Genomic DNA, 40,683 nt, shown 5'->3' on the forward strand with positions numbered 1-40,683 from the left:
CGTCACCGAACTTGGTGAAAAAACCCATCAGCGCCTCCGCGGCGTGATCGGTGCCGACCACCAGCCCGTTGACGAAGTTGGCGAGGGCATACTGGGTCATCATCCGCGCCCGGGCCTTGACATTGCCTTTGACGAAATCCACCTGTGCCGGCGTCGCGTCCTGGTCCTCGATTTCAAGACTGCCCATCAACCCGTCCACACAAGCCGAGATATTCGCGGTGCTGATCTGGTCCGGCCGGATAAAGGCCAGGGACGCCTGGGCATCGCTTTCGTCAGCCTGGGTCCGATAAGGCAAACGCATGGCGATAAAGCGCGCCGTCCCCCCCTCCTCCCGCAACTGCTCCACCGCCAACTGACACAGCCGCCCCGCCGTCAGTGAGTCGACGCCGCCGCTGATCCCCAACACCAGCGCCTCGCAACCGGAGCGCTTCAAAAGCGCCTTGATGAAGTTGATGCGGCGAGCCAGTTCCGCCGCCTCGTCGCCCGGTACCAACTGCCGGTTCACCCCAAGCACCTTGGCAATACGATCCTGATTCTCGGTTCCCATCTCACACCTCCAGTTTCTGGTTGAATTCAGTCACGTTGAACACCTGCGCCGCATAACGCAGGAACGAAGGGTCTTCACAAACGTTCTTCACCGGGTCATCGGAGAACTTCACCACCGGTTCGCCGTGGACCCGCACCAGCTTCATCACGATGCTCAGCGGTTCGACCCCATCGACATCGCAGGCCAGGCTGGTGCCCATGCCGAAACCGAAGCGGGCCTTGCCGCGGATATGGCGCAGGATCGGCAGGCACTTCTCGAAGTTCAGGCCATCGGAAAACATCAGGTCCTTGGTCATCGGATCGATCCCCAACTGTGCATAACGCGCCAGCACCTTGTCGGCCCAGACAATCGGATCGCCCGAGTCCTGGCGCAGGCCATCGTAGAGCTTGGCGAAATACAGGTCGAAATCCTTGAGGAAGAAATCGGTGCTGATACAGTCGGTCAGGGCGATCCCGAGACGTCCGCGGTATTCGCGCACCCAGTTCTCCAGCGCCGCATTCTGGCTTTCCCGCAGACGGCCGAGTTGCTGGTGCACCATCAGCCATTGGTGGGCCATGGTGCCGATCAGCGGAAGGTCGAACTCATAGGCCAGGTGCGCATTGCTGGTGCCGACGAACACGCCAGGGAAATCCCGCCGCATGATATCCACCACCTCACGCTGGGCACGGAAGGACAGCCGGCGACGGGTCGAGAAGTCCGAGACCCGCAGGTCGGCCAGTTCCTCGCGGCTGAGGTTTTTCTCCAGCCACTCGAACTTCTGGTAGAGCTTGCGGCTGACATCTTCCAACGCCACGTCCGGGTATCTGTCGCGGTTGCGCAACTCGCTGACCAGGGCCAGTACCGGCTGTTCGAACATGATGCAGTGCAGCATCGGGCCGCGGACGCGGATGCTCAGCTGACCGTCGATTTCGCTGACATGGATATAGCTCAGGTTGAACCGGAACAACCCGAGGAACTGCTCGAAATCCGGTGTCAGGTATTCGCGAAAACGCCGGTTGAACAGGAAGCGCAGTTCACCGTCGCGCATTTGCAGGTCGGCGAGTTTTTCCAGCTCCAGGCGCAGCTCGGGGATCAGGTGCGTGAGCTTCTCCCGGGAACGCACGATGAACTGATACTCCACCTCGACGTTGGGGTACTGGTGCAACACCGCCTGCATCATGGTGAAGGTGTAGTAGTCGGTGTCCAGCAGTCCCTGGATGAGGCCGCCTTCGCGGTTGAATGCACTTTCCATGACTTACTCCTTGTGACCCGCCGCACGGGCCAGCTGTTCGCGACTGTTGACCACCTCGACACGCGCCTGTTGCAGGTCGTGGACCGCCTGCTGCGCGCCGTCAGCGCTGAGGGCACGGCAGGCCGGCAGGTAGACGATGACCTTGAAACCCGCCCCCGCCAGCTGCAACGCGGTGGTCTTGACGCAGAAATCCAGGGCCAGGCCACCGACGATCACCTGCCGGACGTGCCGGGCATTCAGGTACTCGATCACGCCGGTGGAGAGTTTGTGCTGGAGGTCGTGGAAGCAGGCGCCGTAAGGGTGCAGTGCCGGCTCCACGCCCTTCCAGACAAAATAGTCGTAGTCCTGGGGCGCCGGCAGTTCATCGAGCAGCGTGAAACCTTCAGTACCGGGGACGCAGTGACTGACCCAGGTCAGGTCGGCATGCTCAAGGCCAGTGGGCCTGAGCATCTGCTCGTGGGAGCTCACCACCCAGGGTGCCTGGGGACTGTGGGCGTCCTTGCTGCCGATGCGGATATCGGCCAGCGAGGCCATGAAATTCAGTTCGACACCGATCAGGTGACCGCCCACCACCGGCAGCTCATCCGGGCAGAGTGGCGTGAAGCCTTTCTGGGCGTCGACATCGAAGGCGGCGGTCTTGATCACTTGAGCATTCATGGCTGTTTCTCCCTTGGCGATGAAACAAAGGTACACGTCATGTACTTTCAATGCAAGCGCGACGCCATTGACTTCTCTATTATCTATTCTGAATCAATCTATTTCATGAGCCCGTCACTTGATACATAAGTACATGACGAGTACCTTTAAGACAAAGGAGACCCTACCATGTACGAACTCGCAATCTACGGCGGCGCCTTCAACCCCCCGCACGCCGGTCACGCCCAGGTGATGATCGAAGCCTCCCGTCACGCGCGCTCGCTATGGGTGGTGCCATCCTTCAGGCATCCCCATGGCAAGCACATGGCCGAGTACGAGCGGCGCCTGGACTGGCTGCGAGCGATCGTCGAACAGGTGCGTCCGGCCTGCTCGTCGGCGATTTCGGTGTGCCGGATCGAGCAGCAATTGGCCCGGGAGACCGAGGCGCCCATCTACAGTTATGAACTGCTCTGCGCCCTGGCCGAGATGACCGGACTGCCCACCCGCCAGATCGCCCTGGTGGTCGGGCACGATGTCGCCGCGCAGTTGCCGGACTTCCATCTGGGGGCGCAATTGCTCGAGCGTTTCTCGGTGCTGTGCGTGGAGGAGCAAGCGGGCGTGCGCAGTACACTACTGCGCGAACGGCTGGCGCAGGGCGAAACATTGCCCGCCCACTGGATGGCACCCGGCATGGATCCGGTAGACTACGGGCTCTATGCCGTACACAGGACTTGATATGCCGGACCGTTCCCCCACCGCACCGAGGAAAAGCGACTACCTGCACACCGTCGACTTGTGCGTGCTGTTCTACTGCCGTCACTCCCAAGCCCTGCAGATCCTGCTGCACAAACGTGAAGCCGATCCCTTCGAGGGCCATTGGGCCCTGCCGGGCGTGGTGGTCAACGGCGCGGTGGCCGACCTGACCCTGGACGACGCGGTGGAACGCCTGCGCGCCAGCGACAAGGTCAACCTGCCGCTGGCCTGGATCGAACAGGTGGGCACCGTGGGCGATGCCTTTCGCGACCCGCGCTGCTGGTCATCCTCGACCTTCTACCTGGCCATCGTCAGTGAAGAGCCGACCCTGAACGAGCAACAGGCCTGGTTCGCCCTCGACAGCGTCGCCGATGCTTCGGTGCGCCTGCCCTTCGATCACAACGCACTGGCGGCGGCAGCCCAGGAACGGCTGTTGTCCAAATCGCTGTACAGCAGCCTGCCGCTGATGTTCCTCGGTACCGAGTTCAGTGCCCCGGAAGCCACCGCGATCTTTTCCCTGGTACTGGCGCGTCCGGTGCTCAAGACCAGCACCCGGCAACGCTTGCTGAAGATGACCGAAGCCGGCTACCTGCGGGAAACCGGGCGCAAGAAACAGGGTGATGGCGGCCGTCCGCAAGCCACCCTGGAACACCTCAAACCTGATGCGCTCTATCTGTTCGACCGCTGCTTTCTGGAGTAATGCCACGCATGAAGCCCGACACTGAATCCGAATGCCTGCTGCACACGCCCTACTTCGATGTGGTCAAGGAGCGGGGTTATTTCATCATCAAGGAAGCCCAGGCCATCAATGGCGTGGTCGCGGTGCCCGTCCTGCCGGATGGTCGCCTGATGCTGGCGGTGCTGCAACGCCGGGCCATCGGCGCCCAATCGATCGAGTTTCCCCGTGGCGCCATCGACCTCGGTGAAACCGCCTGTGATGCCGCCGCCCGCGAACTGCTGGAAGAAACCGGCTGGCCGGCGCTGAAGGTCACGGAACTGGGCCTGCTGCACAGCAACACCTCACTGATCGCCAGTGCGGTTGCCGTCTGCCGGGTGGACATTGATGGCGAAGCGGTGGAAGACACCGATGGCGAGGTCGACAAGGTGCTGTTCGTCACACTGGCCGAACTCAAGGCAATGATTGCCGCCGGTAGGATTACCGACGGACATACCTTGTCGGCGGCGATGATGCTGATCGCCCAACCCTTATAGGTTCAGGCTACCGGTGATGCAGGTCACGGCGGCACCGCCGACCCAGATTTCGTCACCCACCTGCTCCACACTGATCCGCCCGGCACGGCCCATCGCCGTGCCCTGGCTGACCCGATACGACTGCGGTGCCCGCCCCTCTCCCAGCAGCCAACGCGCAATACCGGCGTTCAGACTGCCAGTGGCGGGGTCTTCACACATGCCCTCACCGGCGATAAGAGCACGCACTTCGAACTGACATTCGTCGCCATCCAGTGCTGGGTTCCAGGGCGCCACCAGCCCCACCGCCAGCCCTTCCAATTGGGCATAGTCGGGTTTTACCGCCAGTATCCGTGCCCGATCGGGCAGCATCAGCACCAGCCAATCAACGCCATTGTCGACCCACTGGGCATCGAGCACCTCCTCCGGAGCCAGTCCCAGGCCGAGGCGAACCCGCTCACGCAACGCCTCGTCCAGGGGGCCTGCGCGACGCAGTGGAGGTGCGATAAACGCCAGGTCATCGCCTCGGCGGCGAATCCGTACCAGGCCGATCCCGCACTCCTGAATGATCTCCTCGCCCTGGGGCACGCCACCGGCCTCCAACCAGGCATGGCAGGACCCCAGGGTCGGGTGACCGGCGAAAGGCAACTCCCTGATCGTGGTGAATATTCGTACCCGGTAATCAGCCCGAGGATCCTGGGGCGCCTGCAGGAAGGTGGTTTCGCTGAGATTGGTCCAGGTTGCGAAGGCCTGCATCTGCTCATCGGTCAGTTGGTCGGCGGCGAAGACCACAGCCAGTGGATTGCCCTTGAATGACTCGCGGCTGAAAACATCCAGTTGTTTGAAATCGTGCTGGCTCATGGTCGGGCTCCCTGGTGGAAAAAGGTCGGCGGTCAGTGTTGGGATTTCATCACACAACCCGACTCTTGAACCCACACAGTCAGGCCATTTTCAGCCACTACACCTGCCGGTGTTCCTACATCATTGCCGTCGATGGTCACCATCGACCCAATGAAGTTCTCTTAAAAATCCAGGCGCGTAACCTTGGCTCCATACCCAACACATAACACCCGGAGCACACCACCATGAAACGCCAACTCTTTCTCGGCCTCGCTTTCTCGGTACTGGCAGTCAACGCTTTTGCTGCATCCTCGGCTCAACCCGTGGTCGCACACACTCAACAAGCAGTCGCTGAAGGCGGCTCTGATCGTCTGATCGATCGTCGTGTAGCTGAAGGTGGCTCTGATCGCCTGATCGACCGTCGCGTAGCCGAAGGTGGTTCTGATCGTCTGATCGACCGTCGTGTAGCCGAAGGTGGTTCTGATCGTCTGATCGACCGTCGTGTAGCCGAAGGTGGCTCTGATCGTCTGATCGACCGTCGTGTAGCCGAAGGTGGTTCTGATCGTCTGATCGACCGTCGTGTAGCCGAAGGTGGCTCTGATCGTCTGATCGACCGTCGTGTAGCTGAAGGTGGCTCTGATCGCCTGATCGACCGTCGCGTTGCCGAGGGTGGTTCCGACCGTCTGATCCAGAATCGTGCATGAGTCGCGTTACCGCAGCATCCAGCCAAGAGCCCGGCCTTATCAGCCGGGCTTTTTCTTTGCGCGCTGTCTGGGTCAGATCCCGTCGCGAGCAATGTCCATCGCGAAGTAACTCAGAATAATGTCCGCTCCGGCGCGCTTGATGGCACCCAGGCTTTCGCGAACGATACGGTGCTCGTCAATGGCCCCGGCCTGGGCACCGAACTTGATCATCGCGTACTCGCCACTGACCTGATACGCCGCCAGGGGCAGGCGCGACGCTTCGCGGATATCGCGAATGATGTCGAGGTAGGCACCGGCCGGCTTGACCATCAGCACATCGGCCCCTTCCTGCTCGTCCAACAGCGACTCGCGCACCGCCTCACGCCGGTTCATCGGGTTCATCTGGTAAGCCTTGCGGTCGCCCTTGAGCGCCGTACCGCCCGCTTCGCGGAACGGGCCATAGAGCGCCGAGGCGAACTTGGTCGAATAGGCCATGATCGAGGTGTCGAGAAAACCGGCGGCGTCCAGGGCACTGCGAATGGCCTGGACCTGGCCGTCCATGGCCGCTGACGGCGAAATGAAATCCGCTCCCGCCTGTGCCGCTACCACCGCCTGGCGCCCGAGATTCTTCAGGGTCGCATCGTTGTCGACCGCGTCGCCATGCAGCACGCCGCAATGACCATGGGAGGTGTACTCGCAGAAACAGGTGTCGGACATCACCACCATTTCCGGTGCCGTGTCCTTGCAGATCCGCACCATGCGCGCCACCAGGCCCTCTTCGTTCCAGGTGTCGCTACCCGTCGCGTCCAGATGGTGGGAGACACCAAAGGTCATCACCGACTTGATCCCGGCCCGAGCATAACGCTCGATCTCGCTGGCCAGTTTCTTTTCCGGGATCCGCATTACACCGGGCATGCTGGTGATGGGCACAAAATCGTCGATACCTTCCTCGACGAAGATCGGCAATACCAGGTCATTGAGGCTGAACTCGGTTTCCTGGAACAGGCCGCGCAGGCTTTCATTTCGACGCAGGCGACGCAAACGCGTCGTCGGAAATAGCTGTGACATCGTGTTTCCCGAGGCTGATTCAAAAGAGACGGATTCAGAAGCTACCGAGCTTAGGCCAGTCTCCCGCTGTTTTACACCGGCAGATCAAGAAAGGTCTGTTACGCAGGCTGCAACAGTGCAAGCCCCTTGAATTCATGGACTACGACCGTAAAACCGGTGAAACCAAGACTTACCGGTCACATTTCGTCCATCCGGCCCTTTTACATAGTTGTAAGAAATCGCGATTTTGCAATATGTAGTGCTTAAAAATATTCACTACAAAATGGTTGACGCCTTCTTTCCGCGCTTGCATGATGGACCTGCCTCCCCGATCGGGAGCGCCGCAAAAGCTGTTGTTACAACAGGCTCGACAAGCCGTCGAGCTGTTCCGGATCTGTACTGCCCACAAGGCAGATTGATGAAGCTGACCTGGCGTGATCGTCCCAACGGACGAGAAGCACCGGCCTAACGTCCTCAAAATGCTTGTGGCTGACTTCGTTACTGTCGTCAGCGCCGTTCTAAGGATCGCGCTGTTGCTTCTTATCGTTGAAACGTTGCGTGTAGCAGGGTTTAAACCCCGCTACATAAATCGCGCCCAGGGCCGGCGCCACACTCGACGGACACCATTGTCCGTGTGCGGCACCGCAGCAATTCGCCGTCTTGGCAACGATACACACGTAAACCAGACAGATTAACGAGTGGTCAAAGGGGCTTTAACATGAATCTGAACAATCAAACGACTATCGATCAACTGGCTGGCCTGTTCGCATCGCGCAAAGACAGCCTTGACGACCATATTCTCTGGATCAGCCAGACCGGAGACGTGAAACTCGACCCTCGCTCGCCTTACGCCGACGAGCGCGCCTTCAGCCAGGCCCAGCCCGCGCTGTTCGCCTGCATCAAGATGTACCGCCGGGGCCAGGGCTATGTCGGCAAGAAAGCCGCAGCCGACAAAGACTTCATGGCTCGCGTGCTGCAATCGCTGAAGTCGGAATGGGCCGCTCACCACGCCCTGCCGAAGAGCGCCTGAAGACTCGCTATAACTGAGTAGCGCAAGGCGTCTCACACAAAACCCGGCTATCGCCGGGTTTTGTCTTTCTGGAGGCGCGACTCGACGACACCCCACTGCCGTGCAAAATCCAGAAGCGTGCTGGATTTGTCCAATTTCCCGCCGCCCCACTCCTCCACACTTGAGCCATGGCCACAGCGCCACGGCCCGATTCCAACGAGGAGAAATACCATGAGCGATTATGTGTTCGCCCCCCCAGCCACCCCATCCCTGGCCGTTGAAGGCGAGTCCGCGCGCTTTCCGATTCGCCGGGTGTTCTGCGTCGGCCGCAACTACTCCGAACATGCCCGGGAAATGGGTCATGACCCGGACCGTGAACCGCCGTTCTTTTTCATGAAACCCGCCGATGCGGTGGTCCCGGCCAGCGGCGTGATCGCCTACCCACCGCTGACCGAGGACCTGCACCATGAGATCGAGCTGGTGGTAGCCATTGGTGAAGGTGGTACGGATATCGATCCGGACGACGCCCTCGCTCATGTCTGGGGTTACGGCGTCGGTCTTGACCTGACGCGGCGTGATATCCAGGCCCAGGCCAAGAAGCTCGGACGGCCGTGGGATTGGGCCAAGGGGTTCGACGAGTCGGCGCCTTGCACGGCCTTGCGTCGCGCCACTGCGCTGGGATATCCACAAAGCGGCGCGATCTGGCTGAAGGTCAACGATGTCGAACGCCAGCGCGGCGATCTGGCGGACCAGATATGGTCGGTGCCGGATGTGATCAGCCATATCTCGTGCTCGGTAGAACTCAAGGCTGGCGACCTGATTTTCACCGGCACACCGGCCGGCGTCGGTGCTCTGGTGGCGGGTGACCGGATCAGCGCGGGAATCGAGGGGATCGCCACGTTCGAGTTGACCATCGGTCAACGCTGGTCGGCGACCGGAATGTCGCCAGCGCAATCAAGGCACTGGCGGCAACCAGCGATCCAAGATGCAACCATCAGTCATGACTCACTGACGAACTCGATCCGGCATGTACGCTTGCCGCAGACCCCGCCCAAAACAGCACATTGGGCTCGAGGGCATTCATGATCAGTGGGAGAACTTCTTTTCCCTTCGATGAAATTTCCTAGAACGCTCCAAGCACTTGTTTGCGCCTGATCTGAACGCTAGGCTTCACTCCGTCACTGTCAATTCAGTGAGCGAGTTTAGTCATCCGCTGTCTGATCAGGCGCACAGTGCCACCTTCTCCGAGGCGCTTTTTTTCGGCCTCCGTTTTAAGGGTGGTCATGCACAGGGCACTTTGGTGCAGCGTTTTTCCTGATCACTGGCCGACTAATCCTACATCTTACGGGCCCCTTGCATCATTCATTCTTTGAGACACTCATCCTATGAAAGCCTTGACCAGGCACTTAACAAGACAGATTGCCGAAAGACCCTGCCTGGGTATTTTCTTTACCACACTTATCATCTTCATGGGATTACAATACAAGGCCGCCATCCTTAACTATACAACTCGCTTTGTCGATTTTGCAGACTACATGCTCCACCACGGTGTGACGCTGTTTCCTATTGCCGAAGACTTGAAACCTTACCCTGACTATACGATTGCAAACACCTTCCTGATTTATTTGGTTTCCTTACCTTTTGGTCGGATATCCATTCTTTCGATGGGTTTACCCTACTGTATTTCAGCGGCTTTGATGCTGGTGTTTATTTACAAACTGGGGGCATTGCATGAGAGAAAATGGGGGTTGTATGGCGTCCTTTTTTCGCTGTTCACCTGGGCGTTTCTGGATGGGGTCAATTCTTTAGCGCTTGACGTCTATCCCGCGCTGTTTACGGTGATCTGCTTCTACCTGGCCTATTCCGCAGACTTGAAAAAAGACCCATCGCGCCTGTTTTTTGTGTTTGTCGGGTTGGCACTGGGTTTTATGTTCCGCGGCCCTATTGGCCTGATCGGCCCGGCGATCGTTGTCGCGTCTTATTATCTGCTGAGCAGGCAGTGGCGCAGGGTATTTTTATTTTCATTGACCTCTGGCCTGATTTTCATTTCAGGTGCTGCCTTGCTGGCATGGGCCGCCTACCTGCAAGGCGGCACAGCTTTCATGCAAGATGTATTGATGATGCAAGGGCTGGAGCGCTTCGCCAACAACCATTCGCCGCGCTATTACTTCTATTTTACCGGAGGATTGCTGGTCTACGGTGTCACGGCATTTTTTGCCTTGATCGTTATCGTAAAAAAACACAGACAATTCTTTTGTGCGCCTCGACAGTTCGACAACGGCATGTTGCTTTATCTCAGCGCGTGGTTGCTTGCCCTGCTTATACTCTTCACCATTCCCAACTCGAAAAAATCGCGCTATATACTTTCAATCACACCAGCCATCTCGCTATTGGCCGCCTATATTTTTGTCGATAAATCGGGCGTATTTCTCAGAGCAAAAAACTGGCTGCTGCGGTTCTGCCTGGGGCTCCCCGCCGTTGGATTGGGGTTGGCCTTCCTAGTACTGATATATAACGCTTATGCAACGACTCCACTGCAACCAGACTATCCAGGTATTCTCGGTAGCTTTGTTGCTCTTACCGCCGTCCGTTACACGCTAATCAAATATTGGTCCGGACATCCACATCGTGAACTGATTACCCTGTCGTTCGGGGTCGGAGCATTTCTCTTGCTGGATGCATTTTTCTTTAACCCCATCACTTATCACCTCGAGTTGGCGAACGAGCCGACGCCCAGGTTTCTCCCCTATTGGTTTTGGTGAGAACCCTCTGAGGGTAAGCCCAGGTGCTGAGCGGACATACCATCAGCCCTGGCGCCTGACAGGACTCCGTCATGGAACGGGAGGCGGTGCTTCCCGCGCCGTTGATGATAATGGTCAATGTCTCGCCACTGACTGAGACCAATCCACGACCAGGCGCGACCGTCACCGACCTGCCGTACTTGATGATCGCCAGGGCGAATGTAATCGCAGGCCTGACATCCGCGGCGATGCTGTCTGGCGATTGGGTGCCAAGCGAGAGAACTCTCTTTCCCTTGAGTGAAATTTCCTAGAAAATCCTGACCGCTTGTTTGCGCCTGATCTCATGGCTAGGCTTCACTCCGTCACTGCCAATTCAGTGACCGGGTTTAGCAGCTCGTTTTTACCGAGGCTCGTAAAGGAGTTTCGCCATGTTCAAGGTCACCCCCAATCTGCTTGCAACAGCCAACGTTGAAACCATCGACCCTCGTGCCGCCGACCGGGCTTTGTCTCACTACAACCTCGGGCCGGACGCTGGTTCGAAGCCCGCACCAAACGCTGCGCTGCATGATCATCTACCTGCCCCAAGACACCAGGAAGATTCCTTGGTCAACGTCTATTCGATTCTGCAATCCGCTGCGGCCACGGCCTATGAGCACGCCGATAACCAAACCGGCTCGAACCGCAAAGTGGCGATGGGTGTGGTGCACCTGATTGAGCTGGCACAGCTGAAGATGGACTCGGTGCTTGATGGACAGAGCATCAGCGTCGGCGGCTGATAGGACTGAGTAGTTGAACGGGAAGCCGTACTTCCCGTTCCGCACCCTTTTACACCTTCTTCCTCGCCGCCTGGGGCCGTTTCTTCCGAGTAGCCGGCTTCACCGCAGCCTCCCTTCCCGGCCATAGCGACACGCCCAGGGCAATAAGAATCACTGCACCCAGGCCACACACCGAGATCATCACAACATTCGCCTTCCACTCTCCCGTTGCGACAGCTTCGCTTCTCCAAGCCATCCATGGATGGTCTGGCGACACCCTCAGCCCTTCGGCTGCCGCCATGTCGCAGAATCGTTTCGTCAGCGCGTTCTGCTCACTCTGGCTGATAACGGGATCGGGGTGACGGCTATACCTCGGCGTATCTGGCGGCGTCCAGGTTTCCTGATAGTGACGAGCGAAGTCGTCCCCGTAGCTGAACGTAGCCGAGACGTCCCACCACGAGTCCTGTTTGCTGTAGCGCATGTTCATCGAACATTGATCGACGCGAGCCGCGACCAACGACCAGTCGCGCGCTTGCCAAAGCGTGGCGGCATCGTAAAGCCCCATTCCAGCACAAACCAGGAAGACGATCCCGAACACGATGAGGACAATCGAACGAATACCAGAGAAGAAGGTTATGACCCAGGTAAAAAATCTCTGCATGATTTCCCTTGAGAGGTAGCCTTTGGTTTCTCAAATCGGACTTGAAAAGGAGACGCCCATTAGCCGGTCTCGAGTCAAGGCTAAAAGCTAACTCGCTCTGCAGTTTTTAACTGCAGAGTTTTCCCTCTTTCTCGACCTGCCTGGTTGAACCCGTCGAATCCGTTTCCTCGTCATTGGCTACGACCGAGTCGTGCCTGACACCCATGTGGATCAAGCGGTAGCGGTATTGCATGCACCGCCATGGCCGTGAGGCTGGCAGACAGGCTGATGATTGCAAAGGGGTACAACGAATGTTGCAAAACTGACCGACCGGTCACGCAGACACGCAACCGGGCACACAAACGAAGCTTAAAAAACACGACACATCCCTGAGAGTAGAACTTCCTGCAACGCGCCGTTAATCAGTGCATTGTCGAACATTTGTAATGAAAAATCGACAAACCAGAAACAATTAAATACATCGACTCAGGAAAGTTCCGAATGCCAGAAAAACAAAAGAACCGGCACCCACCAAAATCCACCCGTGGCGTCGCAAAGCCCTCCTTCGCCCCTTAGAATGTCGGCATCCGGTTCAGTTCAAGGACAGTGTCGATGTCGAGTTCTTCCCGTGTGCGCACCTATGGCATGCAGCAACGCAGCGACCGCCCGGACTTCTATATCCGTGACAAACAGGCCCGCCCGGCCATCGTCACCCCGCACCGACATGACTACTTCCAGATCCAGATCAACCTGGGCGGCGACACCGTGCAGCACATCGGCGGCGCCATCCGGCCCTATCCGAGCCAGGCCCTGGCGTTTATCCTGCCCCATCGCCTGCACCTGATCCCGCACCCGGAAAACGGCAACTTTGTCCTGATCAACTTTTCCCAGGCGTTTTTCCTGCCCCACCTGCATTGCGACCCGCTGGACCTGGAGGACCTCTCCATCCATGACCTGCCGGAGCTATCACCGTTCCAGCATCAGGAGCACCTGGATTTTATCCTTGCCGACCATGACTTCGCCGAAGTCCTGCTCCTGCTGGAAAAGATGCGCAAGCTGGATCAGGGTCGCGATCTTGGCACCCGCCAGGCGCTCAAGGGCTGCCTGCTGCAACTGACCGGCAAGATCTGCAGCCTGTATGCAGACGAGTTGCAGGCCCTGTCGGCGAACAAGGCGGCACGACGCGGCCGACGGGATGCACTGGCGCGGGTCTCGAGTTATCTGCGCGAGCATATCGCCGACCCGGCGCTCAACCTCAAGGACACCGCCGAGGCGGCCTTTCTGTCGCCCAACTACCTGACCCACTTGCTGCGCAAGGAAACCGGCAGCACCTTCTCGGAGCTGGTCCTGGAACGCCGCATGCGCCTGGCGCGCACGCACCTGCTCAACAGCGAAAAGCCGGTGAGCCAGATTGCGCAACTGTGTGGTTTTGCCGACGAGGCCTACTTTTCACGCCGTTTCAAGGCCACCCAGGGCCTGCCACCGGGGCAGTTTCGGCGCCGGCGGCAAGAATCCTGAATCAGGCGCGACACTCGACGTGCAGCACCCCGCCCGCCGCTGTCGTACAGGTAATCCTCAGCGGCAGAAAACTCTCGATCACGCGAATATTGCTGTGCAGATGCTCGGTCATGCCGGGCGTAGTGAAACGCCCGCCACCGGCCAGGGCCATGGGCAACAGCAACTGATCGGCCAGGTGCTCGCCTACCGCGGCGCTGCTGTTCAACCAGCGCCTGGCAGACTTAACCGCTTCGTCCGCCACGGCCTCGGCCCGCAAGCGGGCTTGCCCAAATGCGCTGAACACCTCGGTCACCTGCTCACAGCGGTATTCCAGCAACAGCGCGTTGCCAGGACCTTCAGCCGGATCGATCAGCACTGTACGACGCGACTCACCCGGAAAGTCCAGGCGACTGCCAACCCTGGCCAACTCGCGCTCGGCCACGGATTCGGCAACCCCGCTGAGTAATACGCAGGCATCGCGTGCAAGCACAACCCCGCGCTCATTCAGCTGCAAAGCCTTCAACGACGAAGGCTGGATAAAGGCCTCCAGTTCGCCGCCGCCAGCTGGCACAAAACCGTGGCGCGAGAGCTGCAGCTCGACCTTCGCCTCCATCCGCCGCAACAGAGGCAACCAGGCACGCTCGAGAAACTCGAACGGCGGCGCCAATGGATTATGAGTGCCGCCCGTAATAACCACACGACTCGGCGCGGGTGCCTGCAATAAAGCAGGCAACAAAGTTTGCAGCACCAACGTGCAGCTCCCTGCCGTACCGATAGCGAAGCGAAAATCCCCACCACGAATCGGACCCGGCTCGAAATACAGGCTTTGCGAACCGAGTTGCGCGCCCTCCACCTTCGCCCCACACACCTCGGCGGATGCCAGCACCGCCGCCAGGTGTTGGCGCATCAAACCGGGACGGCCGCGCTTTGCCCGAATATTGCCGATCCGCAGCGCCCGCCCCGTCACCATCGACAGACTCAGCCCGCTACGCAATACCTGCCCGCCTCCCATGGCGCCATCCAGGTCAATCACATCCCTTTCCATATCCTTCCTTCATGCATAGCTGTAAACCATTTCCCTCAGGTAGCGATCCAGCCGTTGACTATCTTCAGTGGTACGCGGCAATACCGGTACCGGACGCTCCAATTGTGTTTCGATAAACCCGTGCAGCGCCGGACGCCGAGGGCCGTAGGCGGATTCATCCGCACTGCGCTTAAGCCGCAGTAACTCATCAACCTCCTCCAGCAACAGCGGATCGTCGACGGTCTTGAGCAGGGCATCGAACGTCATGGGCGGGCGACCCAATCCCATGTCGATCCAGCGCACCGCCAACAAAGGTCGCAGCACGTAGAAATATTTCTTGAAACGCACTGTCTCGCCTTGCAAGTAGCCGCGGAAGTTTTTCCTGGCCATCGACAGGTAGTGATTGCGCGCGGCTGGCGGGCTATAGAACGCTTCAGCCAGTTCACGCAACGACCGGGTCGCGACCTCTTCGCTGTGATACACCAAGGGCGAGTCGAGCCATTCGAGCAAGGTCGGGTTGGACTTGCGCAACAACCCGAGGGTCTTGCGCAGCTCCCAGCCGCTGATATCCAGCTCGTCGTCCAAGGGCCGCTCGATCACATCCCGAGCCTCACTGACCTGGATGAACCAGTCCGGTTTTTCCACATAGACAAACCGCACATCGTAATCACTGTCCGTCGACGAAAAGCCCCAGGCACGGCTACCGGACTCGCAGGCATACAGCACCTTGACGTTGCGTTCGCGCTCTATCCGCGCAAGCTCCTCCAGCACCCGGGCGCGCATGGCGCGATCCAGCGGGTGACGTTCTGCATGTTCCATCTTTATTTCCTTTCAATCCGCTCTATCCCTTTACACACACCACCTGCCGCAAGGTGTGCAACACTTCCACCAACTCGCGCTGGGCGTGCATGACCTGGTCAATGTCCTTGTAGGCCATCGGAATCTCATCGATCACCGCCGCGTCCTTGCGGCACTCCACGTGGGCCGTTGCCCGGATCTGGTCCTCGACGGTGAACAGTTGCTTGGCCCGGGTACGGCTCATCGTCCGTCCGGCGCCATGGCTGCAGGAGCAAAACGACTCTTCGTTGCCCAGCCCGCGCACAATGAAGCTCTTGGCCCCCATGGAACCTGGAATGATCCCCAGTTCGCCCTTCTTCGCCGACACCGCCCCCTTGCGGGTCACCAGAACCTCTTCACCGAAGTGCCGCTCCTTCTGCACATAGTTGTGATGGCAGTTCACCGCCTCCAGCGCTACATCAAAGGGCTTGCTGATCACCTGGCGTGTCGCCGCGATCACTGCCTGCATCATCAGTGCACGGTTCTGCCGGGCGAAATCCTGGGCCCAGCCGACGGCTTCGACATAATCGTCGAAATGCTGGCTGCCCTCTTCAAAGTACGCCAGGTCCCGATCCGGCAGGTTGGCGATATGCTCGCGCATATCGGCCCGGGCCATCTCGATGAACAAGTTGCCGATGGCGTTGCCGACGCCACGCGAACCGCTGTGCAACATGAACCAGACGCGGTTCGTTTCATCCAGACAGACTTCGATGAAGTGATTGCCTGAACCCAGCGTCCCCAGGTGGCTGCGGCTATTGCTCTTCGCAAGCTTGGGATACTTGTCGGTGATCGCCTTGAACCGCGACTCCAGCGCCGACCACGCCAGATCAGCCGCGCTCGGAACATGATCCCAGGCGCCCTTATCTCGACCGCCGCGAGTACCGCTACGCCCATGGGGCACTGCCCGCTCGATGGCCGTGCGCAAACCGTGCAGGTTGTCCGGCAGATCACTGGCGGTCAGCGAGGTGCAGGCGGCTATCATGCCGCAGCCAATATCAACGCCGACCGCCGCCGGGATGATCGCACCCATCGTGGGGATCACACTGCCAATGGTCGAGCCCTTGCCCAGGTGCACGTCCGGCATCACCGCCATATGTTTGAAGATGAACGGCATCTTTGCCGTATTCATCAGTTGCTCACGAGCCTCTGGCTCGACCGGGACGCCCTGGGTCCAGAGTTTGATCGGCTTGCCGTTGGCGACTTCGAGCAAGGTATAGGTCTGGTCTTGCATATTATTCATTTCCTGATGGCCAAAACACTGGCCTTGTCCTGGGTTAACGGCGACAACAAAGGGGTGAAACAGGCACCGCGCTCTGACCACTGAGCTATTACCTTGCGGCAAGCGGGAATCGAACCCACCACCACGGCGTACTGTAGTTCCACCGGCATTCGCCGGAGTAAAACCATCAATCAAAGCTTGTCATATCGACATGGCGTCAATCACCTTCACCCAGTGCCGCGCCCCGTAGGAGCCCTCGGTGAACTGGCTGATGACATCGAACACCGCGTCACTGAAACCGCCGACATTCAAGATGTCTGGCCGGTCCGGTGCCTGGGTGGTCACACCGGGCTGCATGTCGATACAGATCAACTGCGCATTCGGATTTACCTGGCGGATACGCTCCCATTGCCGCATCGTTTCCGTAGCGCCATAACGTCGTTCATCCATCCAGGACTCGTTATCCGACACCAGAATCAAGGTGTCCACCCAGGCCCTTTCATCAGCCAACTGCGCCAGCGGTGCCGAGCAACAGGTGCCCCCGCCACCGATGGCGGCGAGCTTCTGGGCATTGCTCATCACACTGTCCCGTGGATTGAGCCGCACCTTCACCACCTCGTTCTCGAACGGCATCACCCTCGCCTCCGGTGTCTTGCGCAATATGGCCGCCGCGATCAGTGCCGCCACATCGATGCAACGCACAGCCGTGGTCGCCCCCTGGCGATAGCCGGTGACCGGGTTGTGCATCGAACCCGAGACATCCGGGCAGATCACCACCGAGCCCCGCAACACCGGGACATTGCCCAGGGACAGCTCCAACGCATCCTGCAATGCCTCACGGATCACCTGCGGCACTTCGGCGCCGGTCATCTGGTAGGCCGCGAGCAACTGGTATGGATAAACCCTCGCCTTGGCCACGGCCTCCGGGTCCGCCAGTCGCGCCGCAACAGCTGTGGCACAACCCTGGACCTCAAAGGCACCGTGGCGAGCCAATGTGTTCAGGTTCATCCGCAAAGCCTGCCAGCCCATGCTCATGGCCAGCGCAGCCCACTGGTGCTTGTCCAGCGTCTCGTTGCCAAGCAACTGGAACGGCACCTGAGGCAGTTGCCGGGTCGCACCGCCGCGAAACTCCAGCAGCGAGCGAGTCAACGGTGGCAAGGTGTCGATTGCCACGGGCTTGCCGAGGACCCAGGCAAAGAATGCTCCGCGCCAGGCTTCACTTGGCTTGGGATGAACCATCTTGAGCACATCCGCCAGCGAGGGCTGATTACCCACTGATGCTTGCAGTAACTGCTGCTCGCTGGCCGTGTTCAGCCACTCCTGTACCAATCGCTTGGGCTGCGAGCCCAGCGACTTGCGCCCGGTGACACCGCTGCGCAGGATCTGTACGAAATTGCGCAACATTTTGCCGCTGTCCACCACCTGTGCGAACACCACCGGCAGCATTGTCGAGTGTTGAGCTGCCAGGGCCGCCAGGAGCAACGCCGGCATGTCTTTCATGTGCCCTTTCTGGCGGGCATAAATCGCTGCCTTGGCGACAAAGACGCTATCAAGTTCGGTCACCCGCTTCAGGACTTCGTCCAGTTGGCTTTCCGCGCTGGCATAGAAGGTTGAGTTCAGGCAACCGGTGACGGCCAACTGTGCCAGGGCATGGCGAGCGGTGTAGGCATACGCCGGGGCCTGGGAAGCATTCAGTGTGTCGCACGCTGCCGGCATGGCACGAGCATGAAACAGTTGGGTATTGGCCATCTTGGCATCTCGCTCTGCTGTCTTGTTTGTTGCCAGAGGTATTGCAGACGCTGTGCCAGTTTTTTATTTCCGCCAAAAATAATTATAAACATATGATTTATAAGTAATTTTTTATACCTCTATCAAAAACAGTTTTTTGAACCAGACAAAAAATCCTTTTTTATTTATTATTTTATATCGTCATTTATCCTGAAAGATAAACATGCCCATCAAGCGTACGGTCACCATCGGTTTTATCGGCTCCACTCTCGATCGCGTCGGCAAGGGCGCCAACCGCTGGGGTCACTGGCGACCAAGTGTGGGCTTGTGCCAGCAGCCTGACTTGCTGGTGCACCGCTTCGAACTGATCCACGGCACCGACGCCCGGGATGTAAGCCTGGCTGAACGGGTCAGCCACGACATTCGCCAGGTATCGCCGGAAACCGAAGTGCGCCTGCACCCCATGACCTTGCGCAATCCCTGGGATTTCGAAGAGGTATACGCAACGCTGCATGACTTCACCACCGACTACCATTTCGATACCGAGCATGAGGAGTACCTCGTGCATATCACTACCGGTACCCACGTGGCGCAGATCTGCTGGTTCCTGCTCACCGAAGCGCGCTATCTGCCGGCGCGGCTGATCCAGACCTCCCCCGCCCGACGCCTGGATGAAGAAGCACGGGTCACCGGCACTCACGCACTGATCGACCTGGACCTGTCGCGTTATGACCGGATCGCCACACGCTTTACCCACAAGCGTCTTGAGGGACTGGCATTTCTGAAGTCCGGGATTGCCACACGCAATGCCGACTTCAATCGCACTATCGAGCAGATCGAGCGCGTAGCTGTACGCTCACGTGCGCCGATGCTACTGATCGGGCCGACCGGCGCGGGCAAGTCCTTTCTCGCCCGACGCATCTATGAACTCAAGCGCAGCCGGCACCAGGTTCAGGGGCGGTTTGTCGAGGTCAACTGCGCCACCCTGCGCGGCGACGGCGCCATGTCGGCGTTGTTCGGCCATATCAAGGGCGCATTCACCGGCGCGCAAAACAGTCGCGAAGGCCTATTACGGGCGGCCGACACCGGCCTGTTGTTCCTGGACGAGATCGGCGAGCTGGGCCTGGACGAGCAGGCGATGCTGCTCAAGGCCGTCGAGGAAAAGCGCTTCTTCCCCCTCGGTTCCGACAAGGAAGTCGAAAGCGACTTCCTGATCATCGCCGGCACCCACCGGGATCTGCGCAGTCGTGTAGCCGAAGGCCTGTTTCGCGAAGACTTGTACGCCCGAATCAACCTGTGGACCTTCGACCTGCCAGGCCTCGCGGGCAGGCGCGAAGACATCGAGCCGAATCTGGACTTCGAACTGGAGCGCCACGCTCGGGAACAGGGCCATCTGGCGCGCTTCAACGCTGAAGCACGGCGTCGCTATCTGACATTCGCCAGTTCCAGCGAAGCGAGCTGGCTCGGCAACTTCCGAGAGTTATCGGCGTCGATCACCAGAATGGCCACCCTGGCAGACAGCGGTCGCATTGATGAAATCCAGGTCGAGGAGGAAATAGAACGCCTGCGCCGGGCCTGGGGTCTGGCTGAACCGCAAGACGCCCTGGATCAGCTATTTGGCGAAAACACCCCGGAAGTCGATCTGTTTGATCGCTTGCAGCTCAATGCCGTGATTGACGTGTGTCGCAGAGCCAGCAGCCTGTCGGATGCCGGCCGTCAACTATTCAACGCCTCCCGCCAGAACAAGGCCAATCCTAACGACGCCGACCGACTGCGCAAATACCTGGCTCGATTTGGCCTGGACTGGAAGCAACTGAATCCCAACCACTGAGTTTATTTCGCCAACCCTGTAACAAAAAAGCTACTCGCCCCCTCCACAGATCAAACTCCGTGCAACCACGGGGGCCGGTGCTTGCGCGTCGGTTCAAAAAGAGCTGGGTGAGGTGGCGAGTTGATCAACACACGATTTTCCTGCGTGGGCTGCGGCAAATGCTGCAATGACCATTACGTCCCGTTGACGCTCGAGGAGTCCCGCCAATGGGCGGCGGACGGCGGCACGGTGATCGTGCTGGTAGAAGCGTTCCTGGAAAACGGCCTCGGGGTGGCCGAAGCACAATTCGAACACGCCCGGCGCCGTTCGATCCTGGTTCCCAGCGGAACAACCCAGGCCTGGCTGGCCGTCACGTTCGCCGCCTACAACAACGGGCCGTGCCGCAATCTCGATGCCGACAACCGCTGCGGTATCTACGAGCGGCGCCCGCTGGTCTGCCGCATCTATCCGGCGGAGATCAATCCGCATATCCCGTTGCGCACAGACCGCAAGGACTGTCCGCCCGAATCCTGGGAGCAAGGCCCGGACCTGATCGTCGGTGGGCAACTGGTCGACCAGGAACTGGCCGAACTGATCGAGCGCTCGCGCCAGGCCGACCGTGAGGATATCGGCGCCAAGGCAGCCATCTGTGCCCGCCTCGGTATCAGCACGACCGCCCTCAAGGGCAACGGCTTCGCTACCTACCTGCCCGATATGCAGGCGTTCATGGCAGCCATCGACGAGGTTCGCGGGGAGCGGACGCTCAGCTCCACTGGACAGCACTGGGCTTTTCATCTGGCCGATGAAAACAGCACCCGGGCACTGCTCGCCCATGGCGCGGCAGTCACTCAATCGGGTACAGGACACTACCGCTTTATTCCCTTGCGATCGGCCGATTAAGGCGCTTGACTCAGTGAACGGCGGTCATCTGCGGCAAAAAATCGGGCAATGACGTTTTTTCAGCCTCTACAGGCCGCTTTCCGCATCGTCTTCGCGGTATCCGTCTACGATTCTGTAAGAGTGCCACGATGGAGTGTGGCCCTCCCAAACAAGAACACTAAGAACAGCAAGAGAGAGCCGTCCATGAAAACCGTCGCAGAGCTGTTGAAACTCAAGGGTAGCCAGCATCAGGGCGTGCATACCATCGCCCACGACCATACTGTGTTCGAAGCCTTGATACTGATGGCCTCGAAAAATGTCGGCGCCCTTCCGGTACTCGAAAACGGCCAGGTCGTGGGCATCATCAGTGAACGTGACTACGCCCGCAAAGTGATCCTGCACGGGCTCAGTTCGGTCACCACCAAGGTCCACGAGATCATGAATGCCCCGGTGATCAGCGTGGATTCACGCCAGAACGTGGAAACCTGCATGAGCATCATGACCGACAAGCATCTGCGCCATCTTCCGGTGGTCGAGGACGGGCAACTGATCGGCCTGCTATCCATCGGTGACCTGGTGAAAGAGGCCATTGCCGAACAGGCCGACCTGATCCGCCAACTGGAACAATATATTCGCGGCGAGTAAGGCCAGCCCCGGCCCCTGGAATGGCTCACGGCAGGAGCGACGCCGCTCGCTCCCGCCACCTCAATGATCGCCCAATAAAGTATGTCAAAATGTTTATGAAACCCCGCTAATACGGGGCTTCCAGCGATATTTCCGATTTTTTCACAACGCTTTCACTTCACTCCCACCTGCGCCTCTCTACATTCCCCCCTGCCCACACGCGGCCTTGTCTATCCTTTACAGTTTTAAACATCGAAACCCTGGATCGGGCCATCAAGTCCATGCATTGTGCCTGCCCCGCTCAAACCCTAGCTGCGGCGCTTACCGCTAAGGTCGACCCATGAACCCTCACGTGTTTCCACTTTCCGCCGCGACGCTCAGGCGCTGGTCCGTGCCGGTGCTGCTGCTGGCCTTCGCGGTGTTCTACCTGTTGCCCATGATGGGCCACGGCCTGTGGATCCCCGACGAACCACGCTACGCCCAGATCAGCCAGGAGATGTTGTTAAGCGGCAACTGGACCTCCCCGCATTTCATGGGCCTGCGCTACTTCGAAAAACCCATTGCCGGCTACTGGATGATCGCCATCGGCCAGGCCATATTTGGCCAGAATTTTTTCGGCGTTCGCGTGGCATCAGCCGTGGCCACCGGCCTCAGCGTACTCTTGACGTACCTGATCGCCCGGCGCCTGTGGAACGACCCGCGCAAGAGCTTCGCTTCGGCCCTGCTGTTCATGAGCTTCGGCCTGATCGCCGGGCAAGCCAGCTACGCCAACCTCGACCCGCAATTCACCCTGTGGTCGAACCTGAGCCTGTTCGCGTTCTGGTTCGCGGTCGACAGCAAGGAACAACGCCAGCGCCTGTACGCCTGGGCCGGCCTGGGCCTGGCCTGCGGCATGGGTTTCCTGACCAAGGGTTTCCTCGCCCTGCTGCTGCCGGTACTGATCGCCCTGCCCTATATGGTCTGGCAACGCCGCCTCGGTGAGCTGCTGCGTTATGGCCCGCTGGCCGTGATCGTGGCGGTGATCATCGCGCTGCCCTGGGTGCTGGCGGTCAATGCCCAGGAACCCGACTACTGGAATTTCTTCTTCTGGCACGAACATATCCAGCGTTTCGCCGGCGACAACGCCCAGCACGCCCGGCCCTGGTGGTTCTACCTGCCGCTGCTGGTGGCATCTTGCCTGCCGTGGTCGGTGCTGCTGATACCGACGTTCAAACAGGCCTGGGAGCAAAAGCGCCTGCCCGGTACCGGCTTCCTGTGGCTGTGGTTCCTCTTGCCCCTGGCCTTTTTCAGCCTGAGCCGAGGCAAACTGCCGACCTACATCATGCCGTGCCTGTTGCCGCTGGCGCTGATGATGGGCAATGCGCTGATCGATCGGGTGACCCGCGCCGAAGGCCGGATGCTGCGGCTCAATGGCTGGCTCAACCTGGTCCTCGGCGTGGCGGCCATGGTCGCCCTGATCTACCTGCAAACCAGCCGTTCGATCTACGCCAACAGCCATGCGGAAGTCTTCAATCTCTCGCTGGTGTTCATCATGTTGATGGGCTGGATCATCGCCAACGCCCTGCAAGCGCTACGTCCGCTCACCCTTTGGGCCATGCCGGCGCTGGGGATCGGCTTGCTGGTGGCGCTGCTGCCGGCGGGCATGCCGGCCAGCATCGTCAACAGCCAGATGCCGGACCAATTTATTGCAGAACATGTCAATGAATTGCGCCAGACCAACCGTCTGCTGAGCAATGAGCTGGGCGCCGCCTCCTCCCTGGCCTGGCGCCTGCAACGCCCGCGGGTGGATTTGTTCAACACAGCGGGTGAATTGAAGTACGGTCTCGACTATCCTGATGCCGCCGAGCGGCAGGTCAACTCCGCCAACGTCGAACAATGGATGACTGAAGCCCGTAAACAGGGTTCGGTCGGTGTAGTGCTACGCGTCAAGAGCGTAGACGAAATGCGCGAAGTCGAGCAGCTCCCACTGGACGGCAAGCGTTATCAAAAGGGTAATACCATCATCATGATCTTCCCGCAGACCCAACCATGAATCAGAGTTTCTGGAAAACTGACAAAGGCGCACTGACGCTTCTGCTTATCGTATCGGCCGTCCTGCTGCTGGTGGGCCTGGGCCAACGCGAGTTGTGGGGCGCGGAAACGCGCTGGGCCAACATCGCCCTGCAGATGCTGCAGTCGGGCAACTACTTCGACCCCTACCTCAAGGGCTCGCCTTATTACGACAAACCGCTGCCGTCCTACTGGCTGATCACCGCCAGCGCCGGCCTGATGGGCGGCCTGGGCAATTGGTCGCTGCGCCTGTCGTCGGTGATTGCTGCCTGGCTGACGGTCTGGCTGGTCTACCTGATCGGCGAGCGCCTGTGGCGCAAGGGCACCGGCCTGATCGCCGGCTGGATGCTGGCGACCACCTTCTATTTCGTGTTCTGGGCACGGGTGGCAACCGCCGATATCCTCACGGTGTTCGGTGTGGTCGCGGCCATCTGGTGGTACTGGCGCGGGCCGGACGATACCCGGCTGGGCCGCTACACGGTGTTTTTCCTGATCCTGGCCCTGACTTCCCTGCTCAAGGGGCTGATCGGTTTCATCCTGCCGGGCCTGATCCTGCTGCCCCACGTACTGGCTGACGGGCGCTGGAAACGCCACCTCAACCCACGGCTGTTCGTCGCCCTGGCGATTGCCGGCGCGCTGTACGCCATTCCTTTCGTGCTGTCGCATTTCTATGGCTCGCCGACCTATGGCGAAAGCGGCCTGGCGCTGGTGTTCAAGGAAAACGTGGTCCGTTTCTTCAATCCCTTCGACCATATGGGGCCGATCTACACCTACCTGATCTACCTGCCGGCCTACACCCTGCCCTGGGCACCGTTCTGGATCCTCGGCCTGTGGGTCGCCATCCGCCAATGGAAGAAGATCGAGCCCAACACCCGCTGGCTGGTCTGGGGACTGGGGCTGCTGTTCCTGTTCTTCACCCTCAGCGGCAGTCGCCGTAGCTACTACGTGCTGCCCCTGGTGCCATTCGCCCAGTTGCTGGCGGCCTGGTGGGTGACCCGACGCCTGGAAGAGAAGCGTGCGGCCGGCAAGGTCGCGGGCCCGGGTTGGTCGAAAGGCTTCGCGGCGGCGGCGCTGCTCCTGCTGCTGGTGATCGGCGTGCTCTACCCGTGGACCAACAGCGGCGGCGGCGTGACCAAGTTCGCCGACGACGTGCGCGCCAAGGCCAGCCAGCAAATGCCTTGGGACGAATGGAAAATCGTCATGATCGAGGTGGATAACAAGCTGCCGATGTACATGAACAACCAGGGCGCACCGTTCTACTACATCAAGGATTCCCAGGACTACCCACGTACCGGCGACAGCGCTGCGTTCATGGCCTGGCTGGAGAAAACCAGCGGTCAGCGCTGGGATCCGTCACGTACCCTGATCGTCACCAGCTACAGCAAGCACGACGAGGTGCCGTTGAGCTACCTCTCAGCTGACCATGATGTGGTCAACACCGAGCTCACCAATGGTGCGCGACTGGCCAAGAAGAAAGAGAGTGGCAGCGTGGCTTATATCCCCAAGGCCAAAGGCCTCTAGCCAATGAACAAGGGCACCGAAAGGTGCCCTTGTTCATTTCAGCCTCAATAACCCAACGACAGCCCCGTATTACGACGCGGATCGTTCGCGCCGTAGAAGCGGTTGTTGCCTACCGGCTTGCCATCGAGGGACGGAGCGCCGACCAGGATCGCCGCCAGGTGATTCGACGGCTGAGGACCGGCAAACTTGTGCCCCCAGCCTTCAAGAATCTTCTGCGTGTCCGGGCTCAGGGCAAAGGCCTCGATATTGGTCTCCTCCGGCAGCCATTGCTGGTGGAAACGCGGCGCGTCCACCGCTTCCTGGATGTTCATCTTGTAGTCGATGACATTGAGGATGGTCAGCAGGGTTGCAGTGATAATCCGACTGCCGCCAGGCGTCCCCACCACCATGACCGTCTTGCCGTCCTTGGTGACAATGGTCGGGCTCATTGATGACAACGGTGTCTTGCCCGGGGCAATGGCATTGGCCTCACCCTGCACCAGGCCGTACATGTTCGGCACACCGACCTTGGAGGTGAAGTCGTCCATCTCGTCATTGAGGATGACCCCGGTCTTGCTTGCCATGACGCCAGCACCGAACCAGTCGTTGAGGGTGTAGGTCACCGATACCGCGTTGCCCCATTTGTCGACGATCGAGTAATGGGTGGTGTTGTTGCCCTCATGAGGTGCCACGCCAGGGTTGATGTCCTTGGAGATCCCGGCCTTCTGCGGTTCGATGGCCGCCCGCAGCTTCTCGGCGTAACCCTTGTCCAACAGGTGCGCTACAGGGTTCTTGATGAAATCGGGATCACCCAGGTAGCTGTTGCGGTCGACGTAGGCGTGCCGCATGGCTTCGATCTGATAGTGCACGCCCTGGGCCGAGTGATAACCCAGGTCCGCCATCGGATAGCCTTCGAGGATGTTCATGATCTCGCAGATCACCACACCACCCGAGCTCGGCGGTGGCGCCGAAACGACGTGGTAGCCACGGTAGTCGCACTCGATGGGGGCCAGCTCGCGGGTCTTGTATTTGTCGAGGTCGGCCTGGGTGATGATGCCCTTGCCGGCCTTGCTCGAATCGACGATGGCCTTGCCGACCCAGCCCTTGTAGAAGCCGTCGGTGCCCTTGGCGGAGATTTCCCTGAGGGTCTTGGCCAGGTCTTTCTGCACCAGCTTCTGGCCGACCTGCATCGGTTCGCCCTTGTTCAGGAAGATCGAGCCCGAATCGTGAATGTCTTTCTTGAACTCGTCAGTGGCGGTGTGCAACAGGTCGATATCGCCCTGCTCCAGCACAAAGCCCTCGTCGGCCAGCTTGATGGCCGGAGCCATGACCTGAGCGCGTTTTTTCGTACCGTACTTTTCCAGCGCCAGTTCCATGCCCGAGACGGTACCCGGTACGCCGACCGCCAGATGGCCTTTCGAACTCAGGTTGGGGACGACCTTGCCGTCCTTGTCCAGGTACATGTTGGCCGTGGCGGCCAGGGGCGCTTTTTCGCGGAAATCGAGAAAGGTCTTGCGACCGTCGGCCAGTTGCACGGTCATGAAGCCGCCACCGCCGAGGTTGCCGGCGGCCGGGTAGACCACCGCCAGCGCATAAGCGACGGCGACCGCCGCATCGACCGCGTTGCCGCCGGACTTGAGCACGTCGACCCCGACATGGGTAGCCAGGTGCTGCGCCGTGACGACCATGCCATTTTCGCCCGCGACCGGGGCCTGGGAAGCGGCATGAACAGGGGAAATAGCCAGAATCAGTGCCGTCGCCAGGAGCGAACGCGCAAGGGGTTCAAACTTCATAAGCCGACTCTCTTGTTTTTATTTGCGGGGAACAACGCAGACTCCTGCCTGCGCAGGCCTTTACCAAGGTAGGCGCTCCAGCGGTATTTACCTAGTACCAATGCGCAACTTTTTACGGGTACCACGCTGAGCCAGGGGGACATGGCAAACACTTGATGCCAGCGAGAACAGTCACTCCTGGCGGGCCCATCGGCGGACAAAACCGATGAACACCTCCAGCTTGGGCACCGGCGTCCTGGAGCGCGGATAGACCATATGCACCGGCTTGGGCGCCGGGATGCAGGCGTCCAGCAAACGGACCAGGCGCCCCTCGGCAATCGCCGGAGCCAGCAGGAAATCCGGCTGCATCAGGATACCGTTACCGGCCAGCGCGGCTTGCAACAACACCTGCCCGTCATTGCTTTTCAACACGGCTTTTTCCGGCCATGGCACCTCTTCCGTGCCATCGCTCAAAGGCCAGGCAAAGCGGTTGTTCCAGGAGGTGTGGGCGAGGATGCGATGGCGATGGAGGTCGGCGGGTTCAAGCGGGGTGCCGTGCTGTTGCAGATACTCGGGCGCTGCGCAGATCAGCATTTGATAGGGGTTCAACGCAACCGACATCAGGTTGATATCGACCCCCTCCGAAACCCGAAACGCCAGGTCGAAAGCACGTTCCTGCAGGTCGATGATCTCGTTGCCGAGGATCAGCTCGACCTGGATATCCTCGAAGGCGCGCATAAACGCCGCCACCAGCGGCGCTACGAAGGAGACTCCAAGCGTCATCGGCGCCGTTATCCGCAGCAGGCCGCCGGGTTTGTCGGCGGAAGACTCAAGACGGGCAAAGGCGGCATCGACCTGCTCAAGTGCCAATCGGGCCTCGTCATAGAACAGCCGGCCTTCGGCGGTCACCGTCTGGCGCCGGGTGGTACGCTGGATCAGACGCACCTTGAGCACCTGCTCCAACTGCTGGATATGCCGCCCCACCATCACCGCCGACATTCCCAGCAACGGGGCCGCCTCGGTAAAACTCCCCGCCTCCACCACGGCAACGAACACTTCCATTTGCCTGAGCTTGCTCATCACTGCCACCTTCGGCCGGGCAAAATACGCTCGCCATCATGCCTGGCCACAACGGCAAGTCAATCAAGCGGAGGCCTTATCGATTACTAATCCAAGGTTAGCAATCAACGAACGCAGGGTGCCTTTATCCTCACCCGGTCGGCCCCTACCCTGAACGGCATACTCACGGGAGACCGACCATGACCGCCTCGCTGGACAACACCCTCGCCACCTTCCCCCGCGCCCGACTGCTTGAGGGCCCGACGCCGATCCAGCGCGCGTATCGCCTTGAACAGCAGCTGGGAGCCGCGGCCAAAGGCATCGGCCTGTATCTCAAACGCGATGATTTCATGGCCCTGGGCGGTGGCGGCAACAAGTTGCGCAAGCTTGAATTTCACCTCGGTGCGGCCTTGCACCAGCACATCGACACGCTGATCACCGTCGGCGGATTGCAATCCAATCATTCCCGGCTCACCGCCGCAGCCGCCGCACGTTTGGGAGTGGACTGCGAACTGATGCTGACACAATCGACAGCGGTTTCCGGCCTCGATTACGAATACAACGGCAATCGGCTGCTCGACGAGTTGTTTGGCGCCAGATTGCATCTGTTGCCCGCCGGAGCTGATTCACTGGCCGTTGCCAATCATCGGGCAGCACAGTTGCAAGAGGCCGGACGCAAGGTCCTGGTGATCCCTGTCGGCGGCTCCACGGCACTCGGCAGCCTGGGGTATGCGAGTTGCGCCCAGGAAATTGCCCGGCAGGAGGCCCAATTGGGACTGCACTTCGAACGAGTCTTCGTGGCTAACGGCAGTGCCGGTACCCATGCCGGGCTGGCTGCCGGCTTTGAGGTGCTGGGCCGAGGCGCGGCGCTGGTGAAGTCCTGGTCGGTACTGGCCGAAGAAACCGTCTCGGCCGAGCGAACCTGGCAGTTGACTTGCGACACCCTCGACTTGCTGGGACATCCCCACGCATTGGAACGCGCATCGATACAGGTTAACGGCAGCCAACGGGGTTGCGCTTACGGCGTGCCCACCGAGGCTATGCTGGAAGCCGTACGCCTGCTGGCCCGTAGCGAAGGGTTGCTGGTCGATCCGGTGTATTCCGGCAAGGCCCTGGCCGGATTGCTCGCCGACCTGCGTGACGGCCGTTACCAAAGCGGCGACAACCTGCTGTTCGTGATGACCGGCGGCTCGCCGGGGCTCTACGCCTATCGCGAGTCACTGCAGCGAGCCTGAGACAGTCGCCGGAGCACCCTGTCAAATCAACCGTTCGATCCGCTTGTGCCGCCACACCACCTTGTAATACGCGCTCTGCAAAACCAGCATGCAGATGTAGGCCACCGGAAACGCCATCCACACCCCTTCCAGCCCGAAACGCGCATCGAGCAGGTAGGCCACCGGCAACTCCACCCCGACAATACAGAAGATCGAGATAAACACCGGCGCCAGCACCGTGCCGCTGGCGCGCATGATGCCGCCGATCACCGCCTGGAAACCGAACACCAGAATGCTCCAGAGCATGATATGCAGCAGGTGCTCGGCCTGGGCGCGGGTGATCGAATCGATGATAAACAAACCCAGCAGCCAGTGGGACAACATATAACCCAGGACAATCAGGGCACCGGTCAGGCAGGCGTTGATCATCAAGCCCGTGCGCAGAATCGGCCCCAGGCGCTCCAGACGCCCGGCCCCAATGGCCTGGGCCCCCAGGATCGAAGCGGTAATGGCAATCGACAGCGCCGGAAACTGCACATAGTTGACGATCTGGGTCACCGCGCCATACGCCGCCGTCGCCTGGGAACCGTGATGGTTGACCAGGGACAGGATCACCAGTTCGGACAGCGATAACACCACCATCTGCAACCCCGTGGGCAGGCCGATCTTCAGGACTTTGCTCAAGATGCTCCAATCCAGGCGCATCGCCCTCAGCAATGTCCAGTCCGGGGCCATGACACTGGCTTTATGCCGCAGGCGCAAGGCCAGGAAAACCATCGCCAATGCCGTGCCCACCAACCCCGCCACGGCAGCGCTCTTGATACCCATCTGCGGCAAACCGAGCCAGCCACGAATCAGCGCCGGGGTCAGGAGCAGGCCGGTGGCGGTGGAGACCGCCAACGCCAGCAGCGGCGACAGCGTATCGCTGATGCCCCGCAACAACTGAGTAAAAAGCACGAAGACCAGCAACAGCGGCATGATCAGCATCATCACCTGGGCATAACCGACTGCCTCGTCGAGCACATCAGCGGGCGTACCCAAGCCGATCAGCGCCAGGCGCGCAAACACGCTGCCCAGCACTGCCGCGACCAAGCCGATCAGGACGCCCAGCGCCAGCGTCGTGCCGGCTACCGCCTTGACCGAGTCGGGCTCGCGGGCGCCCCAGGCTTGCCCTATCAATACCGAGGCCCCCGCTCCCAACCCGATGATCAGGGCAATAAAGAAGAATACGATCGGAAACATCCCCGACACCGAGGCCAATGCCTGGGTGCCAAGCATCTGGCCGATATAGATGCTGTTGAGCGTACCGGAAAGCGACTGGAGGAAGTTTGAAAGCACCATGGGTGCCAGAAAAACCAGATAGAGCTGCCAAAGCGGGCGCTGAGCATTTTTTTGCATGAAGGGGTCGAGTTCCAAATAATTGCATCTGCGTGCTCGCCGACTCTACCTTATAGCGCCGACCGTGTTGAATTTTCCTCGCCTTGATCAAGGATGCGGCGTCACTTTCGCTGGCGGCTCGACCAGCACCCGCTGCTCCACCGCGGTCGTCAGATAGCCTTCGATCTGGGCCGCCAGATAGTGGGTCGTGGCCGTCACCCCGCCACTCGGGTCCGACACCAGCTTGAGCCACGCCTTGTCGAAAGCCTCCCCCAGGGTCTTGCGAATGCGCACCCGGGTATCCGGCTGCTCATGCTCGTGGACGATCGCGCGAAAACCCGCGACCCCGAGGGAAATCATCGCCCCGGCAACCCGACCGACCGCCGTCGCGACCGCACCGGCCACCCCACGGCTGGTGAACTCGGACTGGAGCTTCTCGCTGGTCTGCCGGGCGACCGAATTGATCCCCGCACTCGATGTTCCGTCATTTGCGCCTCCCCCCAGGTGGGTACGCGCGTTCAAGGCGAGATAGGCCGGCAACTGACTCAACGGCGCGGCATGCAGCGCTTGATAGAGTGAGGCATTGTGGTCGGCGGGCGGAGCCAGGGAGATCGCCGGAATCTGATTGATGTGCTGGGCGAGCTGGTCCGCCGGTACGCCATACCGCTGGGCGATCACCGCCAGTTGCTTGCCCATCTGTTCGAGATAGAACTGCGCCGCCTGATCCATGATCGAGTCGGGATCGATCTCCACTGCCACCGGGGCCAGCACCCGCGCGCGATATTGCTCCTGCAGGTAACTCGCCAGACGCTTGGCCGATGGATCCTGCTCGCCCTGGTCATTGAGCCGGTACCAACCGACCTTGATCGACAACCACTCCTGGGTCCAGTAACCGTCGAACCAGGGGATGAATTTTTCGTCAGTCTGCTGATAGATCCGCGTACGCCAATACTCCATGGTACTGCGTGCCCAGGCGTCCGCTTGCACGGTGGCTTGCTCGGAAGCCTGGATCAGATCGACATCGACTTGCTGCCAGATCCCCGGCGAAACCGCAGCCGCTGCCGCGACCTCAGAGGCGCGCTCATGGCCGGCACACCCGGCCAGCAGCACCATCAAGGCAACAATCAGCGCACGCAGGCTCAAGGTCGCAACTCCCTAAAACCGGTTCAAGCACGGTCGTGCCGCCGGCATCACCTGCCTTGAGTATAGGTCGCGAACCTGATGGCCCCCGTACTGCCGACTTTCACCTGACAATCAATGGTACGGGCAGGTGTCAAAAAAGTTACCCAACGGAGAAACGCCTGAAACCTGGCCCCTTGCAGAATGCGCCCACGCCTGACCTCCCAGGCACTTACATCGGCCCATAAGCGAGGCTTTCCATGATGGTGCGCACGCGTCCCCTGCAAGCGAATTACAGCATTGTGCTAGTCAACTATAAGACCCATGAGCTGACGCGGACTTGTCTGGAATTGCTGAAGACCGCCTTGCATGGAACCGATGTCCCGGTATTCGTGGTGGATAACGATTCGAACGACGCAAGCCTCGAGTATTTGCACAGCCTGGACTGGATCAACCTGATCGAGCGCAAAAGTGGCGCCCCTGAATGCGGGAGCGCCGCCCATGGCCGAGCTCTGGACCTGGCCCTGGCGGAAGTCGAAACCGAATACCTGTTTCTGCTGCACACCGACACCTTTATCCATGATCCGGACGTGTTCGGCCTGATGATCCGGCAGTGCTCGACCCCGGAGGACGTCGTCGCGGTCGGCTGCCTGGAGCAGTTGAATCGGGGCGTGATCCGCTCGGCCTGGCGCCTGACCTCACGCTTTGCCAAGCATTACACCCGACGCGGCCTGCGCGCCCTGGGGATGAATGCCAGGGAGCCGAGGCCGTTCCGGGAAAAGCACCTGAAGAGTTTTTGCACGCTGTGGAATGCACGCCTTATCAAGCACCATGGACTGCACTTCCATATGAACGGCGGCAATCCCGGCTATGCACTGCAAGACCGTATGACCGAACTCGGCTACCGGGTCGAGTGCATTGCGCCGCGCCAGCTGTTTCGCTATCTGGACCATATCCAGAGCGGGACAGTGGCGGCAACCGGCGGTTTTGCCAAGAACCACCGTCGGGTCAAAATGTACAACCGCCTGAGCCCGGAGCCCGTTGCGGCCCTGCCCGCTTCGCCGTACATATAACCCGGCGTTTGAATCATCATTTCGATTGATCATTCAAATCGCAAAACAGAATTTTTTATTTGCCCGCGATCCGTCCAGGATAGGCCCGCCTCCACAGTCCCGGACGAAGCCCCCATGAATCTCAATTTTGCCATTGCCTGCGCCGTTGTCGTGTCCTTCGCCATTGCCCTGCTTCACGCCTGAGCGCGACTCAAGGCGTGGCCACGGCCTCACCCAGCCAACTCCTGAACGCCGCCATCGCCGAGGTTTCAGGACGCGACTGCAAACGCGTCAGCCAGTAGCTGCCCGTGGCAATCTCGACATCGAAGGGTTGTAGAACAAGCTCCGCCTCCAATTGCCGGGCGAACATCTTCACCGGCACCAACGCCACACCCGCCCCCTGAAGCGCCGCCTCCATCATCGCCAGCGAGGAATCGAAGACGATGCTCTCCGGTACCCGCCCTTCGTCCGGCAAGCCCGCTGCCTGAAACCATCGCGGCCACTCGTCCGTCCGATAAGAGCGCAGCAGCGTCTGCTTCAGCACATCGGCGGGGGCTTTGAGTTGCCGGGCAATCGGCGCGGTGCACAGCACTGAAAGGGGCGTTTCCAGCAGGTGCATCGCCTCTACCCCGTGCCAGGCCCCGGCGCCGAAGCGGATGGCGAAATCCAGGCCCTCGGCGGCCACATCGACGCGGTTGTTGTGGGTCGACAGCCGCAAATCGATAAAGGGATGCCGGGCGCGAAAGTCCGCCAGGCGCGGTAACAGCCAGCCCAGCGCAAAAGTCCCCACCGCACCCACCGTGAGCACCTCCCGATAATGCCCGCCCTCGAACCGCCCCAGGGTCTGGGCAATCCGGTCGAAGGACTCGTTGAGCACTGGCAACAGGCTTTCGCCTTCGGCTGTCAGCATCAGTCCGCGGGCAACGCGCTTGAACAGCGTCACCTTCAACTGGCGCTCAAGGCTCTTGACCTGATGACTCACCGCGGCCTGGGTCACGCACAGTTCAATCGCCGCCCGGGTGAAACTCAGGTGCCGCGCGGACGCCTCGAAAGCGCGCAGCGCATTCAATGGCAAGTGCGGTCGAACCATGATCAAGCCCCTAATTTTTCTAATAGCTAATCCGAAATTTCATTGTTTGTCGATTTCCCGCCCACTGACTACATTCGGCGTCCTGGCATTTGCATGGGCCGCTGAAACTCACGGAAAGCCGCGTAAATCGGGGATTTTCCCCCACTCGTCAGTGCAGCCGGATAATCGCACCGGCGTATTTTCGACACAAAAAACCGCTCCTGGGCGAGCGGTTAACATAATGAAACATATTGGGAGCCTTTGAACCATGTTCAAGAAGAACCTTGCCAAACTGGAAGTCCTGGTGACCTCCCTCCTGCTGATCGGCGCCAGCAACAGCTTCGCGGCCGGCACGTCCCAGGACAACGTCAAGTCCATCGTCGACGCCGCTATCGCCCCGATCATGCAGGAGCAGAATATTCCCGGCATGGCGGTGGCCGTGCTGGTGAACGGGAAGCCATATCACTTCAACTACGGAATGGCCTCGAAGAGCAATCGGCAAGCGGTGACCGATGACACCCTGTTCGAGATCGGCTCGGTCAGCAAGACCTTCGCCGCCACCCTCGCCGGCTATGCCCAGGCCCAGGGCAAGCTCGTCCCGTCGGAGCGGGTCAGCCACTACCTGCCGGAGCTGCAAGGCAGCGCCTTCGACAACATCACGGTGTTGCAACTCGGCACCTACTCCGCAGGTGGCCTGCCCCTGCAGTTCCCGGACGCGTTCGACGCCCAGGACAAGATGCTCGACTACTTCAAGCAATGGAAACCGACCTATCCGGCCGGCACCTATCGGCAGTATTCGAACCCGAGCCTGGGGCTCTTCGGTTATGTGGCCGCGAAAAGCCTCGGCGCCCCCTACGACGAACTGATCGAAAAAAACCTGCTGCCGGCGCTGGGCATGAAGCACACCTATCTCCACGTGCCGCCGGCGCAGATGGGCCATTACGCCGAGGGTTACACCCAGGATGGCCAATCCGTACGGGTCGGCCCGGGCGCACTGGATGCCGAAGCCTACGGCATCAAGACCACCGCAACCGACCTGCTGCGTTTTGTCGAGGCCAACCTCCAGCCGGAAACCCTCGAAGCTCCGCTGCACAAAGCCATAGATCTGACGCAGAGCGGCTACTACCAGATCGATGGGACCACCCAGGGGCTGGGATGGGAGTTCTACCCCTACCCGATCAAACTTGAGCAGTTAGTGACGGGTAACTCCTCGGAAATGGCCTACGAGGCCCACAAGATCACCACTCCATTCAACCCCGCGCAGCCGCCGCAAAAGAATGCGCTGTTCAACAAAACCGGGGCGACCCGTGGCTTCGGCGCTTACGTCGTCTACGTGCCGGCGAAGAAAATCGGCATCGTGATGCTGGCCAACAAAAACTATCCCAACCCGGTCAGGGTAAAAGCCGCCTACCAGATCCTGAACGCACTGGAGGGCGTCAAGTAAGCAGATAGGCAAAGGCCGGCCGGGTTGGCTATGATCGGAGACCATGACAGTCTCACTTCCGATCCGTCAGCCCTGCCCACCCGGCGCCTGCATTTGCGAGCGGGAACAACTGCTGCAAATAGCCGGCGCAGACCTGCGCATCCTGGGCCTGACCCGTCAGCAGGAAAAGGTGCTGCTGGAGCGTCTGGAAAACCTCAAGAGCCTGGCCGACCTCGAACACCTGCAAAAACGGATATACGAACAGTTGGGCCTGCGGGTGTCCGTCGTCCCGGGCTTCAATGAAGTACGCACCATGCGTGGCATCGATATCCAGATCGCCGACCACCCCGGCCTGTGCCGCAAGACCCGCCAGTCGATTCCGGCCGCGATCCGCCGTGGCCTGGAGAAAAACCCGGAGATCGCCTACGCCCTGCTCAACGCCAACGACCTGTTGCGTGATGCCTGAGACGCGGTCTCAGCGCAGCCGCTGGCCGCGCTTGAGGGTCTCGCTGGGCAGTTCGCCGAACAGCGCCCGATAGCTGTTCGAAAACCGCCCCAGGTGCCAGAACGACCAATTCATCGCCACCTCGGCCACCGTCTTGTCCAGGGCATTGCGCCCGAGCAGTTCATGGCGGGCGCTGTTGAGCCGGCGCAAGCGCAGCCAATGGCTCGGCGTCATGCCTGTGTAGGCCTTGAAGGTGTACTGCAACTGACGCAATGAAACCCCGGCGAAACCGGACAGCTCCAGCAGGTTGAGGGTCTCATCAGGCGAATCGGCCGCCCACTCGCCGATGCGTTTCATGATCGAACGCTCCTCGGCGCGGCGCTGCAAGGAACCTGGGTCCAGGCAGACAGCGTTATCGAGAATGTAGAGACAGTCGTCCAGCAGTTGCTGGGTCAGGCTTTCCCGGCTCGGCGGATCGAAGGTCTGCGCCAGACGGGTCAAGGTCCCGCTCAGCCAGCGGCTGAACAAGCCGTTCTGTTGCGAATTGAGCGGCGCCATGAACAACCCCTCCAGCCGTGCCACATCCAGGCCATGGTGCTGCACGAACTCCGGACCGAACACCACCGCCACTTCCTGGTAGTTCTCGGGAGTGATCCAGATATTGCGGCTCTCGCCGTTGAGCACATACAAGGCGTTGTCACTGCGATCGAAACAGAAGGCCAGCGCACCCGACGGCGCACTGAAATTCTGCTCGACCCGAGTGTTCATGCACTCCTCGTAGATCTGCACCCCTTGCAGGTCCAGGTAACGAATCTGCCCGGCGAAATGCCCCGGCGACATCTGCTGGTAATGCTGCACCCAACCGGGTGTGGCGCGTATCTGCTCGGCCACATCGGCGGTATTGAACGCTTGAACCCGCAAGGCGTTTGACTCTGTCATCGGATGACCGTTCGCACTCATTTGGTGCGTCTTATGCCGTCATAAAGTGGATAGATGGGACCCCCATCGCTCGCCCAAGATAGTCGCCAATGCGCCGCAGGGGAAGTCTCTCGCCGCTCGGCCGGGATGCAGACAGATCACCCGGCGCAGAAAAAAACCAACAACGAGGTCTTTATGAATGCCCCTTTCGATCAGCTGTCTTCGTGGCTGAAAGAACACAAGATTACCGAAGTAGAGTGCGTGGTCAGTGACCTGACCGGTATCGCCCGCGGCAAGATCGCACCCACCAACAAGTTCCTGCATGAGCGAGGCATGCGCCTGCCGGAAAGTGTGCTTTTGCAAACGGTAACAGGGGACTTTGTCGACGACGATGTCTATTACGACCTGCTCGACCCTGCCGATATCGACATGATCTGCCGGCCGGATTCGTCGGCCATGTATGTGGTGCCATGGGCCATCGAGCCCACCGCCATCGTGATCCACGACACCTTCGACAAGCAGGGCAACCCTATCGAGTTGTCGCCGCGCAATGTCCTGAAGAAGGTCCTCAAGCTGTATGCCGACAAAGGCTGGCAACCCATTGTTGCCCCGGAGATGGAGTTCTACCTGACCCAGCGCTGTGAAGACCCGGACCTGCCGCTCAAGGCCCCTTTGGGGCGTTCGGGTCGCGCGGAAAGCGGTCGGCAGTCGTTCTCCATCGATGCCGCCAACGAATTCGACCCGCTGTTCGAAGACGTCTACGACTGGTGCGAAGCCCAGGGCCTGGACCTCGATACGCTGATTCACGAAGACGGCCCGGCGCAGATGGAAATCAACTTCCGTCACGGCGATGCCCTCGACCTGGCCGACCAGATCACCGTGTTCAAGCGCACCCTGCGCGAAGCCGCGCTCAAGCACAACGTCACCGCGACCTTTATGGCCAAGCCGATCGCCGACGAGCCCGGCAGCGCCATGCACCTGCACCAGAGCGTGGTCGACAGCGTCACCGGCAAACCGATCTTCGTCGATGCCGACGGACAGATGAGCCAGCTGTTCCTGCACCATATCGGCGGTCTGCAGAAGTACATCCCCAAGCTGCTGCCGATGTTCGCCCCCAACGTCAACTCGTTCCGCCGCTTCCTGCCGGACACTTCGGCGCCGGTCAATGTCGAGTGGGGCGAGGAAAACCGCACCGTCGGCCTGCGGGTGCCGACCTCCAGCCCCGACGCCATGCGCGTGGAAAACCGCCTGCCGGGCGCGGATGCCAACCCTTACCTGGCGATTGCCGCGAGCCTGTTGTGCGGCTACCTGGGCATGGTCGAGCAGATCGAACCGAGCGCCAAGGTCGAAGGCCGCGCTTATGAACGCCGCAATCTGCGCCTGCCGATCACCATCGAGGACGCGCTGGCGCACATGGAAGACTGCCCGACCATCGAACGCTACCTGGGCACCCAGTTTGTCCGTGGCTATGTGGCGGTGAAACGTGCCGAACACGAAAACTTCAAGCGTGTGATCAGTTCCTGGGAGCGGGAGTTCCTGCTGCTGAGCGTCTGATCCAGAACCTTTACCCAGACCGAAAAACAACCCCGACAAGAGGTGTCGAATGCGTCTATTGAAATCCGTCGTTCCGCTAGCACTGGCCTTGCTGTTCAGCGCCACCGCACAAGCCGAGCCGACCGTCAGCGTCTACAACTGGACCGACTATATCGGTGATACCACCCTCGCCGACTTCCAGGGCAAGACCGGTATCAAGGTGATCTACGACGTCTTCGACTCCAACGAAACCCTGGAAGGCAAGTTGCTCGCCGGCCGCACCGGCTACGACGTGGTGGTGCCTTCCAACCATTTTCTCGGCCGCCAGGTCAAAGCCGGGGCCTTCCTGAAACTGGATCGCTCGCAGCTGCCGAACTGGAAGAACCTCGATCCCAAACTGCTCAAGCTGCTGGAGAAAAACGACCCGGGCAATGAACACTCGGTGCCGTACCTGTGGGGTACCAATGGCATCGGCTACAACGTCGACAAGATCAAGCAGGTGCTGGGCATCGACCATATCGACTCCTGGGCGGTGCTGTTCGAACCGGAGAACCTGAAGAAGCTCACCCAGTGCGGCGTCTCGTTCATGGACTCGGCCGACGAAGTGTTCCCGGCGGTGCTCAACTACATGGGCATGGACCCACGCAGTTCGAAACCCGAGGACTACAAGAAGGCTGAAGCCAAGCTGCTGACCCTGCGGCCCTATATCACCTATTTCCACTCGTCCAAGTACATCTCGGACCTGGCCAACGGTGATATCTGCATTGCCTTCGGTTACTCGGGTGATGTGTTCCAGGCCGCGAACCGGGCCAAGGAAGCGAAGAACGGCATCAACATCGCCTATTCGATTCCCAAGGAGGGCAGCAACCTGTGGTTCGACTTACTGGCGATTCCCGCCGATGCGACCAATGTGAAAGAGGCCCATGCCTTCATCAATTACCTGCTGGACCCGCAGGTGATTGCCAAGGTCAGCGCCACCGTCGGCTACGCCAACCCCAACCCGGCGGCCAAGCAGTACATGGACGAAGCGCTGGTGAACAACCCCGAGGTCTATCCCTCCCAGGAAGTCCTCGATAAGCTCTACATCTCCACCACACCGACACCTGAGATCATGCGCCTGATGACCCGCTCCTGGAGCAAAGTGAAGTCCAACAAATGAGTCAAGCCAGCCCAATGGAACACGCTCGCTCCTATTACGCGGCGACCGCCGGTTCGATGCCGGATTATCCCCGGCTCGACTCCCAGGTGACTGCCGATGTGTGCGTGATCGGCGGCGGTTTAACCGGCGTCAACACCGCCATCGAACTGGCGCAGCGTGGGCTGTCGGTGGTGCTGCTGGAAGGCCGGCGGATCGGCTGGGGCGCCAGCGGGCGCAATGGCGGGCAGTTGATTCGGGGCATCGGCCATGATGTCAGCGGTTTTGCCAAGTATGTCGGCACGGAAGGCGTGCGTTATCTGGAGCGTGCCGGTATCGAGTCGGTCGAGGTGGTGGGCAATCGCATCCGCGAGCACGCCATCGACTGCGACCTGCGCTGGGGCTTCTGCGAACTGGCCAACACCCCGGCGCAGTTCGCGGCGTTCCGCGCCGAGCAGGCGCATCTGGCGGAACTGGGTTATGCCCATGAAACCCGGATTGTCGGGCCCCAGGACATGGCCCAGGTGGTGGCCAGCACGGCGTATGCGGGCGGTCTGATCGACAAGGGTTCGGGGCATTTGCACCCGCTCAACCTGGTGCTCGGTGAAGCGCGGGTGGCGAAGGCGCTGGGGGTTCAGATCTTCGAACATAGCCCGGTGCTGGAGCTGATCCATGGCAGTACGGTGGAGGTGCGTTGTGCCGCCGGTAGCGTGCGCGCCAACAGCCTGGTGCTGGCCTGCAACGCGCACCTGGAAGATCTGGAACCACGTTTGAGCGGCAAGGTGCTGCCCGCCGGCAGCTATATCATCGCCACCGAACCATTGGCCGCCGAGGTGGCGGCCGAGTTGATTCCGCAGAACCTGTCGCTGTGCGACCAGAAGGTCGGGCTGGATTACTACCGTCTTTCTGCCGACAAGCGCCTGTTGTTCGGCGGTGCCTGCCATTACTCCGGACGCGACCCGGCGGATATCGCCGCCTATATGCGACCGAAGATGCTCAAGGTGTTCCCGCAACTGGCGGATGCGCGCATCGACTATCAATGGGGCGGCATGATCGGCATCACTGCCAATCGTTTCCCCCAGGTCGGGCGCCTGCAACAGCATCCGAATGTGTTCTATGCCCAGGGTTATTCGGGGCATGGCGTCAACGTGACCCACTGGACCGCGCGGTTGTTGGCCGAGGCTATCCATGCAGGGCAAAGCAAAGGCATGGATATCTTCAGCGCGGTGCCGCATATGACCTTCCCGGGGGGCAAGGCCTTGCGCTCGCCGTTGCTGGCGCTGGGGATGCTGTGGCATCGGTTGCGTGAAGCGCTGGGCTGAGGTGCCCC

36 protein-coding genes and 1 pseudogene (1 of these 37 running past the window's edge) are annotated in these 40,683 nt (G+C 60.2%); 21 read left to right on the forward strand and 16 right to left on the reverse strand.

What is annotated here, in order from left to right; all coding sequences use genetic code 11:
* The 3 genes in view from nadE to M5C56_RS26775 are tightly spaced (at most 3 nt apart) and all read right to left on the reverse strand, a layout consistent with a single transcriptional unit that may run on beyond the window.
* A protein-coding gene (nadE, locus tag M5C56_RS26765; RefSeq protein ID WP_103498741.1) for an ammonia-dependent NAD(+) synthetase crosses the window boundary here: on the reverse strand, positions 1 to 547 show its 5' portion. The gene continues 281 nt to the left of window position 1, outside the view; 547 of the gene's 828 nt are visible here — the first part of the coding sequence; it begins with the start codon at positions 545 to 547; its stop codon lies beyond the left edge, outside the window.
* Position 548: 1 nt separating this feature from the next.
* The gene (gene pncB, locus M5C56_RS26770) at positions 549 to 1,778 is read right to left on the reverse strand and encodes a nicotinate phosphoribosyltransferase (protein ID WP_103498742.1); all 1,230 of its coding nucleotides are present in this window, start codon (positions 1,776 to 1,778) and stop codon (positions 549 to 551) included.
* Between the two features lie 3 nt (positions 1,779 to 1,781).
* Entirely contained in the window at positions 1,782 to 2,435 is a 654-nt protein-coding gene (locus M5C56_RS26775) for an isochorismatase family protein (protein ID WP_103498743.1), read from the reverse strand.
* A 168-nt stretch (positions 2,436 to 2,603) separates the two neighbouring features.
* Here M5C56_RS26775 and M5C56_RS26780 point away from each other — a divergent pair, with 168 nt between their 5' ends.
* Genes M5C56_RS26780 through M5C56_RS26790 form a run of 3 tightly spaced genes read left to right on the forward strand, consistent with a single transcriptional unit; the run spans position 2,604 to position 4,379 of the window.
* Positions 2,604 to 3,149 (forward strand): adenylyltransferase/cytidyltransferase family protein, encoded by a 546-nt coding sequence (locus M5C56_RS26780; RefSeq protein ID WP_103498744.1) that lies wholly within the window; start codon positions 2,604 to 2,606, stop codon positions 3,147 to 3,149.
* A gap of 1 nt (position 3,150) precedes the next feature.
* Complete coding sequence (locus M5C56_RS26785) at positions 3,151 to 3,867, forward strand: NUDIX hydrolase (RefSeq protein WP_103498745.1); 717 nt, start codon at positions 3,151 to 3,153, stop codon at positions 3,865 to 3,867.
* A gap of 8 nt (positions 3,868 to 3,875) precedes the next feature.
* Positions 3,876 to 4,379 carry an NUDIX hydrolase gene (locus M5C56_RS26790; protein WP_103498746.1) on the forward strand — a complete coding sequence of 168 codons (504 nt, stop codon included), beginning with the start codon at positions 3,876 to 3,878 and terminating at the stop codon, positions 4,377 to 4,379.
* On the opposite strand, the gene M5C56_RS26795 is transcribed toward M5C56_RS26790, so the two are convergent.
* Positions 4,374 to 5,216, reverse strand: coding sequence for a PhzF family phenazine biosynthesis protein (locus tag M5C56_RS26795; RefSeq protein ID WP_103498747.1), 843 nt, complete (start codon positions 5,214 to 5,216; stop codon positions 4,374 to 4,376). The genes M5C56_RS26790 and M5C56_RS26795 overlap by 6 nt on opposite strands.
* A gap of 224 nt (positions 5,217 to 5,440) precedes the next feature.
* Between M5C56_RS26795 and M5C56_RS26800 the strand changes: the two genes are divergently transcribed.
* Positions 5,441 to 5,899 carry a phage infection protein gene (locus M5C56_RS26800; protein WP_247263372.1) on the forward strand — a complete coding sequence of 153 codons (459 nt, stop codon included), beginning with the start codon at positions 5,441 to 5,443 and terminating at the stop codon, positions 5,897 to 5,899.
* 72 nt (positions 5,900 to 5,971) lie between these two features.
* Here the strand turns inward: M5C56_RS26800 and hemB are convergent, their stop codons facing one another.
* Entirely contained in the window at positions 5,972 to 6,946 is a 975-nt protein-coding gene (gene hemB, locus M5C56_RS26805; RefSeq protein WP_103499260.1) for a porphobilinogen synthase, read from the reverse strand.
* A gap of 697 nt (positions 6,947 to 7,643) precedes the next feature.
* On the opposite strand from hemB, the gene M5C56_RS26810 reads away from it, so the two are divergent.
* From M5C56_RS26810 to M5C56_RS26825, 4 genes and pseudogenes are all read left to right on the forward strand, one after another.
* On the forward strand, positions 7,644 to 7,955 hold the full coding sequence (locus M5C56_RS26810) for a hypothetical protein (protein WP_103499261.1): 312 nt from the start codon (positions 7,644 to 7,646) through the stop codon (positions 7,953 to 7,955).
* A 210-nt stretch (positions 7,956 to 8,165) separates the two neighbouring features.
* Positions 8,166 to 8,852: pseudogene (locus M5C56_RS26815) on the forward strand (fumarylacetoacetate hydrolase family protein); the annotation flags it as partial.
* Between the two features lie 467 nt (positions 8,853 to 9,319).
* Positions 9,320 to 10,696: a glycosyltransferase family 39 protein gene (locus tag M5C56_RS26820; protein WP_247263373.1), complete on the forward strand. Its 1,377-nt coding sequence runs from the start codon at positions 9,320 to 9,322 to the stop codon at positions 10,694 to 10,696.
* Positions 10,697 to 11,103: 407 nt separating this feature from the next.
* A complete protein-coding gene (locus M5C56_RS26825; RefSeq protein WP_103499855.1) occupies positions 11,104 to 11,451 on the forward strand; it encodes a hypothetical protein in 348 nt (115 codons plus the stop codon).
* A 49-nt stretch (positions 11,452 to 11,500) separates the two neighbouring features.
* Here M5C56_RS26825 and M5C56_RS26830 read toward each other — a convergent pair whose 3' ends face one another.
* Positions 11,501 to 12,091 carry a DUF3592 domain-containing protein gene (locus M5C56_RS26830; RefSeq protein WP_103499854.1) on the reverse strand — a complete coding sequence of 197 codons (591 nt, stop codon included), beginning with the start codon at positions 12,089 to 12,091 and terminating at the stop codon, positions 11,501 to 11,503.
* A 591-nt stretch (positions 12,092 to 12,682) separates the two neighbouring features.
* On the opposite strand from M5C56_RS26830, the gene M5C56_RS26835 reads away from it, so the two are divergent.
* Entirely contained in the window at positions 12,683 to 13,588 is a 906-nt protein-coding gene (locus M5C56_RS26835) for an AraC family transcriptional regulator (RefSeq protein ID WP_103495191.1), read from the forward strand.
* Between the two features lies 1 nt (position 13,589).
* On the opposite strand, the gene rtcA is transcribed toward M5C56_RS26835, so the two are convergent.
* From rtcA to M5C56_RS26855, 4 genes are all read right to left on the reverse strand, one after another.
* Positions 13,590 to 14,612: an RNA 3'-terminal phosphate cyclase gene (rtcA, locus tag M5C56_RS26840; RefSeq protein WP_103495192.1), complete on the reverse strand. Its 1,023-nt coding sequence runs from the start codon at positions 14,610 to 14,612 to the stop codon at positions 13,590 to 13,592.
* A 9-nt stretch (positions 14,613 to 14,621) separates the two neighbouring features.
* On the reverse strand, positions 14,622 to 15,410 hold the full coding sequence (locus M5C56_RS26845) for a nucleotidyltransferase domain-containing protein (RefSeq protein ID WP_103495193.1): 789 nt from the start codon (positions 15,408 to 15,410) through the stop codon (positions 14,622 to 14,624).
* Positions 15,411 to 15,432: 22 nt separating this feature from the next.
* Positions 15,433 to 16,659: an RtcB family protein gene (locus tag M5C56_RS26850; protein ID WP_103495194.1), complete on the reverse strand. Its 1,227-nt coding sequence runs from the start codon at positions 16,657 to 16,659 to the stop codon at positions 15,433 to 15,435.
* A gap of 189 nt (positions 16,660 to 16,848) precedes the next feature.
* Positions 16,849 to 18,396, reverse strand: coding sequence for a TROVE domain-containing protein (locus M5C56_RS26855; protein WP_103495195.1), 1,548 nt, complete (start codon positions 18,394 to 18,396; stop codon positions 16,849 to 16,851).
* A gap of 208 nt (positions 18,397 to 18,604) precedes the next feature.
* Here M5C56_RS26855 and rtcR point away from each other — a divergent pair, with 208 nt between their 5' ends.
* From rtcR to M5C56_RS26880, 5 genes are all read left to right on the forward strand, one after another.
* Complete coding sequence (gene rtcR / locus M5C56_RS26860; protein ID WP_178130046.1) at positions 18,605 to 20,206, forward strand: RNA repair transcriptional activator RtcR; 1,602 nt, start codon at positions 18,605 to 18,607, stop codon at positions 20,204 to 20,206.
* A 123-nt stretch (positions 20,207 to 20,329) separates the two neighbouring features.
* The gene (locus M5C56_RS26865) at positions 20,330 to 21,085 is read left to right on the forward strand and encodes a YkgJ family cysteine cluster protein (protein ID WP_103495209.1); all 756 of its coding nucleotides are present in this window, start codon (positions 20,330 to 20,332) and stop codon (positions 21,083 to 21,085) included.
* Positions 21,086 to 21,268: 183 nt separating this feature from the next.
* Complete coding sequence (locus tag M5C56_RS26870) at positions 21,269 to 21,709, forward strand: CBS domain-containing protein (RefSeq protein WP_103495197.1); 441 nt, start codon at positions 21,269 to 21,271, stop codon at positions 21,707 to 21,709.
* A gap of 319 nt (positions 21,710 to 22,028) precedes the next feature.
* Positions 22,029 to 23,720 carry a lipid IV(A) 4-amino-4-deoxy-L-arabinosyltransferase gene (gene arnT / locus M5C56_RS26875; RefSeq protein ID WP_103495198.1) on the forward strand — a complete coding sequence of 564 codons (1,692 nt, stop codon included), beginning with the start codon at positions 22,029 to 22,031 and terminating at the stop codon, positions 23,718 to 23,720.
* Positions 23,717 to 25,258 carry a glycosyltransferase family 39 protein gene (locus M5C56_RS26880; RefSeq protein WP_103495199.1) on the forward strand — a complete coding sequence of 514 codons (1,542 nt, stop codon included), beginning with the start codon at positions 23,717 to 23,719 and terminating at the stop codon, positions 25,256 to 25,258. Before arnT ends, M5C56_RS26880 begins: the two co-directional genes overlap by 4 nt.
* A 44-nt stretch (positions 25,259 to 25,302) precedes the next feature.
* Here the strand turns inward: M5C56_RS26880 and ggt are convergent, their stop codons facing one another.
* Both ggt and M5C56_RS26890 read right to left on the reverse strand, forming a co-directional pair.
* Positions 25,303 to 27,030 (reverse strand): gamma-glutamyltransferase, encoded by a 1,728-nt coding sequence (gene ggt / locus M5C56_RS26885; protein WP_103495200.1) that lies wholly within the window; start codon positions 27,028 to 27,030, stop codon positions 25,303 to 25,305.
* 171 nt (positions 27,031 to 27,201) lie between these two features.
* Positions 27,202 to 28,089 carry a LysR family transcriptional regulator gene (locus M5C56_RS26890; RefSeq protein WP_103495201.1) on the reverse strand — a complete coding sequence of 296 codons (888 nt, stop codon included), beginning with the start codon at positions 28,087 to 28,089 and terminating at the stop codon, positions 27,202 to 27,204.
* A gap of 179 nt (positions 28,090 to 28,268) precedes the next feature.
* Here M5C56_RS26890 and M5C56_RS26895 point away from each other — a divergent pair, with 179 nt between their 5' ends.
* Positions 28,269 to 29,303, forward strand: coding sequence for a D-cysteine desulfhydrase family protein (locus M5C56_RS26895; RefSeq protein ID WP_103495202.1), 1,035 nt, complete (start codon positions 28,269 to 28,271; stop codon positions 29,301 to 29,303).
* A gap of 21 nt (positions 29,304 to 29,324) precedes the next feature.
* Here M5C56_RS26895 and M5C56_RS26900 read toward each other — a convergent pair whose 3' ends face one another.
* The gene (locus M5C56_RS26900; protein WP_103495203.1) at positions 29,325 to 30,680 is read right to left on the reverse strand and encodes an MATE family efflux transporter; all 1,356 of its coding nucleotides are present in this window, start codon (positions 30,678 to 30,680) and stop codon (positions 29,325 to 29,327) included.
* 87 nt (positions 30,681 to 30,767) lie between these two features.
* Positions 30,768 to 31,802, reverse strand: a complete 1,035-nt coding sequence (locus M5C56_RS26905; RefSeq protein WP_103495204.1) for a hypothetical protein — start codon at positions 31,800 to 31,802, stop codon at positions 30,768 to 30,770.
* Between the two features lie 236 nt (positions 31,803 to 32,038).
* On the opposite strand from M5C56_RS26905, the gene M5C56_RS26910 reads away from it, so the two are divergent.
* The gene (locus M5C56_RS26910) at positions 32,039 to 32,851 is read left to right on the forward strand and encodes a glycosyltransferase (protein WP_247263374.1); all 813 of its coding nucleotides are present in this window, start codon (positions 32,039 to 32,041) and stop codon (positions 32,849 to 32,851) included.
* Positions 32,852 to 33,041: 190 nt separating this feature from the next.
* Here the strand turns inward: M5C56_RS26910 and M5C56_RS26915 are convergent, their stop codons facing one another.
* The gene (locus tag M5C56_RS26915) at positions 33,042 to 33,920 is read right to left on the reverse strand and encodes a LysR family transcriptional regulator (RefSeq protein ID WP_103495211.1); all 879 of its coding nucleotides are present in this window, start codon (positions 33,918 to 33,920) and stop codon (positions 33,042 to 33,044) included.
* A gap of 247 nt (positions 33,921 to 34,167) precedes the next feature.
* Between M5C56_RS26915 and ampC the strand changes: the two genes are divergently transcribed.
* Positions 34,168 to 35,343 carry a class C beta-lactamase gene (gene ampC, locus M5C56_RS26920; protein ID WP_247263375.1) on the forward strand — a complete coding sequence of 392 codons (1,176 nt, stop codon included), beginning with the start codon at positions 34,168 to 34,170 and terminating at the stop codon, positions 35,341 to 35,343.
* A gap of 43 nt (positions 35,344 to 35,386) precedes the next feature.
* Positions 35,387 to 35,788, forward strand: a complete 402-nt coding sequence (locus tag M5C56_RS26925; RefSeq protein ID WP_103495205.1) for a hypothetical protein — start codon at positions 35,387 to 35,389, stop codon at positions 35,786 to 35,788.
* Between the two features lie 9 nt (positions 35,789 to 35,797).
* Here M5C56_RS26925 and M5C56_RS26930 read toward each other — a convergent pair whose 3' ends face one another.
* Positions 35,798 to 36,706 carry a helix-turn-helix domain-containing protein gene (locus tag M5C56_RS26930; RefSeq protein ID WP_103495206.1) on the reverse strand — a complete coding sequence of 303 codons (909 nt, stop codon included), beginning with the start codon at positions 36,704 to 36,706 and terminating at the stop codon, positions 35,798 to 35,800.
* A gap of 174 nt (positions 36,707 to 36,880) precedes the next feature.
* Between M5C56_RS26930 and M5C56_RS26935 the strand changes: the two genes are divergently transcribed.
* From M5C56_RS26935 to M5C56_RS26945, 3 genes are read left to right on the forward strand one after another with little or no spacing between them, the layout of a single operon-like run.
* Entirely contained in the window at positions 36,881 to 38,239 is a 1,359-nt protein-coding gene (locus M5C56_RS26935) for a glutamine synthetase family protein (RefSeq protein WP_103495212.1), read from the forward strand.
* A 49-nt stretch (positions 38,240 to 38,288) separates the two neighbouring features.
* Positions 38,289 to 39,377 (forward strand): polyamine ABC transporter substrate-binding protein, encoded by a 1,089-nt coding sequence (locus tag M5C56_RS26940; RefSeq protein WP_103495207.1) that lies wholly within the window; start codon positions 38,289 to 38,291, stop codon positions 39,375 to 39,377.
* Positions 39,374 to 40,675 carry an FAD-binding oxidoreductase gene (locus tag M5C56_RS26945; RefSeq protein ID WP_103495208.1) on the forward strand — a complete coding sequence of 434 codons (1,302 nt, stop codon included), beginning with the start codon at positions 39,374 to 39,376 and terminating at the stop codon, positions 40,673 to 40,675. The genes M5C56_RS26940 and M5C56_RS26945 overlap by 4 nt, the downstream gene beginning before the upstream one ends.
* The last annotated feature ends 8 nt before the right edge of the window (positions 40,676 to 40,683 follow it).

The sequence above is a fragment of the Pseudomonas sp. MWU13-2862 genome (genome assembly GCF_023242495.1).
GTDB lineage: Bacteria > Pseudomonadota > Gammaproteobacteria > Pseudomonadales > Pseudomonadaceae > Aquipseudomonas > Aquipseudomonas gingeri_D.

What these genes read in the sequence shown, in the direction of transcription:
- M5C56_RS26790 (WP_103498746.1), top strand. Translation starts at nt 3,876, where the DNA reads ATGAAGCCCGACACTGAATCCGAATGCCTGCTGCACACGCCCTACTTC.
- M5C56_RS26915 (WP_103495211.1), bottom strand. Translation starts at nt 33,920, where the DNA reads ATGGTTCGACCGCACTTGCCATTGAATGCGCTGCGCGCTTTCGAGGCG.
- ggt (WP_103495200.1), bottom strand. Translation starts at nt 27,030, where the DNA reads ATGAAGTTTGAACCCCTTGCGCGTTCGCTCCTGGCGACGGCACTGATT.
- M5C56_RS26870 (WP_103495197.1), top strand. Translation starts at nt 21,269, where the DNA reads ATGAAAACCGTCGCAGAGCTGTTGAAACTCAAGGGTAGCCAGCATCAG.
- M5C56_RS26830 (WP_103499854.1), bottom strand. Translation starts at nt 12,091, where the DNA reads ATGCAGAGATTTTTTACCTGGGTCATAACCTTCTTCTCTGGTATTCGT.
- M5C56_RS26945 (WP_103495208.1), top strand. Translation starts at nt 39,374, where the DNA reads ATGAGTCAAGCCAGCCCAATGGAACACGCTCGCTCCTATTACGCGGCG.
- M5C56_RS26835 (WP_103495191.1), top strand. Translation starts at nt 12,683, where the DNA reads ATGTCGAGTTCTTCCCGTGTGCGCACCTATGGCATGCAGCAACGCAGC.
- M5C56_RS26880 (WP_103495199.1), top strand. Translation starts at nt 23,717, where the DNA reads ATGAATCAGAGTTTCTGGAAAACTGACAAAGGCGCACTGACGCTTCTG.
- M5C56_RS26930 (WP_103495206.1), bottom strand. Translation starts at nt 36,706, where the DNA reads ATGACAGAGTCAAACGCCTTGCGGGTTCAAGCGTTCAATACCGCCGAT.
- M5C56_RS26810 (WP_103499261.1), top strand. Translation starts at nt 7,644, where the DNA reads ATGAATCTGAACAATCAAACGACTATCGATCAACTGGCTGGCCTGTTC.
- arnT (WP_103495198.1), top strand. Translation starts at nt 22,029, where the DNA reads ATGAACCCTCACGTGTTTCCACTTTCCGCCGCGACGCTCAGGCGCTGG.
- M5C56_RS26775 (WP_103498743.1), bottom strand. Translation starts at nt 2,435, where the DNA reads ATGAATGCTCAAGTGATCAAGACCGCCGCCTTCGATGTCGACGCCCAG.
- M5C56_RS26935 (WP_103495212.1), top strand. Translation starts at nt 36,881, where the DNA reads ATGAATGCCCCTTTCGATCAGCTGTCTTCGTGGCTGAAAGAACACAAG.
- M5C56_RS26900 (WP_103495203.1), bottom strand. Translation starts at nt 30,680, where the DNA reads ATGCAAAAAAATGCTCAGCGCCCGCTTTGGCAGCTCTATCTGGTTTTT.
- M5C56_RS26800 (WP_247263372.1), top strand. Translation starts at nt 5,441, where the DNA reads ATGAAACGCCAACTCTTTCTCGGCCTCGCTTTCTCGGTACTGGCAGTC.
- M5C56_RS26850 (WP_103495194.1), bottom strand. Translation starts at nt 16,659, where the DNA reads ATGCAAGACCAGACCTATACCTTGCTCGAAGTCGCCAACGGCAAGCCG.
- M5C56_RS26795 (WP_103498747.1), bottom strand. Translation starts at nt 5,216, where the DNA reads ATGAGCCAGCACGATTTCAAACAACTGGATGTTTTCAGCCGCGAGTCA.
- M5C56_RS26940 (WP_103495207.1), top strand. Translation starts at nt 38,289, where the DNA reads ATGCGTCTATTGAAATCCGTCGTTCCGCTAGCACTGGCCTTGCTGTTC.
- ampC (WP_247263375.1), top strand. Translation starts at nt 34,168, where the DNA reads ATGTTCAAGAAGAACCTTGCCAAACTGGAAGTCCTGGTGACCTCCCTC.
- M5C56_RS26785 (WP_103498745.1), top strand. Translation starts at nt 3,151, where the DNA reads ATGCCGGACCGTTCCCCCACCGCACCGAGGAAAAGCGACTACCTGCAC.
- M5C56_RS26845 (WP_103495193.1), bottom strand. Translation starts at nt 15,410, where the DNA reads ATGGAACATGCAGAACGTCACCCGCTGGATCGCGCCATGCGCGCCCGG.
- M5C56_RS26780 (WP_103498744.1), top strand. Translation starts at nt 2,604, where the DNA reads ATGTACGAACTCGCAATCTACGGCGGCGCCTTCAACCCCCCGCACGCC.
- M5C56_RS26890 (WP_103495201.1), bottom strand. Translation starts at nt 28,089, where the DNA reads ATGAGCAAGCTCAGGCAAATGGAAGTGTTCGTTGCCGTGGTGGAGGCG.
- M5C56_RS26925 (WP_103495205.1), top strand. Translation starts at nt 35,387, where the DNA reads ATGACAGTCTCACTTCCGATCCGTCAGCCCTGCCCACCCGGCGCCTGC.
- hemB (WP_103499260.1), bottom strand. Translation starts at nt 6,946, where the DNA reads ATGTCACAGCTATTTCCGACGACGCGTTTGCGTCGCCTGCGTCGAAAT.
- M5C56_RS26825 (WP_103499855.1), top strand. Translation starts at nt 11,104, where the DNA reads ATGTTCAAGGTCACCCCCAATCTGCTTGCAACAGCCAACGTTGAAACC.
- M5C56_RS26820 (WP_247263373.1), top strand. Translation starts at nt 9,320, where the DNA reads ATGAAAGCCTTGACCAGGCACTTAACAAGACAGATTGCCGAAAGACCC.
- M5C56_RS26910 (WP_247263374.1), top strand. Translation starts at nt 32,039, where the DNA reads ATGATGGTGCGCACGCGTCCCCTGCAAGCGAATTACAGCATTGTGCTA.
- M5C56_RS26895 (WP_103495202.1), top strand. Translation starts at nt 28,269, where the DNA reads ATGACCGCCTCGCTGGACAACACCCTCGCCACCTTCCCCCGCGCCCGA.
- rtcA (WP_103495192.1), bottom strand. Translation starts at nt 14,612, where the DNA reads ATGGAAAGGGATGTGATTGACCTGGATGGCGCCATGGGAGGCGGGCAG.
- M5C56_RS26855 (WP_103495195.1), bottom strand. Translation starts at nt 18,396, where the DNA reads ATGGCCAATACCCAACTGTTTCATGCTCGTGCCATGCCGGCAGCGTGC.
- pncB (WP_103498742.1), bottom strand. Translation starts at nt 1,778, where the DNA reads ATGGAAAGTGCATTCAACCGCGAAGGCGGCCTCATCCAGGGACTGCTG.